General features: G+C 61.6%; 46 protein-coding genes and 1 pseudogene. 30 read left to right on the forward strand and 17 right to left on the reverse strand.

What is annotated here, in order from left to right; translation table 11 throughout:
• From C6W91_RS16210 to modC, 6 genes are all read left to right on the forward strand, one after another.
• On the forward strand, positions 1-458 hold a 458-nt coding region (locus tag C6W91_RS16210), incomplete at its 5' end, for a methyl-accepting chemotaxis protein (RefSeq protein ID WP_370571129.1).
• 154 nt (positions 459-612) lie between these two features.
• A complete protein-coding gene (locus C6W91_RS16215; RefSeq protein ID WP_274830766.1) occupies positions 613-1,551 on the forward strand; it encodes a CheB methylesterase domain-containing protein in 939 nt (312 codons plus the stop codon).
• A 35-nt stretch (positions 1,552-1,586) separates the two neighbouring features.
• A complete protein-coding gene (locus C6W91_RS16220; protein WP_274830765.1) occupies positions 1,587-2,144 on the forward strand; it encodes a chemotaxis protein CheD in 558 nt (185 codons plus the stop codon).
• Positions 2,145-2,342: 198 nt separating this feature from the next.
• The gene (modA, locus tag C6W91_RS16225; RefSeq protein WP_274839940.1) at positions 2,343-3,125 is read left to right on the forward strand and encodes a molybdate ABC transporter substrate-binding protein; all 783 of its coding nucleotides are present in this window, start codon (positions 2,343-2,345) and stop codon (positions 3,123-3,125) included.
• A gap of 8 nt (positions 3,126-3,133) precedes the next feature.
• Positions 3,134-3,826 carry a molybdate ABC transporter permease subunit gene (gene modB / locus C6W91_RS16230; protein ID WP_274839963.1) on the forward strand — a complete coding sequence of 231 codons (693 nt, stop codon included), beginning with the start codon at positions 3,134-3,136 and terminating at the stop codon, positions 3,824-3,826.
• Entirely contained in the window at positions 3,826-4,914 is a 1,089-nt protein-coding gene (modC, locus tag C6W91_RS16235) for a molybdenum ABC transporter ATP-binding protein (protein WP_274837439.1), read from the forward strand. The genes modB and modC overlap by 1 nt, the downstream gene beginning before the upstream one ends.
• A gap of 153 nt (positions 4,915-5,067) precedes the next feature.
• Here the strand turns inward: modC and C6W91_RS16240 are convergent, their stop codons facing one another.
• The gene (locus C6W91_RS16240; protein ID WP_274830762.1) at positions 5,068-5,526 is read right to left on the reverse strand and encodes an Lrp/AsnC family transcriptional regulator; all 459 of its coding nucleotides are present in this window, start codon (positions 5,524-5,526) and stop codon (positions 5,068-5,070) included.
• 116 nt (positions 5,527-5,642) lie between these two features.
• On the opposite strand from C6W91_RS16240, the gene C6W91_RS16245 reads away from it, so the two are divergent.
• Both C6W91_RS16245 and C6W91_RS16250 read left to right on the forward strand, forming a co-directional pair.
• On the forward strand, positions 5,643-6,845 hold the full coding sequence (locus C6W91_RS16245) for a methionine gamma-lyase (RefSeq protein ID WP_274839939.1): 1,203 nt from the start codon (positions 5,643-5,645) through the stop codon (positions 6,843-6,845).
• A gap of 10 nt (positions 6,846-6,855) precedes the next feature.
• Positions 6,856-9,222: a 1-deoxy-D-xylulose-5-phosphate synthase N-terminal domain-containing protein gene (locus C6W91_RS16250; protein WP_274839938.1), complete on the forward strand. Its 2,367-nt coding sequence runs from the start codon at positions 6,856-6,858 to the stop codon at positions 9,220-9,222.
• Positions 9,223-9,232: 10 nt separating this feature from the next.
• Here C6W91_RS16250 and C6W91_RS16255 read toward each other — a convergent pair whose 3' ends face one another.
• The 3 genes from C6W91_RS16255 to C6W91_RS16265 form a co-directional block, all read right to left on the reverse strand.
• Complete coding sequence (locus C6W91_RS16255) at positions 9,233-10,189, reverse strand: 1-phosphofructokinase family hexose kinase (RefSeq protein ID WP_274839937.1); 957 nt, start codon at positions 10,187-10,189, stop codon at positions 9,233-9,235.
• Between the two features lie 103 nt (positions 10,190-10,292).
• On the reverse strand, positions 10,293-11,180 hold the full coding sequence (locus C6W91_RS16260; RefSeq protein WP_274833960.1) for a LysR substrate-binding domain-containing protein: 888 nt from the start codon (positions 11,178-11,180) through the stop codon (positions 10,293-10,295).
• Positions 11,180-12,079 (reverse strand): LysR substrate-binding domain-containing protein, encoded by a 900-nt coding sequence (locus C6W91_RS16265; protein WP_274833962.1) that lies wholly within the window; start codon positions 12,077-12,079, stop codon positions 11,180-11,182. Before C6W91_RS16265 ends, C6W91_RS16260 begins: the two co-directional genes overlap by 1 nt.
• Before the next feature lie 142 nt (positions 12,080-12,221).
• Between C6W91_RS16265 and C6W91_RS16270 the strand changes: the two genes are divergently transcribed.
• Entirely contained in the window at positions 12,222-13,724 is a 1,503-nt protein-coding gene (locus C6W91_RS16270) for an aldehyde dehydrogenase family protein (RefSeq protein ID WP_274833964.1), read from the forward strand.
• Positions 13,714-14,988 carry an FAD-binding oxidoreductase gene (locus C6W91_RS16275; protein WP_274839936.1) on the forward strand — a complete coding sequence of 425 codons (1,275 nt, stop codon included), beginning with the start codon at positions 13,714-13,716 and terminating at the stop codon, positions 14,986-14,988. The genes C6W91_RS16270 and C6W91_RS16275 overlap by 11 nt, the downstream gene beginning before the upstream one ends.
• A 44-nt stretch (positions 14,989-15,032) precedes the next feature.
• On the opposite strand, the gene C6W91_RS16280 is transcribed toward C6W91_RS16275, so the two are convergent.
• Entirely contained in the window at positions 15,033-16,079 is a 1,047-nt protein-coding gene (locus C6W91_RS16280; RefSeq protein WP_370571132.1) for a zinc ABC transporter substrate-binding protein, read from the reverse strand.
• Between the two features lie 135 nt (positions 16,080-16,214).
• On the opposite strand from C6W91_RS16280, the gene C6W91_RS16285 reads away from it, so the two are divergent.
• The 4 genes from C6W91_RS16285 to C6W91_RS16300 all read left to right on the forward strand — a co-directional run bounded on the left by C6W91_RS16285 (position 16,215) and on the right by C6W91_RS16300 (position 19,282).
• A complete protein-coding gene (locus C6W91_RS16285) occupies positions 16,215-16,697 on the forward strand; it encodes a Fur family transcriptional regulator (protein WP_274834734.1) in 483 nt (160 codons plus the stop codon).
• The gene (locus C6W91_RS16290) at positions 16,694-17,491 is read left to right on the forward strand and encodes a metal ABC transporter ATP-binding protein (RefSeq protein ID WP_274839934.1); all 798 of its coding nucleotides are present in this window, start codon (positions 16,694-16,696) and stop codon (positions 17,489-17,491) included. Before C6W91_RS16285 ends, C6W91_RS16290 begins: the two co-directional genes overlap by 4 nt.
• Positions 17,488-18,300 (forward strand): metal ABC transporter permease, encoded by an 813-nt coding sequence (locus C6W91_RS16295; RefSeq protein ID WP_370571133.1) that lies wholly within the window; start codon positions 17,488-17,490, stop codon positions 18,298-18,300. The genes C6W91_RS16290 and C6W91_RS16295 overlap by 4 nt, the downstream gene beginning before the upstream one ends.
• 67 nt (positions 18,301-18,367) lie before the next feature.
• Entirely contained in the window at positions 18,368-19,282 is a 915-nt protein-coding gene (locus tag C6W91_RS16300; RefSeq protein ID WP_274839932.1) for a MurR/RpiR family transcriptional regulator, read from the forward strand.
• A 5-nt stretch (positions 19,283-19,287) separates the two neighbouring features.
• On the opposite strand, the gene C6W91_RS16305 is transcribed toward C6W91_RS16300, so the two are convergent.
• Genes C6W91_RS16305 through C6W91_RS16320 form a run of 4 tightly spaced genes read right to left on the reverse strand, consistent with a single transcriptional unit; the run spans position 19,288 to position 23,515 of the window.
• Positions 19,288-20,070, reverse strand: coding sequence for a dimethylarginine dimethylaminohydrolase family protein (locus tag C6W91_RS16305; RefSeq protein ID WP_274834730.1), 783 nt, complete (start codon positions 20,068-20,070; stop codon positions 19,288-19,290).
• A gap of 3 nt (positions 20,071-20,073) precedes the next feature.
• Positions 20,074-21,675, reverse strand: coding sequence for a 5-guanidino-2-oxopentanoate decarboxylase (locus C6W91_RS16310; RefSeq protein ID WP_274839931.1), 1,602 nt, complete (start codon positions 21,673-21,675; stop codon positions 20,074-20,076).
• On the reverse strand, positions 21,672-22,859 hold the full coding sequence (locus C6W91_RS16315; RefSeq protein ID WP_370571134.1) for a pyridoxal phosphate-dependent aminotransferase: 1,188 nt from the start codon (positions 22,857-22,859) through the stop codon (positions 21,672-21,674). The genes C6W91_RS16310 and C6W91_RS16315 overlap by 4 nt, the downstream gene beginning before the upstream one ends.
• The gene (locus C6W91_RS16320) at positions 22,856-23,515 is read right to left on the reverse strand and encodes a TetR/AcrR family transcriptional regulator (protein WP_274830746.1); all 660 of its coding nucleotides are present in this window, start codon (positions 23,513-23,515) and stop codon (positions 22,856-22,858) included. Before C6W91_RS16320 ends, C6W91_RS16315 begins: the two co-directional genes overlap by 4 nt.
• 91 nt (positions 23,516-23,606) lie before the next feature.
• On the opposite strand from C6W91_RS16320, the gene C6W91_RS16325 reads away from it, so the two are divergent.
• Genes C6W91_RS16325 through C6W91_RS16340 form a run of 4 tightly spaced genes read left to right on the forward strand, consistent with a single transcriptional unit; the run spans position 23,607 to position 26,771 of the window.
• Positions 23,607-24,416 carry an ABC transporter ATP-binding protein gene (locus tag C6W91_RS16325; protein ID WP_274830745.1) on the forward strand — a complete coding sequence of 270 codons (810 nt, stop codon included), beginning with the start codon at positions 23,607-23,609 and terminating at the stop codon, positions 24,414-24,416.
• 49 nt (positions 24,417-24,465) lie between these two features.
• On the forward strand, positions 24,466-25,230 hold the full coding sequence (locus tag C6W91_RS16330) for a transporter substrate-binding domain-containing protein (RefSeq protein ID WP_274830744.1): 765 nt from the start codon (positions 24,466-24,468) through the stop codon (positions 25,228-25,230).
• A gap of 9 nt (positions 25,231-25,239) precedes the next feature.
• Positions 25,240-25,992, forward strand: a complete 753-nt coding sequence (locus C6W91_RS16335; protein ID WP_274833979.1) for an ABC transporter permease — start codon at positions 25,240-25,242, stop codon at positions 25,990-25,992.
• Positions 25,989-26,771 carry an ABC transporter permease gene (locus tag C6W91_RS16340; protein ID WP_274833981.1) on the forward strand — a complete coding sequence of 261 codons (783 nt, stop codon included), beginning with the start codon at positions 25,989-25,991 and terminating at the stop codon, positions 26,769-26,771. Before C6W91_RS16335 ends, C6W91_RS16340 begins: the two co-directional genes overlap by 4 nt.
• Before the next feature lie 45 nt (positions 26,772-26,816).
• Here the strand turns inward: C6W91_RS16340 and C6W91_RS16345 are convergent, their stop codons facing one another.
• Positions 26,817-27,500: a hypothetical protein gene (locus tag C6W91_RS16345; protein ID WP_274830741.1), complete on the reverse strand. Its 684-nt coding sequence runs from the start codon at positions 27,498-27,500 to the stop codon at positions 26,817-26,819.
• 558 nt (positions 27,501-28,058) lie between these two features.
• Between C6W91_RS16345 and C6W91_RS16350 the strand changes: the two genes are divergently transcribed.
• Together C6W91_RS16350 and C6W91_RS16355 are read left to right on the forward strand one after the other, a co-directional pair.
• On the forward strand, positions 28,059-29,363 hold the full coding sequence (locus C6W91_RS16350; protein WP_274839929.1) for an AAA family ATPase: 1,305 nt from the start codon (positions 28,059-28,061) through the stop codon (positions 29,361-29,363).
• Positions 29,360-30,478, forward strand: coding sequence for a ParB N-terminal domain-containing protein (locus tag C6W91_RS16355; RefSeq protein WP_274833985.1), 1,119 nt, complete (start codon positions 29,360-29,362; stop codon positions 30,476-30,478). Before C6W91_RS16350 ends, C6W91_RS16355 begins: the two co-directional genes overlap by 4 nt.
• An 89-nt stretch (positions 30,479-30,567) precedes the next feature.
• Here the strand turns inward: C6W91_RS16355 and C6W91_RS16360 are convergent, their stop codons facing one another.
• On the reverse strand, positions 30,568-31,608 hold the full coding sequence (locus C6W91_RS16360) for an OmpA family protein (protein WP_274830738.1): 1,041 nt from the start codon (positions 31,606-31,608) through the stop codon (positions 30,568-30,570).
• Positions 31,609-31,798: 190 nt separating this feature from the next.
• On the opposite strand from C6W91_RS16360, the gene C6W91_RS16365 reads away from it, so the two are divergent.
• Complete coding sequence (locus C6W91_RS16365; RefSeq protein WP_274833987.1) at positions 31,799-33,295, forward strand: caspase family protein; 1,497 nt, start codon at positions 31,799-31,801, stop codon at positions 33,293-33,295.
• A 61-nt stretch (positions 33,296-33,356) separates the two neighbouring features.
• Here C6W91_RS16365 and C6W91_RS16370 read toward each other — a convergent pair whose 3' ends face one another.
• From C6W91_RS16370 to C6W91_RS16395, 6 genes are read right to left on the reverse strand one after another with little or no spacing between them, the layout of a single operon-like run.
• On the reverse strand, positions 33,357-34,859 hold the full coding sequence (locus tag C6W91_RS16370; protein WP_370571135.1) for a DUF4384 domain-containing protein: 1,503 nt from the start codon (positions 34,857-34,859) through the stop codon (positions 33,357-33,359).
• Positions 34,856-35,263 carry a biopolymer transporter ExbD gene (locus tag C6W91_RS16375; protein ID WP_274839927.1) on the reverse strand — a complete coding sequence of 136 codons (408 nt, stop codon included), beginning with the start codon at positions 35,261-35,263 and terminating at the stop codon, positions 34,856-34,858. Before C6W91_RS16375 ends, C6W91_RS16370 begins: the two co-directional genes overlap by 4 nt.
• The gene (locus C6W91_RS16380; protein ID WP_274839926.1) at positions 35,260-35,670 is read right to left on the reverse strand and encodes a biopolymer transporter ExbD; all 411 of its coding nucleotides are present in this window, start codon (positions 35,668-35,670) and stop codon (positions 35,260-35,262) included. The genes C6W91_RS16375 and C6W91_RS16380 overlap by 4 nt, the downstream gene beginning before the upstream one ends.
• Positions 35,671-35,685: 15 nt before the next feature.
• A complete protein-coding gene (locus tag C6W91_RS16385) occupies positions 35,686-36,303 on the reverse strand; it encodes a MotA/TolQ/ExbB proton channel family protein (RefSeq protein ID WP_274830733.1) in 618 nt (205 codons plus the stop codon).
• Position 36,304: 1 nt separating this feature from the next.
• Complete coding sequence (locus C6W91_RS16390; protein ID WP_370571136.1) at positions 36,305-36,739, reverse strand: hypothetical protein; 435 nt, start codon at positions 36,737-36,739, stop codon at positions 36,305-36,307.
• Positions 36,740-36,794: 55 nt separating this feature from the next.
• On the reverse strand, positions 36,795-37,634 hold the full coding sequence (locus C6W91_RS16395; RefSeq protein WP_274830731.1) for a hypothetical protein: 840 nt from the start codon (positions 37,632-37,634) through the stop codon (positions 36,795-36,797).
• Between the two features lie 171 nt (positions 37,635-37,805).
• On the opposite strand from C6W91_RS16395, the gene tssA reads away from it, so the two are divergent.
• The 9 genes and pseudogenes from tssA to C6W91_RS16440 form a co-directional block, all read left to right on the forward strand.
• Complete coding sequence (gene tssA, locus C6W91_RS16400) at positions 37,806-38,861, forward strand: type VI secretion system protein TssA (RefSeq protein ID WP_274839924.1); 1,056 nt, start codon at positions 37,806-37,808, stop codon at positions 38,859-38,861.
• Positions 38,862-38,943: 82 nt separating this feature from the next.
• On the forward strand, positions 38,944-39,462 hold the full coding sequence (gene tssB / locus C6W91_RS16405) for a type VI secretion system contractile sheath small subunit (protein ID WP_274830729.1): 519 nt from the start codon (positions 38,944-38,946) through the stop codon (positions 39,460-39,462).
• Positions 39,463-39,473: 11 nt separating this feature from the next.
• Entirely contained in the window at positions 39,474-40,970 is a 1,497-nt protein-coding gene (tssC, locus tag C6W91_RS16410; RefSeq protein ID WP_274830728.1) for a type VI secretion system contractile sheath large subunit, read from the forward strand.
• Between the two features lie 79 nt (positions 40,971-41,049).
• Positions 41,050-41,553 carry a type VI secretion system tube protein Hcp gene (locus C6W91_RS16415; RefSeq protein ID WP_274830727.1) on the forward strand — a complete coding sequence of 168 codons (504 nt, stop codon included), beginning with the start codon at positions 41,050-41,052 and terminating at the stop codon, positions 41,551-41,553.
• A 72-nt stretch (positions 41,554-41,625) separates the two neighbouring features.
• Positions 41,626-42,453 (forward strand): type VI secretion system accessory protein TagJ, encoded by an 828-nt coding sequence (locus C6W91_RS16420; protein ID WP_274834719.1) that lies wholly within the window; start codon positions 41,626-41,628, stop codon positions 42,451-42,453.
• Positions 42,446-42,943 carry a type VI secretion system baseplate subunit TssE gene (tssE, locus tag C6W91_RS16425; RefSeq protein WP_274830725.1) on the forward strand — a complete coding sequence of 166 codons (498 nt, stop codon included), beginning with the start codon at positions 42,446-42,448 and terminating at the stop codon, positions 42,941-42,943. Before C6W91_RS16420 ends, tssE begins: the two co-directional genes overlap by 8 nt.
• Before the next feature lie 2 nt (positions 42,944-42,945).
• Positions 42,946-44,823 carry a type VI secretion system baseplate subunit TssF gene (gene tssF, locus C6W91_RS16430; RefSeq protein WP_274837458.1) on the forward strand — a complete coding sequence of 626 codons (1,878 nt, stop codon included), beginning with the start codon at positions 42,946-42,948 and terminating at the stop codon, positions 44,821-44,823.
• A complete protein-coding gene (tssG, locus tag C6W91_RS16435) occupies positions 44,787-45,842 on the forward strand; it encodes a type VI secretion system baseplate subunit TssG (RefSeq protein ID WP_274830723.1) in 1,056 nt (351 codons plus the stop codon). The genes tssF and tssG overlap by 37 nt, the downstream gene beginning before the upstream one ends.
• A 1-nt stretch (position 45,843) precedes the next feature.
• Positions 45,844-46,484: pseudogene (locus C6W91_RS16440) on the forward strand (type VI secretion system ATPase TssH); the annotation flags it as partial.

The raw sequence follows: 46,484 nt of genomic DNA on the forward strand, positions 1-46,484 counted from the left end.
TCAAGACCCTGATCGGCGACAGCTCGAAACAGGTGGAACGTGGCGTGGATCTTGTCGGCAAGGCCGGGGAGGCGCTGCAGAATATTGTGCAACGGGTCAACCACATCTCGAAACTGGTGACGGATATCGCCGAGGGCGCGGCCGAGCAATCGACCGGTCTGGGTGAAATCAACACCGGTGTGGTGCAGCTGGATCAGGTGACCCAGCAGAACGCCGCCATGGTGGAAGAGGCCACTGCTGCGGGTCACATGCTGAACAGCGACGCCACCAAGCTGGCCGAACTGGTCGCCCACTTCAAGATCACGGGCGGCAGCAATATCACCGCAATGCCGCAGCCTTCGGCACCCATCGCACCGACGGCTCATGGCGAAGATGATTGGGATCTGGACGAGATCACTCCGACCCCTGTCGCCGCAACGGACGGAAACGCCGCCATCGACAAGTGGCAGGACTTTTAACCTGTCATCGATCCGGGGCGCACAGGGTGCGCCCCACCAATTATGTAACTTTCGGTTGTTCACCGAACTAACGTGACTGGGTATAGAATTGACCTCTCAGAACCTATTAATAATAACAACTGACCGGACATTTGCCCGCTCTTTGCAAAGCCACATGGAAGCCGCATATCCCGGTATGAAAGTGCTTTTGGCTAACAACCTCATGATGGCCTACAATCAGGCCGAAGCGGCGCAGCCAACCTTTGCGTTTGTGGAGGATGGTTTCACCCGATTGCCAGAATTCGAAATGATGCTGGCACTGTTCTCGGCCGTGGACACCCGCTGGGTCTCGGTCATGGATAGCCCGGGTGCAACACCTGCACGCCAGTCTTCTCCGTTGCTGAACGTAGGCGCGGGTATTTTCGAACTGACAAAGGCGGACAGCCCGCGCCAGTTTGCCCAATATTACGACATGATGGTCAAGGCGCCACGGCGCGGTGCCCCAGCGCGGACTTCTGCCTCAGCTCCGCCGCCGCCTAAACGCGATTTCAAGAAATTCATCCTGATCGGTTCCTCCACCGGCGGTGTCGAAGCGCTGCGTAGCGTATTGGTCGGCTTCACCCAGAATTGCCCACCTACGCTGATTGTTCAGCACACCGGTAAGAACTTCGGCCCCGGGCTGGTATCCCTTCTGGACCGGATCTGCGCCGCCAAGGTGGTTGCGGCCGAGGACGGCATGCAGATTGAATCGGGACATGTCTACGTTGCCGCAGGACAAACCCGCCACATGGGGCTATCGCCCCGTAAACCTCTGCGCCTTCGCATGAAAGAAGGACCGCCAATTTCGGGCCACACTCCGTCCGTTGACGCTTTGTTCACTTCTGCCATGCCATATGGAAAGGACGTGGTCGCAACAATCCTGACCGGTATGGGCCAGGACGGAGCCAAAGGACTTCTGGAGTTGCGCAAAGCCGGGGCAGCCACATTTGCACAAGACGAAAAATCGTCTGTTGTTTATGGAATGCCAAGGGTTGCCTGGGAAACTGGAGCCGCACAGAAACAAGTGTCTCTTGCCCGCATGGCCGGAGCGCTACTTCAGGCCTGCAAGACCTGAGCCGGGTTTTCCCCGGGCTAAACAAGGAGACCGCTGTGACGTCAGTATTCGCCAACACCACCTCCGTGACCATCCTGCAAGGGGATTACCGCGTGTCCAAGGATCCGTCGGTCGTCTTCTCGACTGTGCTTGGCTCCTGCATTGCAGCCTGCATCTATGACGCGGAGAATGGCGTTGGCGGCATGAATCACTTCCTGCTGGCGAATGCCAATGGTGGCGGTGTCAGCGCCCGCTATGGCATTCACGCCATGGAGCTTCTGATCAACGGCATCATGAAGAAGGGCGCCGAGCGCCGCAATCTGAAGGCCAAGGTGTTTGGCGGCGCAAAAATGTCGGTGAATCTGTCCGATATCGGTGCCTCAAACGCGCAGTTCGTCCAGCAGTTCCTGAAAGACGAGGGTATTCCCTGCATCTCCTCCAGCGTGGGGGGCACATCGGCCCGCCGGGTCCGGTTCCATCCGACATCCGGCAGCGCCCAGCAGACCCGGGTTGCCAACGACCGGCGTCTGGGCGAACAGGAAGTGGCGGCAGCACGTCAACCCACACCCGCACCCGCCACCCCGGCTGGCGCAGGCGATCTGACTCTGTTCTGAGTTGCCGCAGGCGGTCCCGAACCGCAGCCAGATCCCATTCCGAAAAAAGCCGGTCGCAGCCTTGCGACCGGCTTTTTGCATTGTGAGCACCCACGCAGTGGAAAGCGCCAACCACGGGCGAGGGAAATTATCCCTTGCTCCGTTTCCGGCCCGGCGCTACGCCAAGTGAGATATGCAGACGTTCCACGAGGCCCGCCAATGATCCTGTCCCGCACCCGCCGCCTATGTCTGGCTGCCGTGCTGGGATTGGCGTTTGCCATCGCAGCGCCCGGTCTGACCTTTGCAGGCGAGGTCACTGTGTTCGCCGCCTCCAGCCTGACCAATGCAATCAAACGTGTCCGCGCAGGGTTTGAAGCCGAAACCGGGCATACCGTTGCGGTTTCACTGGCCGGGTCTTCCGTTCTGGCGCGCCAGATCGAATATGGCGCGCCTGCTGATGTTTTTATCTCTGCCAACCCCGCCTGGATGGACCATCTTGAGCAGCGCGACAGGATCGTAGCAGGCAGCCGGTTTGACCTGATGGGCAACAGCCTTGTGCTGATTGCACATGGGCAGCAGCAACCGGTGACACTTTCGCCCGATTTTGACCTTGCCGGACTGCTAGGGGAAAACCGGCTTACTATGGCCCTGACCGAAGCCGTGCCGGCCGGGATCTACGGCAAGGCCGCGCTGTCATCGCTCGGTCTATGGGAGGGCATTGCCCCCAATGTAGCCCAGACCGACAACGTCCGCGCCGCGCTGGCCCTGGTCGCCACCGGAGAGGCCCCCTTCGGGATTGTCTACACCACCGATGCAAAGGCCAGTGCAGACGTCAGCATCATCGCCACCTTCCCGGGCGACAGCCACCCACCGATCATCTACCCCGCTGCAGCAATTGCGCCCGGTGACAATCCTGCAGCACGCGACTTTCTCGATTATCTCCAAAGCCCCGCCGCAGGTGCCATCCTGACGGCCGAGGGGTTCACCGTTTTGCCGGAATAGCCCGCATGATGGACTGGCTCGGCCCCGAGGAATGGAACGCGGTTGCCCTGTCTTTACGGGTATCATTCTGGGCAACCCTGGCGGCGCTGCCTCCGGCCATGCTGATCGCCTATGCCTTGGCCCGGTGGGAGTTTCCGGGCAAGCAGTTGCTGAACGGTCTGGTCCACCTGCCGCTGATCCTGCCGCCGGTAGTGACAGGGTACCTGCTGCTTCTGACCTTTGGCACCCAGGGGCCGGTCGGGGGCCTGCTGCAGCAGATGGGGATCGTGCTGGCCTTCCGCTGGACCGGCGCGGCGCTGGCAGCGGGCATCATGGGGTTTCCGCTGATGGTGCGCGCGATCCGGCTGTCCGTCGAAGCCGTCGATCCAAAGCTGGAGCAAGCCGCATCCACCCTGGGCGCGTCGCGGGTTTGGGTGTTTGTCTGCGTCACCCTGCCGCTAGTGTTTCCCGGGCTGATTGCAGGCGCGATCCTGGCCTTTGCCAAGGCGATGGGGGAATTTGGCGCCACGATTACCTTTGTGTCGAACATACCGGGCCAGACCCGGACCCTGCCATCAGCGATCTACGCCTTTTTGCAGATCCCCGGCGGTGAGGCGGCCGCAACCCGATTGGTGCTGATTTCGGTTGCCCTTGCAATGACCGCCTTGCTCCTGTCCGAAGCCCTTGCCCGCAGGGCGGCCAAACGCATAAGGGACGCGTGATGCTGTCGGTGCAGCTCAGCCATAGCAGGCCCGGTTTCACCCTAGATGTCGCCTTTGAGGCGCCGCAGGGGATCACCGTCCTGTTCGGCCGGTCGGGGTCCGGGAAGACCACTGTTGTCAACGCGGTCGCCGGGCTGTTGAAACCGGATGCAGGACGCGTGGCGCTGAATGGACGGGTCCTGTTTGACACCAAATCGGGTCTATGGCTGCCGCCAAACCGGCGCCGCATTGGCTATGTCTTTCAGGAAGGTCGCCTGTTCCCGCATCTGACCGTCCGGCAGAACCTCCTGTTCGGTCGCTGGTTCGCCCCAAAAAATACGCCCAGGGCGGATATCGACCGGATCGTCGAGATGCTGGGGATCGGCCACCTGCTGCAAAGACGGCCCGGAGGTCTGTCGGGTGGTGAAAAACAAAGGGTTGCGATCGGTCGCGCGCTGCTGTCCTCGCCGGAGATGATCCTGGCCGATGAACCGCTGACGGCGTTGGATGAGGCGCGCAAGGCGGAAATCCTGCCGTATTTCGAACGGCTGCGCGATGAAACGGACATTCCAGTACTCTACGTCAGCCACTCCGCAGCCGAGGTGGCGCAGCTGGCCACCACGGTCGTCGTGCTGCAGGACGGCAAAACGGTTCAGCAGGGACCCGCCGCGCAGATCCTAAGCGATCCCAATGTCATGCCGACCGGTGTTCGTTCCGTTGGCGCGCTGCTGGAAACCCGGGTCAAAGCGCATCACCCGGACGGGCTGACCGAACTCGACGCAGGCGGTATTCCATTGTTCCTGCCAAAGATCGCCCAGGCACCGGGTCAGATGATCCGGGTCCGGGTTGCTGCGCATGAGGTGATCCTGTCACGGCAGCGTCCCGAGGGGCTTTCTGCGCTCAATATCCTGCCGGGCACGGTCCAGCAGATCCGCGCCGGTGACGGCCCCGGGGCAATGGTGTCTCTCAAAACGCCAGCCGGGCGCATCCTGGCCCGCATCACCCAGCGCTCGGCGCGGGCGCTGGAGCTCACCGAAGGCGCCGAATGTTTTGCCGTGGTGAAATCGGTCGCCATCGCGCCCAGCGATATCGGTGGCGCTTCGGGATAGGCCTGCCATAGCTTCTGCACTGGGGCACACGGACAAGTTTCACGCATCAGCTAGAGCACTGCTCGCCACGTTCAAACATTACATAACACACATTATGTGCATAATTAGGGCGACGTATCTGCGCCGACCGCTTTTTGGCGACATGCACCGCGCTCACGCAACCGAAGGAAACACCGCCGTCTTTTTCACCGTGCCGTAGACAAAACTTGTGTCGATCGAGGCGATGCCGCCGATGGGATGAATGCGGTTCCGGATGAAATCCTCATAGGCTTCGAGATCGGGCACAAGCACCCTCAGCTGGTAATCCATTGCCCCGGTCATCACGTGACATTCCAGCACCTCATCGATCATCCGGATACGGCTTTCGAAGTTCTTTACATCCGCCTCGTTGTGCCGCTCCAGCCGGACGCGCACGAACACCATGATCGACAGACCATAGGCCGCCGCGTCCACATCGGCGCTGTAGCCCTGCACGATCCCCTTGGCTTCAAGGTTCCGGATCCGCCGCAGACAAGGAGAGGGTGACAGATTCACCGCATCGGCAAGATCCTGATTGGTCATGCGACCATCCCGCTGCAACGCACGGATGATTTGTCGGTCCTTACTGTCCATGAATCCCTCATATTGGTAGATAATGCCAATTATTACCCCAAATAAGGCAGAATTGGCAATCAAATGCCGTACAGGTCAGCACAAAGTGGCGCCATCAAGTTTCAGGAGATATCCCAATGAGCCGCGCCACAGGATTTGCCACCCGTGCCATCCACCACGCCTATAACCCGCTCGACAATGACGGCGCGCTGACCCCGCCCCTGCATCTGACCTCGACCTTCTCCTTTGAAACCGCCGAAGCGGGCGGAGATACCTTCGCCGGAGAGCGCGAAGGCCATATCTATTCCCGCATTTCCAACCCGACCTGCGATTTGCTTGAGCAGCGCATCGCCACGCTCGAAGGGGCCGAGGCAGGCCTTGCCATGGCCAGCGGCATGGGCGCGATCACTGCGGTTCTGTGGACCCTTCTGTCGCCGGGCGACGAGGTGATCGTCGACAAGACGCTGTATGGCTGCACCTTTGCCTTCATGCGGCACGGGCTGGCAAAATGGGGTGTCACTATTACCCATGTGGACATGACTGACGTGGATAACCTGCGTGCCGCGATCAGTGACAAGACCCGCGTCGTCTATTTCGAAACCCCGGCCAATCCGAACATGCGTCTTGTTGATATCGCGGCAGCATCAGACATCGCCCACGCAGCAGGTGCGCAGGTCGTGGTCGACAACACCTATGCCACCCCCTATCTGACCCGCCCGATTGAGCTTGGCGCCGATATCGTGGTGCATTCCGCCACAAAATACCTTGGCGGCCATGGTGATGTGGTGGCCGGGCTGATCGCAGGCACTGCCGAGCAGATCACCGAAATCCGGTTGGTGGGGATGAAGGACATGACGGGGGCAGTGATGGCGCCGTTCAATGCCATGCTGATCCTGCGCGGGCTCAAGACACTAGCCCTGCGCATGGATCGACACTGCGCCTCGGCGCGGGTGGTGGCGGAGTATCTGGAGGCGCATCCGGCCGTCAGCAGCGTGCATTTTCCGGGGCTTCAAAGCTTCCCCCAGCACGAACTGGCCGAACGCCAGATGGCGCAGCCGGGTGCAATGATCGCCTTTGAAATCGACGGCGGTATGGCTGGCGGGATCCAGTTCATGAACGCGCTCGAGATGATCCAGCGCGCCGTGTCGCTGGGCGATGCGGAAACGCTGATCCAGCACCCGGCCTCGATGACCCATTCGACCTATACCGCCGAGGAACGCCTTGAGCATGACATCAGCGATGGCCTGATCCGCCTGTCGGTGGGGCTGGAAGACGTGGCCGACATCCTGCAGGATCTGGATCAGGCCCTGCCCACGCCCGCCAAACACGCTGCCGAATAAGGAGAGCGCCATGCCCGCCGATCTCACCCACCTGAAGACCGTCGAACAGCGGCTGCTGTGGCTGTCGCACTGGATGATCCATCACGCCAATCACGTGCGCCCCAAGGTGGACGGGATCAAGATCGGCGGGCATCAGGCCTCCTCGGCCTCGATGGTGTCGATCATGACCGCGCTTTATTTCTCGGCCCTGCGGCCCGAGGACAGGGTAGCGGTCAAACCCCATGCCTCGCCGATCTTTCACGCGATGCAGTATCTGATGGGCAACCAGACCCGCGAGAAGATGGAGAATTTCCGCGGCTTTGGTGGCGTGCAGAGCTATCCCAGCCGGACCAAGGATATCGACGATGTGGATTTCTCCACCGGTTCGGTGGGCCTTGGCGTGGCGATCACCTCATTTGCAGCGATTATCCAGGATTACATCAAGGCCAAGGATTGGGGGCGCGATGCCCCGATGGGCCGCATGGTGGCGTTGGTCGGCGATGCAGAACTGGACGAGGGCAATATCTACGAAGCCCTGCAGGAAGGTTGGAAAAACGATCTGCGCAACACCTGGTGGATCATCGATTACAACCGCCAGTCACTGGACGGAATCGTACGCGAAGGGTTGTTCGGGCGGATCGAGAAGATTTTCGACGCCTTCGGCTGGGATGTGGTGCGGGTCAAACATGGCGTCTTGCAGCGGGCCGCGTTCGAGGAACCCGGTGGCGATCATTTGCGCGACTGGATCGATGCCTGCCCCAATCAGGAATATTCCGCGCTGACCTTCATGGGCGGTGCAGTCTGGCGCAAGCGGCTGATGGATGATCTCGGCGATCAGGGCGATGTGACGGCCCTGATCGACCGGCGCAGCGACGCCGAACTGGCCGCGCTGATGGAGAACCTGGGCGGGAACTGCGTAGAGACCATGGCTCAGACCTTTGACGCCATCGACCACGACCGGCCCACCTGTTTCCTCGCCTATACGATCAAGGGCTGGGGCACGCCCATTGCGGGACACAAGGACAATCACGGCGGGCTGATGAACAAGTCCCAGTTCACCGAATGGCAACAGCACATGGGCGTGGCCGAAGGCGAAGAATGGGAGCCTCTGGCAGCGGTCAAAGACCCGGATGCTCTGCGCGCCTTCCTGTCTGAGGTGCCCTTCTTTGCCAAGGGCACCCGTCGCTATCAGGATGACAAACTGGCGGTGCCCGCGATTGCCGTCGACACCTCGCGCGAGGTGTCGACCCAGATGGCCTTTGGCAAGATCCTTGATGATCTCTCGAAGGGCGATAGCGCACTGGCCGACCGCATCGTCACCACCTCACCCGATGTGACCGGCACCACCAACCTTGGCCCATGGGTAAACCGGCGCAAGCTCTTTGCGCGCACCGAACAGGCCGATGCATTTATCGAAAACCGCATTCCCTCGACCGCGAAATGGGAGTTCACACCGCAGGGCCAACATATCGAACTGGGCATTGCCGAGATGAATCTGATGCTGCTCTTGGGCGCGGCGGGCCTGTCGCATTCGCTCTTTGGCAAGCGGCTTATCCCCATCGGCACGGTCTATGACCCCTTTGTCGCCCGCGGCCTCGATGCGCTGAACTATGCCTGTTATCAGGCCGCGCGTTTCATTCTGGTCGGCACCCCCTCTGGGGTGACACTGGCGCCCGAAGGCGGTGCGCACCAATCCGTCGGAACGCCTCTCATCGGGATGAGCCAGGACGGGTTGGCCTCCTTTGAACCTGCCTTTGCCGATGAGCTGGCCGTGATCATGGAGTGGGCCTTTGACTACGTGCAGCGCGATGGCGAGGGCGATCCGGATGAACGCACCTGGCTGCGGGATGAGACCGGCGGGTCGGTCTATCTGCGCCTCACCACCAACCCTGTTGAACAGCCCGGCAAACGCGTCGACGAAGAATTCCGTCAGGGTGCCATCGATGGCGCCTACTGGCTGCGCAAGCCGGGGCCGAATTGCGATGTAGTGATCGCCTATCAGGGCGCAGTTGGCCCAGAGGCGATCAAGGCCGCCGGAATGGTCGGCGAAGGTCGACGCGACATTGGCGTGCTGGCGGTGACCTCGGCGGACCGGCTGAATGCAGGCTGGACAGCGGCGCAACGCGCTCGCGCCCGCGGCAATGCGGCGGCGCAATCGCATATCGAGGCCCTGATGGGGCGGCTGCCGCCCCATTGCCGGATCATCACTCTGATCGACGGGCATCCGGCCACATTGTCATGGCTTGGCTCTGTCGCCGGGCACCAGACAATCCCGCTTGGGGTGGAGCATTTTGGCCAGACCGGCACTATCGGGGATCTTTACCGCCACCACGGCATCGACGCCCGCGCCATCGTCGAAAAGGTGAATGGTTTGACAGCCGGGAAGAAGATGGCCTGAGGGGCGCACATCAAAGGGATGTATCTTCGCGAAGCGCGCAGCGGTCCAGCAGTGCGGTTACATCCTCGGCCCTGAACAATGCGGTGCCTTCGGTCTGGACCGTTGCGCTGGCGGCGGCAACGCCCCAGCGCAGCGCCTGCCCCAGAGGCTGGCCCTGCGACAGGGCCAGCGTCAGCGCCCCGGTAAAGGCATCCCCGGCCCCGATTTTACTGACCATCGGAACCTCGGGCGCGCGACAGAAAAACCGCTGCTGCCCCGTCACCAGAATGGAGCCTTCACCGCCGCGGCCGCCAACCACGAGCTCCGCCACGCCGCGCGCAATCAGCGCCTCGGCAAAGGTGTAGCTGTCATTCAGGCTCTCCATCCTGTGCCCTGCTGACTGCTCCGCCTCACGCTGATCCAGCCGCAACAGATGCACCGGCTCGGATGGTGAGGTGAGCAGATTTTCCAGCGCAGTCTTTGAGGTATCGACAACCAGCTTGCCCCGGCTCGGGGTCAGGGCCGCCAGAACCTTTTGCGGGAAATCGTCACCCAGACCGGGCGTGACGCCACCGCTAAGGACCACATAACCATCCCTTGGCGCGGCAGAGGCAATCGCATCGAGCAGACGCGCGCCATCAGCCTCACTCATCTCCTCACCCGGAACACTGAAGCGGAACTGTTCGCCGGTCGATGTATCCGTCACCGCAAAACTCTGCCGCGTTTCACCACCGGCCTGCACGGGATCCACCGGGACGCCCTCCGCTGCCAGAAGCTGCAACAGCCGCTCCCCCATGGCGCCGCCTACGGCAACCAGCGCCAGAACATCGCCGCCCAGCCTGTGAATGGCCCGGGCCACATTGACACCGCCACCGCCCGGATCAGTGCGCGGAGTATCACAATAAAGCTTGGGGCCTGCCACCACGTGGGCGATCGAGGTGGCCAGATCAACGGCAGGGTTCAGCGTGATTGTGAGGATCTTGGACATTGGTTTCCCAGCAGGCAGGTCAGAGCACAGCCTCTGCACATCTAATTCTTTTCTGTCGCGCCACCAATCCCGGACGGTCTGAGCCGCCGGGCGGATATGGCGGCTAAGGCTCTTCCCTGCGCAGCTGTTTTCTAAGCCAGGCCTCGAACCGTTGCACCGGTTTTGGCGCCGCCCCGTAGGGACGCACGAAATAATAGCGTTTGCGGGAAGTCAGATGCGGACCGGGAATGCGCATCAACTCACCCGAGGCGATTTCCTGATCTACCATATCATATGGCACGATCGCTGCGCCCAGCCCGGCCACCGCTGCAGCAATAACCATCGAATGCTGGTCGAAATAGCGCCCGTCCTGACGCGGCGCACCTATGATCCCAGCACGTGCGAACCAGTCCCGCCAGGCTTCCTCGCGGCTTTCCAGATGCAACAGCGGCACCCCAGGCCAATTCGGATTGCCCGCAAGATCCTGCCCGGCAAAGAAATCCGGCGCGCAGACCGGGATCATCTGCTCGCCGAACAATTCGGTCATCAGCGTACCCGGCCAATTGTCGAGCCCGTAGTGAATGGCCAGATCAAAAGAGGTGCGGCTGAAATCAAACGGCTCCAGCCGGGTGGTGAAATTCAGCTCGATCTCGGGGTGGCGGGCAAAGAAATCCGGCAACCTTGGGATCAGCCAGCGATTGGCGAATGTCGGCAGGACGGCGATCCGCAGCGCCGAACGCCCGGCCCCGGCGGCAACCGCTTTTTGCAGGCTGGCCTTCAGCGATCCCAGATCCTGCGCCAGATCGGTGGCAAGCCCCTGCCCGGCCGGGGTCAACACCACACCGCGCCCGACCCGCTGGAACAACTCGAACCCCAGGACCGTTTCCAGCTCTTTCACCTTCTTGCTGACGGCGCTTTGAGTCAGCCCCAGTTCCTCGCCGGCGGCGGTGAAATTCTGATGCCGGGCTGCGCTTTCGAAACAGCGCAAGTGGGTCAGGCTCGGCAGCCGCATCACGACACCTCCTGCGGGCCGATCTGCCCGACCAGCCAGTCACGGAACTTCAGCAGGGGATAATCCGCCGCCCGATCCTGCGGCCAGACCAGAAAATACGACCCCAGCGTAACCGGCGCGCCCGGCACTGCCAGTTGCAGCCGACCCTGGGCAATTTCCGCCTCGGCAATGAAGGTCGGCAGCAGGGCAACGCCAAGCCCATGTACCGCCGCCTGTGTCATCGCCGAGGATTGATCGAACAACATGCCGCGCAGTTTTTCCGCCGGAACCTCATGCAGGGCAAACCATTGCTCCCAGCTGTCCGGGTGGGTCTCCAGATGCAGCAGCGGAAAACTGAGCAGCTCCTCCGGCGTTGCGGCCGGGGCATGCATCAGTCCGGGCGCGCAGACCGGCAGCACGTGTTTGGGCATCAGGGGCAAATATTCGACGCCCGGCCAATCACGTGTGCCATAGTGAATCGCAGCCTGTGTGGTGCTGCCCTCAAAACTGAACGGCAGGTTATGAGTCTGAAGGTTGACGGTAATCCCCGGATGCCCTGCCACGAAATCCTTCAGCCGCGGCGCCAGCCAATGCAGCCCGAAGGAGGGCAGGATCGACAGGTTCAGACTGCCCCCATCCGGGTTGGCCCTGAGTTTCACCGAGGCCTGCGCCAGCCGGGTCAGGATACCGCGTGCCTCCTGTGCGAACCCTGCCCCCGCCGGTGTCAGCTGCATCCGCATCTGATCTCGCGCAATCAGATCAACCCCCATCTGCTCTTCCAGCTGTTTCAGTTGGCGGCTGACCGCGCTTTGGGTCAGCGACAGATCCTCGGCCGCCGCTGAGGCGCTGCCCAGACGGTCCACCGCTTCGAGGGCAAGCAGGGATGGAATGGAGGGTAAAAAGCGACGCGGCGCGATCATATGACTTTACCTCATACCGGCAGGAATTAGTTTCATGTGCAAACCACTCCTTTCAATGACAAACAAGGGAAAACACCAACACCTGATCATCAAAGATAGTTCTTTCCCTCATGATCAGCATTCTCTGACAAGGACTCCTTCCATGGATTACGCAGATATCCTGACCGCCGCTGGCCTGACCAAAGACGAACTCTGGGGTGGAACGCTCAGCGTGACCACGCCGGTCGATGGCAGCGAAATCGCCAAGTTGAAAATGCACGGTGTGAGCGAGGCAAACACCCAGATCGAAGACGCGAAACAGGCATTCAAGGACTGGCGGCAAGTGCCTGCCCCGCGCCGCGGTGAACTGGTCCGCCTGCTTGGCGAAGAGCTGCGCCGCGAGAAGGAAAACCTTGGCCGACTGGTGACGCTGGAATGCGGCAAGATCTATCAGGAAGGCCTTGGCGAAGTGCAGGAGATGATCGACATCTGCGATTTCGCGGTTGGCCTGTCGCGCCAGCTTTATGGCCTGACCATTGCATCCGAGCGCCCTGGCCACGCCATGCGCGAAACCTGGCACCCGATGGGCACCTGCGGCATCATCACCGCCTTCAATTTCCCGGTCGCGCCCTGGTGCTGGAACGCGGCGCTGGCGCTTGTCTGCGGCGATCCGGTGATCTGGAAACCTTCCGAGAAGACCCCCCTGACGGCGCTGGCGGTTCAGAAGATCTGCGAGCGGGTTATGGAAACTTTCGGCGACGAAGCTCCAAAAGGCCTGATTCAGACTCTGGTTGGCGAACGCGATCTGGGCGAAGCGCTGACAGCCTCCAAGAATGTTGCGATCATCTCGGCCACCGGTTCGGTGCCGATGGGCAAGGCGGTGGCCGCCGATATGTCCAAACGTCTGGGGCGCACAATTCTGGAGCTGGGCGGCAACAACGCGATGATCGTGGCCCCTTCGGCGGATCTGGAAATGGCCCTGCGCGCCATCGTGTTCTCCGCCGTTGGCACCGCCGGGCAGCGCTGCACGACCCTGCGCCGCCTGATCGTGCACAAGGATATCTATGACCAGCTGATCCCGCGCCTGATCAAGGCCTATGAGGGGCTTCCGATTGGTGATCCTCTGGCCGACGGCACCCTGGTCGGCCCACTGATCGACCGTCCCGCGTTGGACGCCATGGACGCTGCGTTGGCGCAGGCCAAGGCCGAAGGTGGAAAGGTGCACGGCGGCGGGCAGGCGCAAAAGGGCAGCCATGGCGATGCGGCCTATGCCCATCCGGCCATCGTGGAAATGCCGGAACAATCGGCAATCATGCATACCGAAACCTTCGCACCGATCCTTTATGTGGTGAAATACGACGATCTGGATGAGGCCATCGCCCTGCAGAACGACGTGCCTCAGGGGCTCAGCTCCTGCATCTTCTCCACCGATGTGCGCGAGACCGAATATTTCCTCTCGGCAGCGGGTTCGGATTGCGGTATCGCCAATGTGAACATCGGACCCTCCGGTGCCGAAATCGGCGGGGCCTTTGGCGGAGAAAAGGAAACCGGCGGCGGCCGCGAAAGCGGATCTGATGCCTGGAAAGGGTATATGCGCAGGCAGACGAATACCGTGAACTATTCACGCGATCTGCCACTTGCACAGGGGATCAAATTTGACATCTGATCTGGCGTCCAGTCTTTGGCATGACACCTGCCGGGAGCAGATCCTGGCGCCGCAGCTGACCGAAGAGGTCACTGCGGATCTGGTGGTGATCGGCGGCGGCTACACAGGGTGTGCCGCCGCGCTGAAGGCTGCGGGACTAGGCGCCGATGTCCGCCTGATCGAGGCGGGCAGTTTCGGCAGCGGTGGGTCGGGGCGCAATGTCGGTCTGGCCAATGCCGGCCTCTGGCTACCCCCCGAGGATATCAACGCCGAAATCGGCGAGGCGGCCGGGCGCCGCCTGTCCGACCTGCTCGCCGGGGCGCCGGATATGGTCTATGACCTGATCGAAACCCATCAGATCGCCTGCGAACCGGTCCGCAAGGGCACGCTGCACTGCGCCCATGCCCCCAGCGGCATGAAAGATCTGCAACGGCGCTTCGACCAGCTGTCGCGGATCGGCGCTCCGGTGAAACTGCTGGACGCAAGCGAAGCGCAGGCAAGGGTCGGGTCCGAACAGGTGTTCGGCGCGCTGTTTGATCCACGCGCTGGCACGATCCAGCCGCTGGCCTATGCCCGTGGCCTCGCCCGGGCCGCTGCGGGCGCAGGTGCAAAGGTCCACGCAGAGACCCCTGCCCTATCGGCCACACGGCAGCAGGATATCTGGGACATCACCACCCCCAATGGCCGCATTCGCGCCAAGCATATGATCGTCGCCACCAACGGCTACGCCCTGCCCATCGAAGGGCTGCAAACCCCGGCCATGATCCCGGTGCATTATTTCCAGGCCGCAACCGATCCGCTGCCGGACAGTGTTCGCAGGGTCATCCTGCCCGAGCTGGAAGGATGCTGGGATTCGGCGCTGGTCATGTCCTCCTGGCGGCTGGATCAGGAAGGTCGCCTGATCATCGGCGGCATGGGTGCGCTGAACCATTCCGGCAGCGGCATTCACCTCGGCTGGCTGCGGCGCAAACTGGCCGATCTATTCCCGGCGCTGGCCGACACGCCCTTGCGACAGACCTGGTTCGGGCGGATCGCAATGACCACGGAACACCTGCCGAAGATCCAGCATCTGGACGGCGGCTATGCCTGTTTCGGCTATTCCGGGCGCGGCATCTGCCCCGGCACACTGTTTGGCACCCGCATGGCGGAGGCACTGCTGACTGGCGAGACATCCTGCCTTCCGGTAGACCCGGTGGCCAGCCACAGCCTTCCCTTTGCCGGGCTCAAACAAGCCTATTACGAGACCGGCGCGACCCTGACGCATCTGGTCAAAAACCGGTTCTGAAAGGGGCAGACCAGTGTCACCCGCCCTGCCCCTTTCCGGAATACCTAGTGGCAGCTCGCCATGGCGCTGCCCAGTTCGGACAACAGATCCGTGTAGAACTCCGGCCCCGGCGGGATGTGGCTGCCCATGGGATCGATCACTACCGTTTTTGCCCCGGTCCCATCCAGCACCGTATCGACCAGTCCCGGATTGAACTGCGGCTCGGAAAAGACACAGGCGACGCCATGGGACGCAACCGCATCGCGGATCTCGGCGATGCGCGCGGGGCTTGGGTCCGAAGCATCGCCCAGCGAAATCGCCCCGGATGAGGTGAGCGCAAAACTGTGCTCGAAATACTGGTAAGCGTCGTGGAAAACGATGAAGGAGCTGGCGCGCAGTGGCTCCAGAACCGCATCAAGGCGCCCTACGGTTTCCTTGATTTCCGCCTGACCGGCCTTGGCGTTGGCCATGTAGATCTCTGCGTTTTCGGGGTCCAGCGCGGCCAGCTCTGCGGCAATGACCGATAGCCACAGCTCTGCGTTTTCCGGCGCCAGCCAGGCATGAGGGTCAATGCCTTCATGTGCGTGGCCAGCGTGATCCTCGTGATGCGCGTCGCCGTGTTCATCATGCGCCATGTGATCATGATCGTCACCATGCTCGCCCTCTTCGGCGTGATCCTCATGTCCATCGTGATCTTCGCCAGCGTGACCGTCATGATCATGCTCGGCTTCATGGTCGTGATCATCGTGATCAAAGGTCGTGCCCGACCGGAACTCCAGCTCGAGCGTGCCATCGACCTCCAGCAGTTCGGTCACCCGCGCCCTCCCCGCCAGGGTCTCAAGCGGGCCTTCCAGCCAGGGTGTCAGTGCTTCGCCAATCCAGAACACCGCATCAGCACGGTCCAGCGCCAGCGCTTCGGAGGGGCGCATTGCGTAGCCATGGGGTGACGCACCGGGCGGCACCACCAGATCCGGCTCTCCCACTCCCTGCATCACACGGGCGACCAGCCCATGCACCGGCGCGATATCAACCGCTACCCGCGGCACCTCGGCCAGCGCCATCCCTGCCCCAATAACAGCAGGCAGCGCCGCTGCGTAAGATAAGCCTTTCATTCCGACAGTCCTCTCGTCCCGAGTCGATGTAATTGTATAACATTACGCGGCTTGATAAACGTCATAACATAACATATCAAGACCCAAATCGGCGCCTGTTACTGCCCCTTCAATTGCCCTGTGCGGAGACCCCTGATGGATTCGATCGGCTTCGAAACCCACGATCACAGCAGCTGTATCCACGACTGCATTGCCGCAGTGGATGCCCGGTGCAAGGCAAAGGGCCTGCAATTCACCCCCGTACGGCGGCGGGTGCTGGAAATCCTGCTGCAAGAGCACCGGGCGCTCGGCGCCTATGACATTCTGGACCGGCTGCGCGAAGAGGGACTCGGCTCGCAGCCCCCGGTCGCCTATCGGGCGCTGGATTTCCTGGTCAAGAATGGCTTTGCCCACAAGATCGAACGGCTGAATTCCTTTGTGGCCTGCACCCATCCGGGCGACAGGCACGCGCCGATCTTCATGATCTGCCGAATCTGCGATGCCGTGGCCGAAGTGCATACCGATCCTACCAAGGGACAGCTCGGCTCTGCAGCAGAGGAAGCCGGGTTCCTGATCGAACGCACCGTCGTCGAAGCCGAAGGGATCTGCCCAAAATGCCAGAAGGCACAGGCTGCATGAGCCTTGTATCCCTGAAAGGCCTGTCCGTTCAGTATGGCGGCAACACGGTGCTGTCCGATGTGAACCTGAATATCGAAGCGGGTGAGATCCTCACCATCGTCGGGCCGAACGGATCGGGAAAATCCACGCTCTTGCGCAGCATCATCGGCGCCCTGAAGCCCAGCCGGGGCAGCATCACCCGCGCGCCCGGCCTGCGCATCGGCTATGTGCCGCAAAAACTGCATATCGATCCGACCCTGCCGTTGACCGTGCGCCGGTTTCTGAGCCTGCCAACCCGCGTCAGTGACGCTCAGGCCGAAGCCGCATTGACACAGGCCGGCGCCGACCGGCTGGCCACGCGGCAGATGTCGGGCCTGTCGGGCGGGCAGTTCCAGCGCGTCCTTTTGGCCCGGGCGCTGCTGACAAACCCGCAACTTCTGATTCTGGATGAAGCCACCCAAGGCCTTGATCAACCCGGCTCCGCCGCCTTTTACCAACAGATCGCAACCGTGCGGGCTGAACTCGGCTGCGCGGTGTTGATGGTCAGCCATGAATTGCACGTGGTCATGGCCGCCTCTGACCGGGTGATCTGCCTCAACGGCCATATTTGCTGCGAGGGGGAGCCGGAACACGTGGCCTCTGCCCCGGAATACCGGGCGCTGTTTGGCACCGGAACCCAAGGAGCGCTGGCGCTTTACCGGCACGAACACAACCACTCGCACGACCATTCCCACGATCATGGCCCTGGCTGCGACCACGATCACGGCCCCTCCGACGCAAACAGGGGCGTTGCAGATATGGACAAGGTATCATGAGCTTTCTCGACAGTTTCCTGATCCGCGCCGCGCTTGCCGGGATCGGCGTTGCGCTGGCGGCGGCGCCGCTGGGCTGTTTCGTGGTCTGGCGCCGAATGGCCTATTTCGGCGATGCCACGGCGCATGCTTCCATCCTGGGCGTAGCTTTGGCGCTGGCTTTTGATACCTCGGTCTTTGCGGGCGTGCTCGCTACCTCGCTAATGATGGCGACAGCGGTTTCGAGCCTCAGCAACCGGGGCTATGCCATGGATACGCTGCTGGGCGTTCTGGCGCATTCTTCGCTGGCCTTTGGCCTAGTCGCGGTCTCCTTCCTGCATGGGGTCCGAATTGATCTGATGGCCTATCTGTTTGGCGATATTCTGGCCGTCAGCCGCGTTGATCTGGCGATTATCTGGGGCGGCGCGGCGCTGGTTCTGCTGTTGCTCTGGGCGCGGTGGTCGGCGCTTCTGACGGCGACCCTGAACCCAGATCTGGCCTATGCCGCCGGGATCGACCCGAAGCGAGAGCAGATGGTGCTGACCATTGCCCTCGCGCTTGTCGTCGCGGTGGCGATCAAGGTGGTCGGCGTCTTGCTGATCGCCGCGCTCTTGCTGATCCCGGCCGCCGCCGCACGTCCCTTTGCCTCGACCCCGGAACGGATGGCGCTGATTGCAGCATCCATCGGTGCACTGTCCGCCCTCGGGGGGCTGCAACTGGCCTTTACCTTTGACACGCCGACCGGGCCGACGATTGTCTGCCTCGCCGCCATCCTGTTCGCACTCTCCAGTCTGGGCCACGCCCTGCGCCAGCATGTCATCGGTCGAAATTGATCCGTGAGCCTGCACAGATCGCGTGATTTTCTGTTGCATGGATCAGTACATATGTTCTGATCCTCCCATGAACCCGCAACTTGATCCGAAACAGACCGCCCGCCTGCTGGCCACGCTGAAAGACGGCATTTCCCACATGCCGCCCAAACTGGCGGCGGCGGCGAAATATATCATCGATAACCCGGGTGATTTCGCGCTCGACCCGGTGCGCCTTACCGCCACCAAGGCCGGGATCAGCGCCAATACCCTGGTGCGTCTTGCTGAACATCTGGGGTTTGACAGTTTCGAAGCCCTGCGCACCCCCTTCCGCACCGCGCTTGTCACTGGGCAAGAGGCGGGGCTGGGAGAGGATTGGCTGGCGCAGATGCAAACCTCAGATACGCCGTCGGCCGCGCTTCAGGCGCGCGCGGCCCGCAACGAGATCAACATCGTAGCGCGCTCTTTGCGGCTGATGACCCCCGAACGGACCGCTGCCATTGTTGAAACGCTGACCTCGGCACGGCGATGTTACGTCACCGCCACCCGCGCCTCATATGCACTGGCGCATTACTTTCACTACGTGGGGCGGATGGCACTGCCGGATCTGGATCTGGTGCCGCGTCATATGGGCTCGGCGATGGACGATCTGATCGACCTCTCGGCGGAGGACTGCCTGATCGCCATCACCTTTGCCCCCTATTCCTCGGGGACCATTCAGGCCCTGCGCATGGCGGCAAAGAGAGGCGCCAAGGTCGTGCTGATTTCAGACAGCGAGGTGATCGCCCCCGGCATCCACGCCGATCATGTGCTGGCCGTCGCGTCGAATTCGCTGCATGCCTTTGGCGCCTATGGTGGCGCCATGGCGGTGCTGGAATGCCTGCTGACACACCTGATTACGGCAGGCGGAGACACCGCCCGCCGCCGGATCGAGGCCTATGAGGACCTGCGTCAGGACAGCGGCGCCTACTGGAGTGGCCCCAAACTGCCCCGCACTGGCCGCTGACGGGATCAGAACCGCAGCGACAGGCAGGACATGCCGCCGTCCAGTTTCGCGCAGTCGCGGTTGTCGATCTCCACGACCTCGAACCCTTCGCGGTCCAGCATTTCGGCAGTGCGCGGGAACCCCGCCGCCATCAGCACCAGATTGTTGAACCGGATCGCGTTGGCCGCTGCCTCTTCGCCATCGGCCACGTGCAGAACCCGGTAGCCTTCGAAACAGCCCGAGGCATCCAGCCGACGGGTGGACAAGATCGTTTCCGCATCCATCAGGGAACAATCGGTCTTGAAGTGCAAAACCCCCTCGGGCGTGAAAACCTCGCGCAGGGAGTGGCCCCATTCCGCCACGATCTCTGCCAGCTCGGCAACGCCCGCCGCATCCGTGCGATCCGAGCGGCCCACCAGGATCTCGCGACCGGTCACCAGAATGTCCCCGCCTTCGATATGGCCGGGTCCCTTGATTTCGCGCAGATCTTCGTAACACCCCCGCAGGGCCGGAGCCATTTCGGCCACCTCCCCCATGCGGGACGGCGCGCCGGGGCGCATCAACACGGCGCCCTGCGGCAGGCACAGCGCGGTGTCCTCGACAAAGACCGCATCTGGATAGGCCTCCAGCGGGTCCAACTCGATCACTTCGGCGCCGGTGCTTTTGAGGGCCGCCACATAAGACGCATGGGCCTTCAGCATGGTCTCCAGATCCGGGGTGCCGATATCCTCGGCGCGCAGCCCGTTGACGATGCTGGCGGCCGGACGGCGGGTGATGGCGCGGGTAAACTCAAACGAAGGGTTGGTCATATTCTAGTCCTGTGTCGGCACAAAAACAGGTGCCGCGATTTCAATCATGGAAGGGCCGGTTTTCGGTGCCGCGCGCAAAGCAGCGGCGACCTCGGCCGGGGTTTGAGCGACCGCCTGATGCGGTATGCCAAAGGATCGGGCGGTTGCGGCAAAATCGGGCGGCGTGGGATCACAACCGACCACTGTCACGCCAACGTCCTGCATCGAGGTCGCGATTTCGCGGTAGCCGTGGTTGTTCCAGACCACGAATGTGACCGGCAGATCTTCCTCGACCGCGACCATGACTTCGGGCAGCGAAAACTGCGCACCGCCATCGCCGACGATACAGATCACCCGCGCGTCAGGCGCAGCTATCGCGGCCCCGATGGCTGCGGGAATGCCATAGCCGAGCGCGCCATATCCCGTTGCCGCATTGAACCAGCCGCCGGGGCGGTCGTGATCGTAGTAAAGATTCCCGGCATAGATCGGCTGCGTTGAATCCCCGACCATGATCGCCCCCGGCAGCGCATCGCGCATGGCCTCAAGCACGGCAACCTGATCGCGATACTCCGGTCCCAATTCTTCCAGAGCGGCATCGCGGGTGCGGGCCGCCCGCGCGGCGCCGTCATTACCCGCCTGACCGTCCGGCATCGCTGCCAGAAGCGCAGTCAGAAAGCCCCCTGCCCCGCTTTGAATGCTGAGCTCAGCAGGGTGACGCTGCAATTGCTGGTCACAAAGATCGACCCGGATCAGCCCAGCCATCGCAGGCATGGTGCCGGTTGCGTACATGTCATAATCCGTCGGTCCCATCTCGGTACCGATGGCCAGAACCACGTCGGCCTCTTTGATCAGTGCCCGTGTTGCCTGCAGGCTGGGGCTCGCCGGAACGCTCAGGGCATGATCGAAAAGCACCCCACGGGCGTTGACCGTCTGTACCACCGGAGCATCCAGCCGTTCAGCCAGGCGCCGCAACTGCGCCGCTTCCGATTTGGCCCCGCCGCCTGCGAGGATCACCGGGCGCCGCGCGGCGTTCAGCCGTCGCGCGGCTTCGGCAATCTGATCGGCATCCGCTTCTGGATAGTTCGCGTTTGACTGGGGAGACGCCGCGCCTGCGGGCGCGGCAGTGCCGGCGATATCCAACGGGATCTGCACATGCACAGGACCGGGTCGCGGGCTCTGTACCTGATCGAACACCCGGTTCAGCGCCGGGGTCAGCGCTTCTGGACTGTCGACATGTTCGGACACCAGTGCCACCGTCGCCGCCAGCGCGTGCTGGTCGGGCAATTCGTGCAGATGCCCCATCCCCTTCCCCAGCGACGGGGCCGCATTGACCCCGGAGACGACCAGCATCGGCACGGAATCCGCCCGCGCCTGCGCCATGGGCGTCAGCGTATTGGTCAATCCCGGCCCGGTGATGACAAAGGCTACGCCCGGCTGTCCCGACACGCGAGCGTAACCGTCCGCCATGAACCCGGCGCCCTGTTCGTGGCGCGGCGTTACATGACGCAGCCCCGACGCGGCAAGCCCCCGGTAAAGTTCCACGGTGTGCACTCCGGGAATACCGAATACACAGGTCACGCCGCGCGCCTTCAGATCTGCGACAAGCTGTTCTCCGACGCTGGTCATGCGACCTCCTGCGCCTTTTGAGCGGCATGGGCCACGATCCGGTCAAGCGCTTTGTCGAAACCTGCATCCTCGATGGTCAGTGCCACGCGCACCCAGGTTTTCAGGCTTTCCCCGAAAGAAGAGCCCGGCATCACCGCAACCCCACCGTTTTCCAACAGATCCATCGCATAGGCATCACCATCCATACCGGTGGCAGAGACATCGATCATCGCGAACATGCCCGCCTCCGGCCGGTGCACGGTCAGTCCTGTTTCCGCATGCAGCCGATCCGCCAGACGTTCGGCGCGGGCAGAGAACCGGCTCACCATGCCTGCCGCCACAGAAGATCCCTCGCGCACCGCCTGTTCGGTCATGTCGGCGATGAAGGGCTGGTTGCCGAACAGCATGGTTTCGGAAAACGGCAGCAAGGCATCGCAGAACTCCTTGGAGGCGACACACCAGCCGCTGCGGAATCCCGGCGCGGCGTGGGATTTGGAAACCGAGGATACGGCGATCACCCGGTCCGCGATATCGGCCTGTGCCAGGGGCGAGGTAAACTCAGCACCATCGAACACCAGTTCGGCGTAGACCTCGTACGAGATGATCCAGAAATCATGTTCCACGGCGAGTTTGCCGATGCCCGCGATATCCTCTGGCGTCAGAATCGAGCCGGTGGGATTGTGCGGTGAGGTCAGCAGCACCGCGCGGGTCCGCGGTGTGATACGGGCGGCGATGTCTTCGGCTTGCATGCGAAACCCGTGTTCGGGGCGCAGGGGCACGGGCACCATATTGGCGCCGGTTGCGCGAATGACACCTTCGTAAGTGGCATACATCGGATCCCCGACGAGCACCTCATCGCCGTGCTGCGCGACACCGGTCATCACTGCGAACAGCGCGGTCTGCGTGCCCGGAAAGCACAGGAAGTTGTCGGGCTCAAACGCCCGGCCGATCTTGCTGCTGTATTGCGCGGCCAGCGCCCGGCGCAGATTCATTTCGCCGCGCCCATCGGAGTATCCAGTACGGCCAGACTGCATAGCGCGGGCCGCAGTATCAAGCAGCGCCTGCGGCACCGGCACGTCCGGCTCACCGATGGTCATTTCGACCAGATCGGCGCCTGCTTCGGCCATGGCGCGTGCTTTCAGGTGTATTTCCCATTTTGCACCGCCCAGCCCTGCCAAACGCGTGGTCACATCTGTTGTTTTCATGGCCGATCAGCCTTTTCCTGAGGTGTCATTTTCAATTCTAATCCGGTAATGGCGCCGACGGAGCGCACCCCGATTTCGGGCAGCTCTCCCGGCTCAAAAGCATCCGGCAAGGCGCCACCTTCGAGCCATAGACCGTCGATCACCGCGTTACAGGCAATGGCGAGATGGCGCAGACCAGGCGGCGCGACGGAGCGTCCGGTCTCACGCAGCGCGGCATCAATCAGCGCCTCAAGCCGGTCCCGGAAATCGGCATAGGTCTGCGCGTGAATCTGGCGCATGACCGGATCCTGCTGCACCTTGTTGAGGAAACTGGCCCAAAGACCAATCGAACGCGGATCGACAACCGGCGGCGTAAGCGAGGCCACAACAAAGGCCGACAGCCTGCTCACCGCACAGCCGGTGACCTGCGTGGCCGGGGCCTCGGTCAGATCCGTCATATAGGTCATGTGATGTTCGTAGGCGGCGCTGATCAACTCTTCCTTGGAGGAGAAGTAGTGCCGGATCAGACCTTGCGTCACATCGGCACGCTCGGCGATGGCCCGGACCGTCGCCCCACGCACGCCATTTTCGGCGACCAGCTCAAGCGTAGCCGCGATCAGGGCGGCCTTTCGGGCCTCTGCAGTCTCCCGCTTAAATTTCCGGCGTTCTTCGGTCACGGTCTCTCCGGCCTGACGATTTCAAATTATACACTTGCATAATTACTATTGTTCGTCCTTACTACAAGCCGAAAAGTAAGGACCGCGAAAAATGCCGCAAAGCGCCGCTGCCAGCACAGCTGCTCAGACCCCCCCTGCCCCCGACGCCGCCAACGAGGCGATCCGGGTCACGGATCTGCACAAATCATTCGGGCATCTGGAGGTTCTGAAGGGGGTTTCACTGACCGCACAGAAAGGCGACGTGGTCGCCATCATCGGCGGCTCCGGCTCTGGCAAATCAACTATGCTGCGCTGCATCAATTTTCTGGAACAACCCACGTCCGGCAAGATCATCATCGGCGGCGAAGAGGTCGCCATGCGCAGCGACGGCAGCCCGGCGAATCGCCGTCAGATCGAACGGATCCGCACCCGTCTGGCCATGGTGTTCCAGCAGTTCAACCTCTGGACCCACCGCACCCTTCTGGAAAACGTGATCGAAGTGCCGGTGCATGTGCTGAAACAACCGCGCGCCGAAGCGATCACCAAGGCCCGCCAGTTGCTGGAACGGGTCGGGCTTGCCGACAAGGCAGATACCTTTCCGGCCTTTCTGTCCGGCGGACAGCAGCAGCGGGCAGCGATCGCGCGCGCGCTGGCGGTCGATCCCTCGGTCATGCTGTTCGACGAACCCACATCGGCGCTGGATCCGGAACTGGTGGGCGAAGTGCTGACGGTCATCCGCGACCTTGCCGCCGAAGGGCGCACCATGCTGCTGGTGACCCACGAAATGAAATTCGCCCGCGAGGTCGCGGATCACGTTGTCTACCTCTACCAGGGGCGGATCGAGGAACAGGGACCGCCAGAACAGGTCTTTGGCAACCCGCAATCCCCCCGTCTGCAACAGTTTCTGAAATCCGTCCACTAAGGGCGGCAAGGCCGCAAAGGCCAATCATCTCAACTCAGGGAGAATACCTATGACATTCAAATCATTGCTTTCCGCGACAACCGCCGCGCTGGCGCTGGCCGCGACCATGGCCACAGCAGAAGAAGTGAAGATCGGTATCGCGGCCGAACCCTATCCGCCCTTTGCTTCGGCTGACAGCTCCGGCAACTGGGTTGGTTGGGAAATCGACGTCATCAACGCGGTTTGCGCCGCTGCCGAACTGGATTGCGTGATTACTCCGGTTGCATGGGACGGCATTATCCCGTCGCTGACCGGCAAGCAGATCGACGCCATCATGGCCTCCATGTCGATCACCGAAGAGCGCATGAAAACCATCGATTTCTCCGACGCTTACTATAACACCCCCACGGTGATCGTTGCGGACAAGTCCATGGACATTGAGCCGACCCCTGAATCGCTGGCAGGCAAGATCCTGGGCGTGCAGGCCTCGACCATCCACCAGGCCTATGCGCAGGAATACTTCAAGGACGCCGAAATCCGCGTCTATCAGACCCAGGACGAAGCCAACCAGGATCTGTTCGCCGGCCGCATCGACGCGACCCAGGCCGACAGCATCGCCATGGCGGATTTCGTCGGTTCTGACGCAGGCGCCTGCTGCGAGATCAAAGGTCCGGTGAAAGACGACCCTGCCATTCTGGGCAAAGGTGTCGGCGCCGGTGTGCGCAAGGGTGAAGAGGATCTGAAGGCGGCGCTGAACAAAGGGATCGCCAAGATCCTTGCCGACGGCACCCACGCCGAAATCACCTCGAAGTACTTCACGACCAGCATCTACTAAGGCGCTACCGTGACTGACTTCCTGAACGCGCTTGGTCTGGCTGACAGCGCAGCACTGCTATCGCTGTCGGCTCCAGGCTGGGGAAGCAACCTGCTGCGCGGGTTGGCAAATTCTCTGCAAATCGCCTTTGGTGCTTTTGGACTGGGGCTTCTGATCGGGCTGTTCGGGGCCTATGGAAAACTTTACGGCGGGAAGGTCACGCGTGACCTTCTGGCCGTATACACCACCGTGATCCGCGCCGTTCCCGAACTGGTGCTGATCCTGATCCTCTATTACGTGGGCACCGATCTTATCAACAAGGCGTCCGCGCTGCTTGGCGGTGGGCGGGTCGAGATCAACGGGGTCGCCGCCGGCATCTGGGTTCTGGGGATCGTGCAGGGCGCCTATGCGACCGAAGTGCTGCGCGGCGCCATTCAAGCCGTCCCGCCCGGTCAGATCGAAGCGGCCCGCGCCTATGGGATGCCTGCATTGATGACCATGCGCCGGGTCACCATTCCGGCGATGATGGCCTTTGCCACGCCGGGTCTGGCGAATTTGTGGCTGATTGCGACCAAGGACACCGCATTGCTGGCCGTTGTCGGTTTCAACGAGCTGACGCTGGAGACCAAACAGGCCGCCAGCAGCACCCGCGCCTATTTCACCTTCTTCCTTGCTGCCGGGGCGCTCTACCTGCTGGTTACGCTCTGCTCCGGGGTCATCTTTGGCCGGGTTGAGAAATGGGCCCGCCGTGGTCAGCCGTCGCTAAAGGAGGGCCGCCAATGACCAGCCTGCGCGCATTTTTCCAACCGCATCGGATCGTGATGCTGGCGCTTTTTGCGGCCTTTGTTGTCTGGTGCGCCGTCAGCCTGCGCTGGGACTGGCTGCCGAAATACATGCCGCTGGCGATCGAGGGCATGTGGACCACGCTTTGGATCCTCGTGGTGACAACCATACTTGGCTTTCTTCTGGCGGTGCCGCTGGGGCTCGCCCAGGCGGTGGGGCCTTGGTATCTGTCCGCCCCGGCCCGGATGTTCTGCACGGTGATACGTGGCACCCCGTTGCTGCTGCAGATCTGGCTGCTGTATTATGGGCTTGGCTCCTTGTTTCCGCAGTTTCCTTGGATCCGTTCCTCTGAACTCTGGCCGTACCTGCGGCAGGCCTGGCCCTATGCGGTGCTGGCGCTGACGCTGTCTTATGCCGGGTACGAGGGCGAGGTGATGCGGGGCGCATTCTCTGGCGTTGCCCGTGGACAGCTGGAGGCGGCCAAATCCTTTGGCATGCCCCGGATGACCATGTTCCGCCGCATCTGGCTGCCTCAGGCCGTGCGCAACGTGCTGCCGACGCTTGGCGGGGAAACCATCCTGCAATTGAAGGCAACGCCCCTGATTGCCACTATCACGGTGATGGACATCTACGCGGTGTCCTCCCGCGTTCGCTCCGACACCTTCATCGTCTATGAGCCGCTCTTGCTGCTGGCGCTGGTCTATATGGTGATTGCAGGTATCATCAGCCTTATGTTCGGCTATTTCGAACGTCAGGTGCCCGGCGGGCATCGCCGATAGGTTCACCTACCGTTCTAGGCGCCCTCCGATGCGGGGCGCCTTTCTTCACGACACGACGGTAATGTCTGTAATGTCGCTGTCCACATCACGGCAGGCGGTCAGCAATCTGCGCTTCAGGTGCGACATGACATAGGTCGCATGGAACCGGCTCGGCGCGCGCAGCACCAGGCGGCCCCCTGCCCTGCTCTCCCGTGTCAGAGCCTGTATCCACGCCGTATAGGTCGCCATGTCCTCAGTATGCAGCAACCCCTTGGCGAGGCTCCATTCGGTGCCATCAGACAGATCCGGCGCCGGTGCGTTGGCCTCGCTGCGCAAGGGCACCACATTGGTTGGTTGTTCGTCGCTACCGCTCATCCTGCAGTCAAAATCAGGGCCTACGGCGGCCCAGCGGTCCCGGGTGTCATCCAGTATCCGGTCCAGCCCCAGACCGTACTGAGAGACCCTGCCCCGCGCGCCCTGCCGTTTGATGACCAGCCATCCCATGGAGCGCAGCTTGGCCATCTCTCGCTTCACGGTGCGCTCGTCCACATCCCAGAGCCGGGCAATCTCGCGCTGGCCTACAGCGAGTTCATCCCGTTGCCAGTTGTAGCGAGCTGTCAGAAGCGTCAGTAAACGAAGAACAAGTCGTTGGGAGGTCGGACTCTGTGCCAGCGCATATGCTCCCATGGCAGTGAGAACATCGTATTTGATCGCCGCCGCATGACGACCCGCTGGTCTTTTGGCAAGCATTGCCATCCCCGTTCCCGCCATGGCTGCTGTCTCGTATTGAAAAGCAGCCCGTTGCCTCATGTGCTGTGTTATCTTGTCTGAGAGAACGCAGCCGTCGTGTTGGTCGGTTTCGATCCGAACTCAACGTTTTTCTGTATCTTGGCTTAATTTGCGTCCGGAGTTCCGATTCTGTCAAGAACCCATCGGGTTGGTCGGGCATACCTAAACCTTTTTCTGATAAGAAAATTGGTATCAATGGTATTGGGGGACGCCCTTTATGTCCCCTATTGGATGCAAAATGTCCCCCAATAGGTTGGGGGGTGTTTCTTTATGTCCCCCAATATCTGCGCCAATGACCGCCAAAAACCAGGACGTTTTGCCATGTGCCTCCGAATCGGCGGAGCGGTGACACAGGCGTTTGTTTTCAGCCTTCTGAACAAGGTGTCCCCGCAGGGACAGGACGCAAATCCAGACAATAATAGGTTTTGCGTTTTTTGCAAATCCGGCGTAAATGGGTTTTGAGGCAGAATTAGCGTCCTGGGCAAACGGGACCTATGCCACTTTGATGTAGGAGCAGTCATGTTTACACACGAAGACCTAGCCCGGTTGCAGGCGCAGTCACTCAAGATGCAAAGCTGGATCCGGCAGCAGACATTTTCCCCCGAGATGGAAAAGACCCTGCGCAGATTTTCCAGCTGGGAAGTCGCAGAGCTGATTTGCAAGGTCAATCAATCCACTCTACGCGGGCGGTTGGCGGCCGACCCCTCCCTGCCGCAGGGACAGGTCGAAGAAGACGGCCGCCAGCGCTGGTATTCCCTGGAAGAGATCAACGAGCTGCGGCGCCGGATCAAGATCAACCGCAAGTCCCTGCTGCCGCAGCGCCCGGCGGGCAAGCGCGCTCTGCGGGTGGCGATCTCCAACTTCAAGGGCGGCGCCGGCAAGTCCACCGTGGCACTGCATTTCGCCCATGCGGCGGCGCTGGACGGATACCGGGTGCTCTGCCTCGATTTCGACCCGCAGGCGACCCTCTCTCACTCCATGGGGCTGAGCGACGTGACCGAGGACTATACGGTCTGGGGCATTATGGCGCGGGATCTGGTGCGCGAAACCGAACGCATGAATGCATCAGCCCGGGGCGCCGAAACCGGGGCCGCCCTGCCCGAACGTCGCCTGCCGGGATCGATCACCGGCATGGGTCTGCAGGATCTGCGCATCGGGGATTTCATCAAGCCGACCAGTTGGCCGACGATTGATCTGGTGCCCAGCTGCGCCAATGCGGCCTTTGTCGAATTTGCCAGCGCGCAGTACCGCTACCTCAATCCCGAATGGTCCTTCTTTGCGGCTGTGTCGCGCTACCTCGATCAGCTACCGGCGGATGAATATGACCTGATCATTTTCGATTGCCCGCCGGCGATTGGCTATCAGTCGATGAATGCGGTCTTTGCGGCCGACATGCTCTACATCCCGTCTGGGCCGGGCTACTGGGAATACGATTCCACCACCTCCTTTATCGGACAGCTGTCCGAAGCGCTTGAGGATCTGTCGGCCTTCAACGGGGTTGTCCCCGCGGGGACGTTCTCTTTGCCGAAGGTGTTTCAGGACGTCCGCTTCCTGTTGACGCGCTATGAATCCGGCAACGATCTGCACCGCGCGATGCGTAGTGCCTTCATGAAGGTTTTCGATGGCAGGATGACCGAGCACCCGATCGAAATGACACGCGCGGTCGAACAGTCAGGACGGTTCCTGAGCTCGATCTACGAGATCGATTACCGGGACATGACGCGCGAAACCTGGCGGCGTGCGCGGGCGTCATTTGATCAGGCCTATGATGAATTCAAGACAAACGCGGTCGCCGCCTGGGAAAAGCTGGAGGATGAAGCATGAGCAAGCGCAGAGTTTTCGACATCGATTTTCCAGAAGACTCCCCTGCCCCGGCTCCGGCCGAACCGCCTCGGCAGAACACGGCTGAGGGATCAGGCTCAGGCGCAGCGCGGCGCGGTCCGATGGCGACGGCTATCACCGAGAACGCAGATGCCCTGCGCCAGCGCGCCGAGGCAGAGAAAACGATCCGAGCGGAAAATGACCGGCTGGCGCATGAGTTCGTGCGACTCAAGAAACTGGGGCTGGTCGTGGACCGGATCCCGCTGGGGAAGATCCGCACTGACAAACTGGTCCGGGACCGCTCTGTCAGCCGGGATCCCGAATTGGATGAGCTGAAGGATTCGATCCGCTCGATCGGGCTGTCGAACCCGATCCGGGTCGAGGAAGACGGGGGTGTCTATCAGCTGGTTCAGGGCTTTCGGCGTCTGTCGGCTTATCGTGCCCTGCTTGAGGAAACAGGTGATGACAGCTTCGCAGCCATTCCGGCTGGGCTAGTGGCCAAGGGGGAAACCCTGCAGGGCCTCTATCGCCGGATGGTCGACGAAAACTTGGTGCGCCGGGATATCTCCTTTGCCGAGATGGCGCAGCTGGCCGTGTCCTATGCGCAGGATCCCGAGACGGAGGCGGACAGCATTGATGAGGCCGTGCGGCTTCTCTATGCCTCTGCCGGTCGTCAGAAACGCAGCTACATTCGCCATTTTGCCGACTTGCTGCTCATGATCGGGCCCGAGCTTACCTTCCCTGAGGTGATCCCCCGCGCGTTGGGGCTCGATCTGAAGAAGCGGCTGGCGGATGATCCAAAGGCGCAAGCGCAGTTGCAGGCGCAGCTGCGGTCTCTGCGGCCTGATACGGCAGAGGCAGAACTGGTGCTGTTGCGGGGTGTCCTGACATCGCCGACATCCGAAGCTTCCAGCAGTCCCGCTGGTGGGACCGCGCCGAAATCGGCCAGTGCAAAGACGACCCTGCGCTGCGCTGTCCCCGCGGGGACGGTGCGGTGTCAGGCCCGGGATGGGAAGATCGAGATGGCGATGGAACGGGATTTTTCCGCCATCGACCGGCGGCGGCTGGAAGAGGCAATCTCGGCCTTCTTCACCACGCTGGACCGGGGCGCGGAATAGATCCTAGCCACAGGGCGAAATGTCTTGGAGAAAGCAAAAGGGCTGTCCCCACGGGGACAGCCCTTTCTTTTTTGCCGGTTTGCCGTGGGTCAGTTCAGAACCTTGAAATCAATCCGCCGGTTCTTGGCCCGGTTCTGCGCGGTGTCGTTGGACACCAGCGGCGTGGTTTCACCATAGCCGACCGGTTTCAGTCGATCCGCCCCAATGCCTTTGCGGGTCAGATAGCTCACCACCGCATCGGCGCGTTGCTGGCTCAGTCGCATGTTCCAGGCCGCCTGGCCCTGACTGTCGGTGTGACCGCCAACCTCAAGAATGATCGAGGGGCAGCGGCTGACGATATCATACAGGCTGTCCAGAAAGATGATCGAGGTTCGGTCCAGCCGCGCGGTGGACGGGGCAAAGTTCACGCTGCGGCTGCGGGACAGAATATCGAACCGGCCAAGGCAGGCCTCGCGGCTGAAATCTCCGGCGGTTTCCAGCGCGGCCGAGGCTCCGGACACAGGCGCGGCGATGGCTGGCGCCGTTCCGGGGGAGGTGCGTTGGAAGGTCAGGTTGAGATTGACGATCCCCAGCGGTGTGATGGTGACATTGGCGGCTTCCTCCAGCTTCTCGCGCCCGGCCATCAGGTTGAAATCCTTCAGCTGCAGGATGACGGGATCGACCGAGGAAATATTGACCCGGTCATTGTCCAGCAGGGTTACCGCAACCCGCGGGGACAGGTCGACATCGGCGCCATGCAGCGACAGGGTGACGGGAACCTGCATCAGCTTGCGGCGCACTGTGGGCAGGTCCGCCAGCTGCGCCGGATCCAGAACCGCGGTGACGGTGGCCTCGGGATGGGCGAAGGTTTCAAAGAACAGGAACCGCATCCGCACATTGCGCAGGTCGATCTTGGTATCGACCGAATCCAACGCGATCTTGATCTGGGCGATGCCTTTTTCGGTGATCTGCCCGCTGAAGGCCGCGAATTCGCTGGTCTCGGCGATGGTGCCTTTCTTGACCGACAGGAAGGTGATGGTGGAAATTTCCGGATCCAGTTGCCAGCCGTGTTCGAACGGATCGGCCGCAAAAACCGTGCGGGGCAGGGTGAAAAGGACGAGGAAAATCGGAAGAATGAGCAATCGGAACATGGGACAAGCCACTCCTGGCGGAACTAGGACACTGTTCCCCGCATAGCACGAAATAGTAGGGAACTGCTGCTAGCATAACAGGAAACTTGTGGTGTGGCGCAAGGATGGCGATACTTTCGGCAGGAATTTCCCGGCCTTGCGATCCTTTGTGGATGCTGCGACGGTGTGAAAAGGTGTTGGAGTAAAGTAAATGCGCGCGATGTTTGCGGCGATCCGAATTGGTCTCGCTCTTCTTTTGGTTGTGTTTTGGGGAGCCAGTCATGCGAGGGCGGAAGAACGTCTAGCCCTGGTCATTGGCAACTCTGCCTATGCATCCGTCACCGCGTTGGACAACCCCGACCGGGACGCACAGTTGATCGCGCAGACGTTGGAACAGCTTGGATTTACGGTCACTGTTGAGACGGATCTGACACAGGTCGGGATGAAGCGAGCGATTGCCCATTTCGGGCGCAGCCTGCGGGCGGCGGGGGAAGATGCCACCGGATTGTTCTATTACGCCGGGCACGGGGTGCAAAGCTTTGGCAACAACTACCTGCTGCCGGTCGATGTTGCGCTGGCCGATGCCGCGGATCTGGACCTGATGGCGGTCGAAGCGCAATCAGTGCTGCGGCAGATGGCTTCGGCGCGCAATCGAACCAACCTTGTGATTCTGGATGCCTGCCGCAACAATCCGTTCGAAAATGTGCCGGATCTGGACGAAAGCGGTCTGGCCGAAATGAAGGCTCCGACCGGCACCTTCCTGGCCTATGCGACGTCTCCGGGTGGGGTGGCTCTGGATGGGGACGGGGACAACAGCCCGTTTACCCAAGCATTGGCGACGCAAATTCAGGTCCCGGGCCAGCCGGTCGAGCAGGTGTTCAAGGACGTGCGCCGCGCGGTACTGGAGCAGAGCCGGGGACAGCAGACCCCCTGGGATACCTCATCGCTGGTCAGCGACTTCGTCTTTGCCAAGGCTCCTGAGGAACGGGCGCTCACACCGGCAGAGACTGAGGAGCTGCAGTTGTGGCGCTCGGTCGAGGCGACGCGGGATCCGGTGCAGCTGATGCTGTTCCTGCGCGGCTATCCCGACGGGGCCTATACCCAGGAGGCGCGGGACATGCTGAAGGACGTCATGGCAGAGGAACTGGCCGGTGGTGGCACCGCGGCGCCTGCGCCCACGTCACAAGGTCCCGACGAGGCCGAAACAGCCATGTTCAATGCGGCGCAGCAGGATGGCAGCCTCAGCGCTTATGAGGCCTATCTGCAAAATTACCCGGCTGGCACCTATGCCGAGATCGCCCGCACCGAAATCGCGGCGCTGACGGCCGGTTCCGGCACGGATCCAGAGGCCGGGGGAGAGCCGGAGGTCGTCGCGGCGCCTGCCGAAGATCCGGGGCCAAGACCCGCGGATTCAGGGCCGGTCACCTATGCCAGCCCTCTGGATGCAGAGGTAGCAGCGCTTGCGGGCAAAAGCCTGGCCGAAGTGGTCGATCTGTCGCCGATGTTCCCCCCAATCGAGGGGCTGCCGGAAAGCTACTGGAAAGAGCAGACCTGCAGCGCCTGCCATCAATGGAACCGGGAGCGTCTATGCGATCAGGGCAATACCTATCTTAGCCTCAATATGCAGCGTTCCCTGTCCAAGCAGCATCCGTTCGGCGGCGCCTTGAAACGCACGCTGAAATCCTGGGCCGCCGGGGGCTGCCAATAGGGGATCATCTATCACGCTTGCAGATTGGGTGCCTGCCTGTTCCGCATGATGCAGGGCGGGATCAGGGCGCGTGCGTGGTGACAAGGAAATAGACCCATTCCCCTTTAAAATCAGTATGTTGCTCTCTTGCTTCTGTCACACGCTCGCGCAGCCAAGCCAGATAGGGTTCGGCGGGTTCGCTGATAGGACGCAGCCCGGAATAAAGCGGATGAGAGGCGGCAAAGGCGACTGCGATTTCCTGCCCGTAGGGCGGGCCAACGGCGATCTGCAGGCCGGGATCTCCGTCTTCCTTGGCACCAACGCGCAGCGGATCTTTGGCAGGGGTTTGCTGTAGTGCGATGGTTTCATTTGGGACCAGATGCAGCACCTGCCCGCCTGCATCGAAATAATCGACATAGACATAGGCGGGGTAATCCGGCGCGGTCAGATCGAAGAACAGTCGGTCGCCGCCTGCATAGGAGAGGACCCGGGCGTGGGCGTCGTCCCCGACCAGCAGGGGATTGGTGATCTGATCCGTACTTTGCGGCAGGCCGACCTCTCCGATCCCGGCAAGGGCGCCGCATTGCGGGCGCGGTAGCAGGCGCATCTGGTCGGATACGGTGATGTCCTGTCCCATCTGCGCCTGAAGGGCGGCAAGCACCGGTGCCCGCATCCCGTCTTCCGGAATATGACCCCGCAGGGACAGCGTGGCGGTATCCGGGTCAAAGGCAACCTGCAGCCGGGAACAGGGCACGGCGGCTAGACTGCCCAGCAGCCCATCCCGCAGGCTGTTTCCGTCTGACGCAGCGGCGGTGGGCGCCATGAAGCTTTGGAAGGCGGCCAGTGAGACAGGGTCGATCCCGTCAGGTGTGCCGCCCTGAAAGGCAAGAGCGGCGGTGACCTGATCGCTTTGCGGAACGGCGGTGGGCAAAACCGTAGCTTTGGGCGGGAGCGTTTGCGCCGCATCCACTGATGGCGATGCCTGCGGCACCGGCGCCGTGTCAGGGGCGAACTGAGCAATGGGCTGCGCAGCCGGGGCCGCTGTTTTCACGTCGAGTGAGGGCTCTGCAGCCGGTGCAAGGCGGGCAGGCGGTAGATCGGTTGCGGCAAGCGCCACATCGGCAGACGGTGTGGTCGATATGGATGGTGTGATCTCGGGAGATAGGCTGGTGACCGCAGCCGGTTTGACTTGCGCTGACGCAATAGGCTGCGCCGCAGGTGGGGTTTGCGCGATCGCTGCACTTTGCGCGGGCGCGGCTGCCGCGACCGGGGCAGGGGAGGGGGGCGAGCTCGCAAGGGCCTGTGGTTGCGGCTCGGCCGGGCGCGCCTCTGATTGCGGCAGCGGATTGGCCGCCAGCCCCTCTTGTTGCGGATCAGCCTCTGCGGCGGCCTCGCCTTCGGGCTGCTGCGGGATTGCCTGGCTGCGGTTCAGCCGTTGCGCCGCCATTGTCAGGCTGCTTTGGGGCGTGGGCTGTTTGACCAGATCATCGGGGCGCAGGTTGAACACCAGCGCGCCTGCCATGGCCGCATGGGCCAGGCCAGATGCGACAAGACCCGCACCCCATATGGAGGCCCGCGATGTCATCCGCCGGTCTCGGGGGTGACGACCAGAACCACATCGCGGAAGCCGAGCTGTTGCGCGCGGCTGACCAGAGGCAGGACATTGCGCAGCTCTGCCGCGCGGTGGGCGTTGATCCGTAGGCGCAGATCCGGGTTATCCTGCAAATGCTCGCTCAGCACGTCGGGCAGATCTTCGGGGCGCATGTCATCGCCATCCAGCGCCAGGGCGCCCTTCGCTGATACGGCCAGCGTGATGCCGCCAGCGGGCATATCGCGTCCGGTTTCGGCATGGGGCGGGGTGACTTCAAATGGAGCGGTGGCGTCCATCCGTCCGATCAGCATGAAGAAAATGAGCAGGAAGAACACCACATCGATCAGGGCAATGATCGTTTCGGATTGGGCTGCGCGGGCAGGGCGGGTCAGCTTCATGGCTGCACCTCCAGCCTCAGGACCCGTAGCTGCTGCACATCGGCTTGTGCGGCCTTGTCCATCACGCTGATCAGAGCCTGCGTCGAGGCCGCGCCGGAGGGCAGGATCAGAACCTGTGTCAGAGGATCGGTGGCAATGGTGCTGCGCAGGAGGCTGTCCAACTCGGAGCCGGACAGGGGCTGCCCCCGGATCACCGGAATGCCATCTGCGCCGAGGCGAATCATCACCGTATCGGTTGGCGTTGCGGCAGGGCCTGTTGCCCCGTCGGCGGCCCGTAGGGCCGGGATCATATCAAGGTTCAGATAGGTCGAGGTGACCATGAAAAACACGAGCAGGATCAGCATCACGTCGATCATCGGCACCAACGAGATCAGCGCGCGGGGTCTTGAGGCTCGTTTCAGGATCATGGCGCCACCATCCGATCAGCGGCTGGCGTCGGCCAGCATCAGCCTGCCCACGGCGCTTTCGATGGTCTGGGCTGCGCGTTCGATCCGGGATGCGAAAAGCCCTGCCGCGATGGCCGCAGGAATGGCCACCAGCAGCCCTGCCGCGGTGGTCAGCAGCGCCTGCCAGATCCCGCCGGCCAGAACCGAGGCGTTTGCAGCGCCCTGAGCCAGTTCTAGCTCCTGAAAAGACTGAATCATGCCCAGAACGGTGCCCAGAAGCCCCAGCAAGGGCGACACCATGGCGATGAGTTCCAGCAACCGGATCAGGCTGTTCATGCCCGCGACCTCTTCGTTGCCGCGCCGCTCAAGTTCGGACATCAGCAGAGGGCCTTTGAGGCCGCTGCCCAGGGCGTCCATCGCATAGGTCATGACACGGTCGGCCGGGGCGCGGCCCGCTGTGATTGCGTCTTTGGCACTTTTCCGGTCGCCGCCGCTCCAGAGGTCGATCGCTTTTGCCCGCGCCGCCTCTCCGCTGCAGACGGACCAGAGCTGGATCAGCTTCACCGCGATCACGGTGAGGGACAGTAGCGACATCAGCGCCAACAAGGCGATGACTGGCCCGCCAGTGCCCAGCATTTCCCAGGTGGCGGCCATCTTATTTCACCAGCTGCGCAGCTGCGCGCGATTCAAGGTTGAGGATCGGAAAGCAATCCATCTGCTCTTCGTTCTGCGGCTGGCAGGAGGTGATGTCATGCAGCAGGATCTCGGAAATGTTGCCGCAGGCGATGTCGGGAATTTCAAAGAGTTTCAGGGTTGTGCGCTGAACGGGCAGGGGGGCGGCATCCACCGACAGAAGCCGGTCGATAACACCGCCAGCATCAAGGATCGCCAGAGACATTTCAAACCCGGCAAAGCTTTTCCCGGTTTGATTGCGGAACAGGAAGAAGGCGCGGCACCCACCGCCGTCGATCTCTTCGGTCTTGTTCAGCTCCACCAGCAGCGGGCCTGTCTCGGCCATGGCATTGCGGGGCAGGGCAATGAGCGTAACCGCGACCATCACGGCCGCGACGTGCAGGAATTTGAGGGGCATGAAAGTCTCCAGTTCTTCAAAATGTAATTAAAAACTCGACTGCGCCCGGGTGGGGTCAGACAAGCGTGGTCAGGGCTTTTTCGATGCGGTCCATGACCGATTGTGCGCCGCTGAGATCGCGTTTCTTCAACAGGCGCGCGGCGACATGTACGGCCCGGTCCAGACGGTCGCGGGCCGGGCCCGGGGCGCGGGCGACATTGGCCCTGAGGGCTTGGGCGCGTTTGACCTGCGCGCCAAGCGAGCGCTGGTCCATTTCCCGCTGGCCGCGGCGCATGCTTTTGTCGGCGCTTTCGCGGTCCTTTCCGATTCTGGCGATGGCCCGTTCGATCACCACGATCAGGGTTTCGGCCTCTTGCAGACGGCCCGCGTTGATCAGCTTGACCGATTTGGACAGGGCGCGTTTCAGTTTCAGCTCCAGTGGCCCCGGAGCCAGTGCAATCCTTGGCTGGATGCGTTTCAGACGCCGTGTCAGAGGTGCCACCGCGCTGGCGTCGATGCCGGTGGCCGAGACATCATCGACATCCGCCTGCCCCTTGCTTTCGCCTTCGGGTTTGAGACTGTCCAGAAGGTTGCCGCCGTCATCATAGAACAGCACGTTCACCTTGGGCCGGTTCCTTTGCAGGAACTTTTTCAGCGCCGTGATCATCTTGCCCGGGGCCTGTTCGCAGATCATTTCCATCTCGCCGTCCCGCACAACATAGGTGCCCCAGGCCATTGGGTTTGTTCCTCCGGCCTGCTTAACCGGGTTGCGCAAGGTTTCGGGTTTTTTGCCGGGCTGGATCATCAGTAGCGGATCCTTGGAGCCATCCAGGCAGAAGGCAAAGCTCATCCGCTTCTTGGCGCCTTCCCGCACCATCGTCCTGACATCGTCACCGTTAACCCGGTCTGCACACATGACCACCACTCGCAAAAGGACGTGAAAACAATTGACTTTAAGAATTCGATAAGGCTCACTTGACGTCAAGTTATTGTTTTAGAGTGGCGCGGTTCACACCGCTGCATGGGTATCGATTGAATACTTGTTGTAGCGGCGCGGACTGCGTTTCACCGGGTTTTGGGAGGTCAGATGGATCCGGCGGTACTGCTGCAGCCAAAGGAAGAGGATGCACCAAGCGGTGCAAATCTCGAGTATGACCCGGCCTTCACGGATATGGAGCTTGCTGCTCAGCCGGGGGAAGAAACCGTTATCGGCGATGAGCGCACCGAGGCGACGGATCCCGATTACCGCGAAGTCGCGGTCAAGGCGACAGAGGTTCTGGAGCGCAGCCACGATCTGCGGGCTGCCGTGTTTTTGGCCGATGCCTTGCTGCAATCCGAAGGTCTGTCCGGCTTTGCGGATGTGACCACATTCATGCGCGGCTGTCTTGAGCAATACTGGGACACCTGCCACCCCGAGCTTGATGAAGACGACGGCGATCCGATCATGCGGATCAACGCGGTTCAGGATCTTTGCGGTCAACCCGGTGGCATGGCAGGGCCTTCACCGGTCTACCGGTCTCTGCGCCGCACCCCGCTGAGTGACAGCCGCGGATTTGGCCGCTTCTCCCTGCGGGAGATGGAAGTGGCCGAAGGGATTGCGACGGCGCCATCGGACATGGAGCGGGTGCCGGATCAGGCGACCATAAGTGCTGCCTTTCAGGACAGCGATCCCGAAGGGGTCGCGACCCGGCTGGCGGCGGCTGAAACGGCGGTCGAGAACGTTAAGGCAATCTCTGCGGTGTTCGACGAACAGACACCGGGGCAGGGGCCAGAACTGGATCCGCTGATCAAGCTGCTGCAGCAGATTGCCAAACGGTTGCGCGACTATGGCAATGTCGAAGAGGGCGCCGAGGCGCCGGAGGCCGATGTGGCAGAAGAGGCCGAGGCCGGAGCTGCCGTGGCAGCGCCCGCTGCAGCTGCCGGGATTGCGCCGGGGGCGATCAACTCACCGGCGGATGTGTCCAACATGCTGGACCGCATCATTGGCTATTACGCACGCGAGGAACCATCGAGTCCGGTGCCATTACTGCTGGAGCGGGCAAAGCGTCTGGTGGGGGCCGATTTCCTTACCATCATGAACGACATGGCGCCACGCGGTCTGGAGAATGTGCAGTTGATCGGCGGCATTGAGGACGACGATTGAAACAACAGGGACAGTGGCGTGTGACGACAGATCGAAAAGATCACCGCATCGTGCCACGGAATTGACGAGTAAGGAGACCTAGATGGCCGGAAGTTCACAAAAGTTCATCGCCCGGAACCGGGCGCCCCGGGTTCAAATCGAATATGATGTGGAGCTGTACGGCGCGGAAAAGAAGGTCCAGCTGCCCTTTGTTATGGGTGTGATGGCGGATCTGACCGGGAAATCCGAGGTGGAACAACCCGCAGTCGCCGATCGCAAGTTTCTGGAAATCGACGTGGACAACTTCGATGACCGGATGAAGTCCATGGCGCCGCGTGCCTCTTTCACCGTGCCCAACACGCTGACCGGCGAGGGGAACCTGGCCGTCGATATCACTTTTGAAAGCATGGATGATTTCAAACCGGCTGCTATCGCTGCCAAGGTCGAGCCGCTGCGCGAGCTGCTGGATGCGCGCACGCAGCTGAGCAACCTGATGACCTACATGGATGGCAAGACCGGCGCCGAGGATCTGATTGCAAAAATCATGCAGGATCCGAGCCTGCTGAAAACCCTGGCGGCCCAACCGAAACCCGGCGGCGATGCCGGGTCTGATGCGGAATAAGGAGGATCACAATGGCTGACGAAGAACTCCAGACCGAAGCCGCCGTTGCCGAAAGCGCCTTTGGCTCCGCCGAATTTGAAAACCTCCTGCAAAAGGAATTCCGCCCCAAGTCCGATCAGGCCAAGACCGCAGTCGAAAGCGCGGTCAAGACGCTGGCCGAACAGGCCCTGGCCAATACCGGGCTGATTTCCGACGATGCCCTGCGCTCGATCGAGAGCATCGTGGCTGAGATCGACAAGAAGCTGACCGAGCAGGTCAACCTGATCCTGCACAATGAAGAGTTCCAGCAACTGGAAAGCGCCTGGCGCGGGCTGCATTATCTCGTCAACAATACCGAAACCGACGAGATGCTGAAAATTCGGGTGATGCCGATCAGCAAAAAGGAACTGGGCAAGACTCTGAAGAAATTCAAAGGCACTGCCTGGGACCAGTCTCCGATCTTCAAGAAGCTTTATACCGAAGAATTTAGCCAGCTGGGCGGTGAACCCTATGGCTCGCTGGTGGCGGATTATCACTTCGACCATTCTCCGCCGGATATCGAACTGCTGGGCGAGATGTCCAAGATCGCCGCTGCAACCCATGCGCCGCTGATCACGGGCGCCAAGCCGACCCTGTTCCAGATGGACAGCTGGTCCGAACTGTCCAATCCGCGCGATCTGACCAAGATCTTCCAGACGCCGGAATATGCCGCTTGGCGGTCCCTGCGCGAAAGCGAAGACTCCAAATACGTTGGTCTGGCGATGCCACGCTTTCTTGGCCGTCTGCCTTATGGATCGAAGACCGATCCGGTGGATGAATTCGCATTCGAAGAAGACACCAGCGGTGCGGGCAGCGAGAAATACGGCTGGGTCAACGCCGCCTATGGCATGGCCACCAATATCACCCGCTCGTTCAAGACTTACGGCTGGTGTTCGCGGATCCGCGGCGTCGAAAGCGGCGGTACACTGGAAGAGCTGCCATCGCATACCTTCCCGACCACGGATGGCGGTGTGGATCAGAAATGCCCGACCGAGATTGCCATTGATGACCGGCGCGAGGCGGAACTGGCCAAGAACGGCATGATGCCGCTGATCCACCGTAAGAACACGGATGTGGCGACATTCATGGGCGCGCAATCCCTGCACAAGCCCACTGAATATGACGATCCGGATGCGACAGCGAATGCCAACCTTGGGGCCCGCCTGCCGTATCTTTTCGCCACCTGCCGCTTCGCGCATTACCTCAAATGCATGGTACGCGACAAAGTCGGGTCGTTCAAAAGCCGCCAGGACATGGAAAGCTGGCTGCAGAACTGGATCAACAATTACGTCGATTTCAACGCCGATATTTCATCGGAAAACGAGAAGGCGCGCAAACCTCTCGCCGCTGCGGAAGTGGTGGTCGAAGAGGTCGAGGGCAACCCGGGCTATTACAGCTCCAAATTTTTCCTGCGCCCGCATTACCAGCTTGAAGGACTTTCTGTCTCGCTCCGGCTGGTGTCGAAACTGCCCTCAGAAAAAGGAGGCTGATTTCCACTCATCAGCCGAACACAACAGGGTCTGACAAAACATTTGGCCTTAACGAGTACTGAATTTGAAAGGATAGAAAATGGCTGCGAATATGTTCGTCGAGATTTCGGACATCGAAGGCGATGCAACCGAAGAGAACCACAAGAACTGGATCGTGATCCAGTCCGCCAGCTGGAACGTGGAACGCGCTGTCGAAATGACCGATCTCGGCTCGACCCAGCGGATGCATGCGAATTCGAACTTTGGTAAGATCGAGCTGACCTCCCAGATGGGCAAGGCATCCAACGAGCTTGCCAAATCCGTTGCAAACGGCACGGTGCGTCCGGAAATCATCATGCACTGGTGTCGTTCGGGTGACAGCCAGTCCGAAGGTCTGCTGGCCTATTCCGAATGGAAGCTCAAGGATGTGGTGGTCGACAGTTATTCGATCTCCGCGAGCGAGGATGGCATCCCCGAGGAAACCTGGTCGCTGGCCTATGCCGCGATCGAGCACACCTACAAGTCGACGAACCAGAAGACCGGCAAACTGGAAAAACCTGTTGTCTTCCAGTGGAACGTTCAGTCGGGCAAATTCGAATACTGATATGCCCTCGCCCCGGACGTTTTGGGCGTCCGGGGTATTTGTTTGTGATCAAGTAACTGTCGGAGTTGGCGCATGACCCCCGAGGAATATCTGAAGTCGGGCGATCCTGGTAAGGCGCTGACGGCCCTGCAGGATAAGGTGCGGGCGGACCCGTCGAATGCGAAACTGCGAATTTTCCTGTTTCAACTGCTCTGTATTCTAGGGGACTGGAAACGGGCCATCGCCCAGCTGAAGCTGAGCGCGGAACTGGATCCGGGCGCCACGCTTATGGCGCAGACCTACCGCGAAGCGATCATTTGCGAGGTGTACCGGGAGAAGGTCTTTCAGGGTGAAAAGGCCCCGATGATCTTTGGCGAGCCTCAGGACTGGCTGGCGCATCTGATCGAGGCGCAGAAACTTCTGGCGCAGGGCAAACACGATGAATCCGCAGCGCTCCGGGCCAAGGCTTTTGATGCGGCCCCGGCGACCCCGGGCGAAGCGGATGGCAAGGTCTTTGACTGGATCGCCGATGCCGATATGCGGCTTGGCCCGGTGCTGGAGGTGATTATCAACGGCCGGTATTTCTGGATGCCCTTTTCCCAGATCCGGTCGCTTGAACTGGATGAACCGGCTGATCTGCGCGATCGGGTCTGGATGGCAGGAACGATTACCCTGGTGAACGGGGGAGAACTGGTTGCGCTGGTGCCGACCCGATATCCCGAGAGCACCGAGGCAGACCCGGAGGCCATGATGGCCCGGGCAACGGATTGGCAGGATATCGGCGCGAATACCTATATCGGCATCGGTCAGCGGTTGCTCACCATTGGCGATCAGGACATCGCGATTATGGATCTGCGCAGTCTGCGCTTGCATGGCGCCGAGGACACGGATGAGCCGCAGGGCGGCCTGACGGATGGCTGATCAGACCCTTGCCGAACGCCTTCAGCCCTCTTTGCTGGATCGGCTGACGGACAATGATCCCGGCAACCGCAAGGAAAGCCGGGAATCGCGGGTGATCGACCTGAACCGGCTCCGCGATATCATCCAGCGGGATCTGTCCTGGCTGCTGAACACGCTGAACGGAGAAAGCCATATTCCGGTCGACAGATATCCGGCGGTGGCGGCTTCGGTTCTGAACTACGGGCTGGGTGAAGTTTCGGGTGAGTATTCGACCAGCGAGAAAACGGAAATGATCCGGCGCGGGATCGAGCGGGCGGTGTCCCGCTATGAGCCGCGGATCATCGAAGGGTCTGTCGATGTCCGCCTGACCGGCGAAACAGAGGCCGCAGGCATGACGGTGGCTCTGGAGATCCGCGCGGATATGTGGGCGCAACCGATGCCGCTGGAGCTTTACCTGCGCAGCAAGGTTGATCTGACCACCGGTGAAGTGAACGTGGAACGAGGGCTGTAGCAATGGATACACGGCTGCTGGACCACTATGAAAACGAGCTGAATTACCTGCGCGACATGGGCAGCGAATTTGCTGCGGCCTATCCGAAAATTGCGGCGCGGCTGGGTATGGAGGGGGTTGAGGTTCTCGACCCCTATGTGGAACGGCTGCTGGAAGGGGTCGCGTTCCTGTCGGCCCGGGTGCAGCTGGAGTTGGAGCTGCAGTATCCCAATTTCACTTCGAACCTGCTTGAAATCATTTATCCGCATTACCTTGCGCCCACGCCGTCGATGATGATCGCAGCCTTTGAACCGGATACCAGCAACTCTGCCGTCAAAAGCGGCTATGTCATGCCGCGCGGCTCGGTGCTGCGGTCGCGCCTGACCGAAGGGGAGCAGACCCCTTGCGAATTTCGCACCGCGGCAGAAATCACCATGTGGCCGATCGAGATCACTGAGGCCCAGTATATCGACGGTCGCGGGGATCTGGTGGCCGCCGGGGTTGCAACCGGCTTTGATGCCCGCGCCGGTATTCGCCTGCGGCTGAAACGCAACGATGGTGAGGCGCTGCGCGATCTTGGCATGGACCGGTTGCAGATCTACCTGTCCAGCGCAGCGGGCAACAGCTGGCCCTTGCTGGAACTTCTGTGCACCCAGGTGCAGGGGGTCGTCGCGCGGTCAACCAACCGCAGGGCCGATTGGCAGGCGCCTTTGGCTGATGGCGCTGTGGTGCAAAAGGGGTTTTCCCGCGAAGAGGCTTTGCTGCCAGTGCCCCGGCAATCCTACGACGGCTATCGCCTGCTCCAGGAATACTTTGCCATGCCCGAACGGTTCCGCTTTGTGGAACTTCAGGGGCTGGCGCCCGCATTGCAGCGTGCCGAGGGAGATGAGGTCGATATCTACATCCTGCTGCGCGAAGGCATGCGCGGTATCGAGCCCATCGTCGTGCCCGAGGTTTTTCAGCTGAATGCGGTTCCGGCGGTGAACTTGTTTGAAAAACGCTGCGACCGGGTCCGTATCACCCCGAACGACACCGAACATCAGGTGATCCCGAACCGGACTGCGGGGCTGGATTTTGAAATCTACGCCTTGCGGAGCGTTACCGGGATCAGCGGCGAAGGCGAAGATGACGTGGTCTTCCGCCCGTTCTATTCGGCCACTGATTTTACCGCTGCGGGGGAAACCCATCCCGCCTATTACACGATCAAACGCCGGATGCGGCAAAGATCCGAAAAGGAGCGCCTGCGCGGGGTGCGCTCGTCCTATCTGGGGTCAGAAGTCTACCTGACGCTGGTGGACCGGACGCAGGCGCCCTTCGGGCCGCATCTGGAACAGCTGGCGGTCAATGCGCTTTGCACCAACCGGGATCTTCCCTTGTTGCTGGCAACCGGGAACGATGACGTGTTTCACCTGCCGGAGGGCGGCCCGGTACGCAAGATTTCCTTGCCGGTCGCTCCGACGCGGCCGCATCCGACTCTGGCGCAGGGGGATACCGCCTGGCGGCTGATTTCCCATCTCAGCCTCAACTACGTGTCGATTGCCGACAGCGGCAAGGGGCAGGCGGCAGAGGCCCTGCGCGAGTTGGTGGGCCTTTATGCCCCATTGGGAAACCGGGTCACCGAAAAGCAATTGGAAGGGATCGTATCGGTGTCGAGCCGCCCCATCGTGCGGCGGATGAGTGACGAGATCCTGTCGACCGCCGTGCGCGGGCTCGAGATCACAATCGGATTTGACGAAAGCTTTTTTGAAGGCAGCAACATCTATGCGCTGGGGGCCGTGCTGGAGCGGTTCTTTCGCGGATATGCCACCATCAATTCGTTCACGGAAACGGTTCTTCGAACCGAGAAACGCGGAGACATTGCCAGATGGCGACCGGAAAAGGGCCTCGGCCGGATGATCTGAGTCTATATGGCCAGCTGGCCGCGTCGCCTGAAGAGCATCACGTTTTTCAGGCCCTGCGGCTGCTGGAGGCGCATTTTGCCGAGGCCCCGCGCCTCGGCGAAAGCCGTCGACCGCGCGAGGACCGTCTGCGGCTGGGGCAGGAGGCCGAGCTGGCCTTTCCACCCTCCACCATTGCGGGCTTCACCCCACCAGAGGGCGACCGGCCTGCGCGCCTGACCAACCGGTTCTTTGGTCTGTTCGGGCCGCAGGGTCCGCTGCCGCTGCACCTGACGGAATATGCCCGGGATCGCAAACGGAACCACCGTGATCCGACCATGGTGGCCTTTGCCGATATGCTGACTCACCGGATGCTGAGCCTTCTGTACCGGGCCTGGACACAGGGGCAGCCGGCCGTCAGCTTTGACCGCGCCGATGATCCGATGGCCAAACGCATCGCTGCCTTTACCGGCTACAGCGGCAAGGGCTTGCCGGATCGCGATGCAATGCCGGATCTGGCGAAGCTGCATTTTTCGGGGCACCTCTCGCAAGGCGCAAAGCATCCCGAAGGGCTGGTCTCGATCCTGTCCGCCTTCCTGGAGGTGCCTGTCCATCTGGAAGAATACGTCGGCAGCTGGCTGCAGCTGGAACCGGATGACCGCTGGCAACTGGGATCCGGGGCTTTGGGGCGCAGCACCAGCCTGGGTGACAAGGTCTGGAGCAGAACCGCCAAGTTCCGCCTGCGGATCGGCCCGCTCAGCCTTGCGGATTATAATCGGCTGCTGCCGGGGGGGAGGGCCCTTTCGCGTCTGCGGTCCATCGTGCGGTCCTACGTCGGCGATGTGCTGGACTGGGATGTGAATCTTGTGCTGGCCGGAGACGAGGTGCCGCGCGCCAGTCTCGGCGGCAGCACCCGGCTGGGCCATACCAGCTGGATCCGCTCGCGGCCCGATCCGGACAAGGACCAGCCCGATGCGGGTGATCTGTATCTGTATCCCGGTGTCGCCGCCGGGTCCCAAGAACGAGTAGAGGGAGTTATGTGAAATGACCGAGATCAGCCGTGTGGCCTTGTTCGGCAAGCTCAACAAACTGGGGTATCAGGCCGTCGAAGGCGCAACCGTATTCTGCAAGATGCGGGGCAATCCCTATGTGGAGCTGGTCCACTGGATGCATCAGCTTCTGGCGCTACAGGACAGCGATCTGCACCGGATCATCCAGCACTATGACCTGGACACCGGCAAGATCGCGACGGAACTGACGCGGGCGCTGGATATGCTGCCGCGCGGGGCCTCGGCGATTTCGGATCTGAGCGATCATTTGATGGATGCAATGGAGCGCGGCTGGGTCTGGGGCTCGCTGCTCTATTCAGACTCCAAGGTGCGCAGCGGTTATCTGCTGCTGGGGATGCTGAAAACACCCGCCTTGCGCAATATCCTGGCGTCGATGTCGCCCGAGCTGGCCAAGATCGGCGCCGATGATCTAGCCGACAATTTTGCCGAAGCCACGGAAGGATCGCCCGAGGATCGCCTTGGCGCGCAGGATGGCAGCGACGTGGGCGGCGGTGCCGAGCCGGGCGAAGCCTCGAATGCGATGGCCCCCGGCGCCATGGGCAAGGGCGAGGCGCTGGAGCAATTCTGCACCGACCTGACCGAACAGGCCCGGAATGGGGAAATCGATCCGATCGT

This window comes from Phaeobacter sp. SYSU ZJ3003 (assembly GCF_041300735.1).
GTDB classification, from domain to species: Bacteria; Pseudomonadota; Alphaproteobacteria; order Rhodobacterales; family Rhodobacteraceae; genus Phycobacter; species Phycobacter gallaeciensis_A.

Coding starts and splice junctions, on each gene's coding strand:
- C6W91_RS16215 (WP_274830766.1), top strand. CDS start 613: ATGGAAGCCGCATATCCCGGTATGAAAGTGCTTTTGGCTAACAACCTC.
- modA (WP_274839940.1), top strand. CDS start 2,343: ATGATCCTGTCCCGCACCCGCCGCCTATGTCTGGCTGCCGTGCTGGGA.
- modB (WP_274839963.1), top strand. CDS start 3,134: ATGGACTGGCTCGGCCCCGAGGAATGGAACGCGGTTGCCCTGTCTTTA.
- modC (WP_274837439.1), top strand. CDS start 3,826: ATGCTGTCGGTGCAGCTCAGCCATAGCAGGCCCGGTTTCACCCTAGAT.
- C6W91_RS16240 (WP_274830762.1), bottom strand. CDS start 5,526: ATGGACAGTAAGGACCGACAAATCATCCGTGCGTTGCAGCGGGATGGT.
- C6W91_RS16245 (WP_274839939.1), top strand. CDS start 5,643: ATGAGCCGCGCCACAGGATTTGCCACCCGTGCCATCCACCACGCCTAT.
- C6W91_RS16250 (WP_274839938.1), top strand. CDS start 6,856: ATGCCCGCCGATCTCACCCACCTGAAGACCGTCGAACAGCGGCTGCTG.
- C6W91_RS16255 (WP_274839937.1), bottom strand. CDS start 10,189: ATGTCCAAGATCCTCACAATCACGCTGAACCCTGCCGTTGATCTGGCC.
- C6W91_RS16260 (WP_274833960.1), bottom strand. CDS start 11,180: ATGCGGCTGCCGAGCCTGACCCACTTGCGCTGTTTCGAAAGCGCAGCC.
- C6W91_RS16265 (WP_274833962.1), bottom strand. CDS start 12,079: ATGATCGCGCCGCGTCGCTTTTTACCCTCCATTCCATCCCTGCTTGCC.
- C6W91_RS16270 (WP_274833964.1), top strand. CDS start 12,222: ATGGATTACGCAGATATCCTGACCGCCGCTGGCCTGACCAAAGACGAA.
- C6W91_RS16280 (WP_370571132.1), bottom strand. CDS start 16,079: ATGAAAGGCTTATCTTACGCAGCGGCGCTGCCTGCTGTTATTGGGGCA.
- C6W91_RS16285 (WP_274834734.1), top strand. CDS start 16,215: ATGGATTCGATCGGCTTCGAAACCCACGATCACAGCAGCTGTATCCAC.
- C6W91_RS16290 (WP_274839934.1), top strand. CDS start 16,694: ATGAGCCTTGTATCCCTGAAAGGCCTGTCCGTTCAGTATGGCGGCAAC.
- C6W91_RS16295 (WP_370571133.1), top strand. CDS start 17,488: ATGAGCTTTCTCGACAGTTTCCTGATCCGCGCCGCGCTTGCCGGGATC.
- C6W91_RS16300 (WP_274839932.1), top strand. CDS start 18,368: ATGAACCCGCAACTTGATCCGAAACAGACCGCCCGCCTGCTGGCCACG.
- C6W91_RS16305 (WP_274834730.1), bottom strand. CDS start 20,070: ATGACCAACCCTTCGTTTGAGTTTACCCGCGCCATCACCCGCCGTCCG.
- C6W91_RS16310 (WP_274839931.1), bottom strand. CDS start 21,675: ATGACCAGCGTCGGAGAACAGCTTGTCGCAGATCTGAAGGCGCGCGGC.
- C6W91_RS16315 (WP_370571134.1), bottom strand. CDS start 22,859: ATGAAAACAACAGATGTGACCACGCGTTTGGCAGGGCTGGGCGGTGCA.
- C6W91_RS16325 (WP_274830745.1), top strand. CDS start 23,607: ATGCCGCAAAGCGCCGCTGCCAGCACAGCTGCTCAGACCCCCCCTGCC.
- C6W91_RS16330 (WP_274830744.1), top strand. CDS start 24,466: ATGACATTCAAATCATTGCTTTCCGCGACAACCGCCGCGCTGGCGCTG.
- C6W91_RS16340 (WP_274833981.1), top strand. CDS start 25,989: ATGACCAGCCTGCGCGCATTTTTCCAACCGCATCGGATCGTGATGCTG.
- C6W91_RS16345 (WP_274830741.1), bottom strand. CDS start 27,500: ATGCTTGCCAAAAGACCAGCGGGTCGTCATGCGGCGGCGATCAAATAC.
- C6W91_RS16350 (WP_274839929.1), top strand. CDS start 28,059: ATGTTTACACACGAAGACCTAGCCCGGTTGCAGGCGCAGTCACTCAAG.
- C6W91_RS16355 (WP_274833985.1), top strand. CDS start 29,360: ATGAGCAAGCGCAGAGTTTTCGACATCGATTTTCCAGAAGACTCCCCT.
- C6W91_RS16360 (WP_274830738.1), bottom strand. CDS start 31,608: ATGTTCCGATTGCTCATTCTTCCGATTTTCCTCGTCCTTTTCACCCTG.
- C6W91_RS16365 (WP_274833987.1), top strand. CDS start 31,799: ATGCGCGCGATGTTTGCGGCGATCCGAATTGGTCTCGCTCTTCTTTTG.
- C6W91_RS16370 (WP_370571135.1), bottom strand. CDS start 34,859: ATGACATCGCGGGCCTCCATATGGGGTGCGGGTCTTGTCGCATCTGGC.
- C6W91_RS16375 (WP_274839927.1), bottom strand. CDS start 35,263: ATGAAGCTGACCCGCCCTGCCCGCGCAGCCCAATCCGAAACGATCATT.
- C6W91_RS16380 (WP_274839926.1), bottom strand. CDS start 35,670: ATGATCCTGAAACGAGCCTCAAGACCCCGCGCGCTGATCTCGTTGGTG.
- C6W91_RS16385 (WP_274830733.1), bottom strand. CDS start 36,303: ATGGCCGCCACCTGGGAAATGCTGGGCACTGGCGGGCCAGTCATCGCC.
- C6W91_RS16390 (WP_370571136.1), bottom strand. CDS start 36,739: ATGCCCCTCAAATTCCTGCACGTCGCGGCCGTGATGGTCGCGGTTACG.
- C6W91_RS16395 (WP_274830731.1), bottom strand. CDS start 37,634: ATGTGTGCAGACCGGGTTAACGGTGACGATGTCAGGACGATGGTGCGG.
- tssA (WP_274839924.1), top strand. CDS start 37,806: ATGGATCCGGCGGTACTGCTGCAGCCAAAGGAAGAGGATGCACCAAGC.
- tssB (WP_274830729.1), top strand. CDS start 38,944: ATGGCCGGAAGTTCACAAAAGTTCATCGCCCGGAACCGGGCGCCCCGG.
- tssC (WP_274830728.1), top strand. CDS start 39,474: ATGGCTGACGAAGAACTCCAGACCGAAGCCGCCGTTGCCGAAAGCGCC.
- C6W91_RS16415 (WP_274830727.1), top strand. CDS start 41,050: ATGGCTGCGAATATGTTCGTCGAGATTTCGGACATCGAAGGCGATGCA.
- C6W91_RS16420 (WP_274834719.1), top strand. CDS start 41,626: ATGACCCCCGAGGAATATCTGAAGTCGGGCGATCCTGGTAAGGCGCTG.
- tssE (WP_274830725.1), top strand. CDS start 42,446: ATGGCTGATCAGACCCTTGCCGAACGCCTTCAGCCCTCTTTGCTGGAT.
- tssF (WP_274837458.1), top strand. CDS start 42,946: ATGGATACACGGCTGCTGGACCACTATGAAAACGAGCTGAATTACCTG.
- tssG (WP_274830723.1), top strand. CDS start 44,787: ATGGCGACCGGAAAAGGGCCTCGGCCGGATGATCTGAGTCTATATGGC.